Raw genomic sequence first — 57,671 nt, forward strand, 5'->3', positions numbered from 1 at the left:
GACAAATAATTAGCCATTAGAATAGTTTAATTATGTCACTATCGAATTATTAATATTTTCTATGGAAAGATTATCGCTTTATCACCGCAGTCTGGCAGCACTTATCCTGCTGGCCATATCTGAATGGACTCATGTTTCAACATCGGGTGCTTTGGGATCTATTTATCTCACTATTCACCGGATTGAATTTGCAGGGACAGAAAGTTTGTCCCGGTTAGACCAAGAATACTCGATGCATCCTTATTTATCCGCTGGTTTAACTTTGCTGGATATCAACGCACGGGTACGAAAAACCGTTAATACCTCATTGGGTAATTTATTAGTCAGCATTACTGACTTTGCCGCACTTAAATTAAGAAAAGGGACAGTACGATGGATAAACTCCACAACTCGATGGCCAGGGTCACGAGTTATCTTTTAATTTACCTGACGGCAATCCAGCCATTGCACCCGGCTATGGCTGTCGGCATAACACCGGATAACAACCGCACACAGGTACAAAATCAGGGCAATGTACCGGTGGTGAATATCGCCACGCCGAATGATGCAGGGATATCTCACAACACCTATCAAGAATTCAATGTCGCCTCTCAGGGGGCCGTACTTAATAACGCGACACAGGCGGCTCAATCGCAACTGACAGGGCAACTCAACGCGAACCCTAACCTGAAAGGCAAAGCGGCGGAACTGATTATTAACGAAGTCACCGGCAGTGGCCGCTCTGACCTGCAAGGCCAGTTGGAAATTGTTGGCAATAAAGCCAACGTGATGATTGCCAACCCTAACGGCATTACCTGTGATGGTTGTGGTTTTATTAATACCACCGGCGCAACCCTGACCACCGGTAAGCCCCAATTTGATCAACAGGGCGCACTAGAAGCACTGGAAGTGAAAAAAGGCCAGATTACCATTGGCGGCAAAGGGCTGGACGGCAAGACGACGGATTATGTCGATATCATCAGCCGGGCGACGGAGTTGAATGGAAAAATTCAGGCTAACACCCTGTCGCTAACTCAGGGGGCCAACCGTATTAGCTTGAAAGACGGCACGGTTAAACCTATCGCCGGAGAAGGGGCAAAACCGCAATTAGCGGTTGATACCAAAGCCTTAGGCGGCATGTATGCCAATAAAATCCGACTGGTTGCCACTGAAGACGGGGTTGGGGTTAATCTCACCAATCTGACCACAACCCAAGACGCTATCAGTTTAACCGCTGAGGGTAAAATTATCTTGGGGGAGGTACAAGCTAAGGCCGATATCAACATCAACAGTAAAGCCATTGAAACGGCAGAACAAAGCCATGTACAAGCGGGTCAACATCTGAGATTGACTACCGAGACACTGCGCAATCAAGGCCGAATCCGTGCGGGTGGCGATGTCGCGATTAAAGCGACTAAACTGGATAATGTAAACCCGACTAAGAAAAGTCACCCTATTATTACCGCGGGTAAAAACAACAGCATCACTGCTAACGAGATAAATAATGTTGGCGAGTTAAGCGCGGCGCAAAACCTCACCCTGACAGGCAAAAATTTTTCAACCAAAGCGATAAAAGACAGTCAGGAAAATATCATCGGTAAACTGAGTGCTGGTGGGGATCTGACGGCGACATTTCAAGATACATTTCGTTTTGATTTTGATAAAGAACATTTTAAAGCGGGAAACAAACCCACGGATCTGGCGTTAATCACCGGGAAAAACATTTCTCTCACTGCCCGAGATTTAGTAAATCGTGCGTCAATGAGGGCAGGACAAAACTTAACCGCTGACGCGGAAACGATCTATTTAGGCCAGGGGAATTTACAAGCCGGGAACCATGTCATGTTGGATGGAAAGTCACACCTTGATGTGAATGGTTATGATATCTCCGGTCATGATGTGACCTTGCTTGCCAGCCGGGGAATGCTGTCTGTTGTCTCTGGGGACGACTATACCCCGGAAGGAACAAGGGTATTAACCACGCTTTCTGCTGATAACCTATTACGCATTATCGCCGATGGTCCTATTGATATTGCAGATACCCTGATTAACCGGGCGAAAAATATCTTTTTGGCAACCAATGATAAACTTGAGATTTATGCCTCGGGTGATTTAATTGATGAACAGAGTCCACTTAGTGACGACGCTAAACAAGAATTAATTAATCAGCGTCTGCGCCAGCTTAGCCAATTGCAAGCGGATGAAAATATTGAGATCCATGCAGGAAAGATTGTCGATCTGAGAAGTATTTCTTTAACCGCGGGGAAGGATATCACGCTGACCAGTGGCGGCATACTTGATGTGAGTAAAATCACAGCAGAGAACCCCTATGAATATTCAAATGAGCATGGAGATAACTATGAAAAACATGATGAATATGAAAATGCCGATGACGAGGAAGACGAACAATCTTACCCACAATTTCAATTCCCGATAATAAAAAGTACCCTCACTGCCGGCAATAACTTAACCATTAATACCGGTGGTGACATTATTGATACTGAGGCAACGTTATTGGCAAAAGGGACAACTGCCATCACCAAAAACAACGCAGAGTTGCATTCACCGGCGGGGAAGTATAACTCAGTTGAAGGGAAATATACGCCGGTGACTTCTGCGCTGATTGAAAGTGCGTTAAGTCATGCTCCTCAACTGACAATAAACTTCTCAGAAGTAGAAGGAGAAGTCCCGGGGATTAAACTGGCGGATAAACAAACCCGGATCACCTCGAAAAACAATCGCCCTATTATTCATATTGCGGCACCTAACGCCCGTGGTGTTTCACATAACCGTTATCATGAATTTAATGTTGGCGCTGCGGGACTGGTATTGAATAACGCGACCCATGATACGCAGTCTCTACTGGCGGGGCAAATTGGCGCCAATCTTAACTTCAAAGGTCAATCAGCTGAACTGATTATTAATGAAGTCGTGGGGACCTTAGCTTCAAATCTGCAAGGGCTGTTGGAGGTGGTGGGGCAAAAAGCCGATGTCCTCATTGCCAACCCGAACGGCATTACCTGTAATGGCTGTCGTTTTGTGAATACCCCGGCTGTCACCTTATCGACCGGGAACCCGGTGTTTGATAAAGAGGGCGCGTTAGCGGCTCTGGAAGTGAAAAAAGGCGCCATCACCTTGGGTGAAAAGGGACTGGATGCAACGGCGCAAGATTCTATCGATATCATCAGCCGGACCACTAAGCTTAACGGTAAACTACAGGCGAAAAACCTGACATTGACACAAGGCCCCAACCGGATTGATTTCAAACGCGGGACTCTTGTCCCTATTGCAGAAGAAGGTTATACCCCTTGGAAAGCGATTGATACCGGGTTATTGGGGGGAATGTATGCCAATAAAATCCGTCTGGTGAGTACCGAGCCGGGTAAGGCTGTCAATCTGACTAACCTGACGGCAACCCAAGGCGACATCAGTCTGACGGCGGATGGAAAGGTGATTCTGGGGGATGTACAGGCTAAAACGGATATCACCGTTAACGGTAAAGACATTGAAACGGCGAAACAAAGTCATATGCAAGCCGGTCAACATCTGATACTGACAACCGATACATTGCAGAGTCGGGGACGAATTGGCGCCGACGGTGATGTCACCATTAAAGCGAAAACCTTGTCTTTAGATGGGGGAAATATCACCGCCGGGAACCAGGTTCTGCTACAGGGAAAGAACAGTTTTACGGTGCGTGGCACTGATATTTCAGGTCATGACATTACCTTAATCTCCAGCGGTGGTGGTATTTCTGTTTCATCTGGAGGCGATAATTCCACTGCGGCAGGTACACGGGCGCTATCTACTATTTCTGCGGCTAATACGTTACATATTCTGTCTGAGCAGGGAATATCGCTTTCAAATACGTTAATTAACCGGGCAAAAAATATCTTTTTGGCGGCTAATGGTCGGGTTGATATTAATCAGCATTTGGCAGCGGATAAGAATATTGATCTTCACGCTGGATGGGGGATAAATTTGGATGGGATTTCCCTGACCGCCGGGAAAGATATTACCCTGACCAGTGGTGGCTCGATTAATATTGGCAAGGTCACTGCCGACAACGATTTAGCCTTGATTGCCCGCAGCAATATAACGGAGACAACATTATCGGCAGAAGGAGCGACCACAGTCGCCCAATATAGTACCGCGTTGCACTTAGCCGACGGGAAATATACGCCGGTGACTTCGGCGTTGATTGATCTTGCATTAAGCAATGCCCCACAACTGACCATCAATATCCCAGAAATAGCCGGTGGAATACCCGGGGTTCAACTGGCGGATAAGCGAGCGCGGATTGCTGTGAGAAATAACCTGCCTATTATCCATATTGCGGCGCCTAATTCTCAAGGTATTTCACATAACCGTTATCGAGAGTTTAATGTTGGGGCTGCCGGGCTGGTACTCAATAATGCTACCGAAGCTACCCAATCCGTACTGGCGGGACAAATTGGGGCAAACCCTCACTTTAACGGTAAATCGGCTGAGTTGATTATTAATGAAGTGGTGGGGACTTTAGCCTCAAATCTACAGGGCCTGTTGGAAGTGGTGGGGCAAAAAGCTGCTGTCTTCATCGCTAACCCGAACGGCATAACCTGTAATGGCTGTGGCTTTATCAATACCCCGGCTGTCACCTTATCGACGGGTAAGCCGATGTTTGATAAAGAGGGCGCGTTAGCGGCCCTGGAAGTGAAAAAAGGCGCCATAACCTTTGATGAAAAGGGGCTGGATGCAACGGCGCAGGATGATGTCGATATTATCAGCCGGGCCACGATACTTAACGGCAAAGTGCAGGCGAAAAACCTGACATTGACACAAGGGTCCAACCGGATTGATTTCAAACGCGGGACTCTTGTCCCTATTGCAGGCGAAGGTAATACCCCTTGGAACGCGATTGATACCGGGTCATTGGGGGGAATGTATGCCAATAAAATCCGTCTGGTGAGTACTGAGGCGGGTAAGAAAGTTAACCTGACCAACCTGACTGCAACGCAAGGCGACATTAGTCTGACGGCGGATGGCAAGGTGACACTGGGAGATGTACAGGCCAAAACGGATATCACCGTTAGCAGTAAAGACATTAAAACGGCGGAACAGAGCCATGTACAGGCAGGGAAAGATATCACGCTTGCCGCGAACACGCTAAACAACACTGGTAAGATTATCGCAGAAGGTGACGCGCGGTTATTTATCGACCATTTATACAATCAGAATAAGGGGCTGATTCAGGCAAATAACCATCTCTGGTTGCAAAAAGATGCGAGCGGTAATTTAAGCACTGAAATTAACAACACTTCAGCGACGCTAAAAACCCATAACGGCGATATTATTATTCGCACAAAAGCGTTAAATAATGACAGGGATGCTAGCGTCGCTGCGGGAATGAACGCTTATATCAATGCGACAAAGCTGGATAACAGCCAAAGCCAGTTTCATGCGAAGAAAAATCTCATCTTAACCGGTCACGACTTTAACCACGGGATGGACGGTAAACTTTCAGCCGATCTAAATGTGGTGGCCGATTTTATTAATCAATTCAACGGAACGGCATTCATACTGGCGAAAAATATTCTGCTTCATGCCGGTGAAATTATCAATATAGGCCACCTCAAAGCGGACAATGATCTGTCCGTCATCGCTGAACGTAGAATGAATGCCCGCCAAAATACACTGGAAGCAAAGAGAAATCTGACTTTGATTGCGGGCAAAGATATTGAGGCATTTCAAGTCGGGTTGAAGGGAGAAAATATTGAACTGCTTACGCACGAAGGTGACATCCGTATGTGGGGGGACGGTTCGCGTATTTCGGCCAGCGACAATTTGCAGATATTCGCGGATCACAAACTGGATCTCTATGATCTTTTGTTCGATAAATCAAACACGATAACGTTAAACGCGGGTCATGAAATTGATGTCAGTCAGATTAAATTGGCCGCACAGAAAAATCTGACACTCATTGCGGGCAAAGGCATCACTGCCCGTGAAACTGGGCTGAAAGGGGAAAATGTTGAGCTTCTCGCGCGTGAAGGCAATATTCAAATGGGCGGGCATGATTCGCGTATTTCGGCCAGCAATAATGTGCAGATGTTTGCGGGACACGAACTGAATATCCAGGATCTTTTGTTCGATAAAGCCAACAATATGACATTAAACGCGGGGAGTGAAATTAATGCCGACCGGGTTAAATTAGTGGCAAATAAAAATCTGACCTTAATTGCGGGCAAGGATATCACCGCCCGTCAGGCAGAATTAAAGGGAGAAAATGTTGAACTTCTGGTGCGTGAAGGCGATATCCAAATGGGACGGAATCGGTCTCATGAGTTATTAGCCTCAATTTCGGCCGATAATCATTTGCGGATTTCAGCAGGCAACGATCTGGATCTCTCCGGTACCCGGTTGGATAAATCACAAAACCTGACATTAAGTGCGGGTCGTAACCTGAATGCCAGTCGAAGCCAATTGAACGCGGCGGGCAATATTAATCTGTTTGCGGGAAATGATTTAATGTTGCGGCAAGCTGGTATCCGGGCGGGGCAACAAGTCATGCTCAGTGCGGGCCGCGATATTGATATATCTCGCCCCAATACGCCAGAGAGCCTGTTTTATTTATCCGAATTAGATGGATTAGACAAATTCTCTGAATTAGGCACGCAAATTACCGCGGGTGATCACCTGCAACTCAGTGCAGGGGAAGATATCGCGGGTATCGCGAGATTAACATCGACTAAAGGAAATGTCTCGGTTAACGCTGGCCGAGATTTACTGTTCTCTGCCCGGAAATATTCGCCGATTAATGATGGCGATAAACAATACCTTTATGCCGCCAGCGCCATCAACGCGGCCCAAAATCTCACATTAATTGCGGCAGGCAACCTATTGACATCCGGGGCCAGCTTGACATCCGGCAGTGATATGCGGCTTTCCGCGGGTGGAAATGTTCGTTTTGAGTCGCGACAAGAATTTATCCGCGAAGGGAATATTGAGCGCTTTACGCAACACGCCAGCCGGTTGAATAGTGGCGGCGGATTAACTATCCGCTCTCAGGGCAGTATTTTATTCCAGGCGACGGAATTAATCGCCAAGGGTGTAATGGATATCGCGGCAACAGGCGGTTTTCTCTATGCGCAAGCAATGGAAGAAGTCTATAGGCGGGAAGAAACAGAGAAAAGCTGTAAAGGTTTGGGGCCCATAAAGTCGTGTAAAGTGTTTGGGTCTAAAACAGAACATCGAGTACAAATCAAGAAGACCAACAAAGTCACGGAATTTACGGCCGGGGGTGATATTAACCTGATGGCAAAAGATGAGGTGACATTGGAAGCGAGTCGGATAGAAACCAGTAAAAACGCGAAAATCACCAGCCAGACAGGGAAAGTGAACTTCAAGGCGATGCTCAATATTGATTTTGAGCAGACCATCACGACGTCAAAAGGCTTTTTTATTACACAGCGCGATAAAGGTCATCGTGAAGAGACCTGGATAATTCCGTCAGTGCATGTTGGCGGTATGCTGACGGTGGATGCGGCGAAAGGCATCAATGCGGATGTGAAAGTAAAAGAGGGGCAGTTACTGGAAGACGCGTTAGGAGTACTGGGTAACACCCCCGGCACCGAATGGTTGAAAAATCTTCAAAACCGCAATGATGTCCAGTGGAATCAGGTTAAGGACGCTTACAGTAGCTGGGACAAAAAAAGCGAAAGCTTAAACCCCGTAGTGGGTGCGGTGATTGCGATTGCGGTCGCTGCGGTCACGGCGGGTTCGGGTTTGGCGGCTTGGGCGGGAAGTGGCGCCGTGGGGGCGACAGGCGCCACGGGAGCTACGGCGAGCGCGGTTTATGGGGCGGCTTATGGCGGAATGATAGGGTTGACCTCGCAGGCGGCGGTGGCCTTAGTTGAAAATAAAGGGGATCTCACCAAGACACTGGCAGCCTTAGCGAAACGTGAAGCCGTCAAATCCCTTGTTACCCAAATCGCCGTGGGTGGCGCATTAGGGGGCTTAGACCACACGATGGGCTGGGGAAAATTAGTGGAGGGAAAAGGCGTTGTCGATCCGATAAAAGCGCAGCTTCCCTTATTGAGTAATCAGAATTGGAGTCAGGTGGCCCAGCGTGTTGCGGCGCAATCCATCGTGAGTTCAACAATAGGGACGGCGATTAACGGCGGCAGTTTTACGGATAACCTGCAAACCGCGCTGTTGAGCAATATTGGTAATCAGATTAATGCGGAAGGTGCCAAACTGATTGGTGATCAGGGGCAGATTCTGGATGTTCCGGGTAAAGCGATTAGCCATGCAGCAGTGTCTGCGCTGGCGCGGAGATTAGCGGTGGAGATGCTAAAGGGGCGGCAGTGGGCGCATTAGCCGCAGAACTGGCCGCCATCACCTTGGATAAAACCTTTAGCGATCCGATGGCAATTCAGGCCGGTGGTAAAATCATCGGCGGCGCTGCGGGAGCCATTGCAACCAACAGCGCAGAAGGCGCCAACAGTGGCGCCAATGCCGGTGAAATGGTGATTGTCTATAATTCACTGGCACATCTTCTGTCCGCCGCAGAGAAAGAAAAGTCGGGAACACTCAAAACCTACGAGGAAAAGAAGCAAACTTTTTGTCAGCAGTCACCGGAGGCATGTAAACAAGCTGGAGGTGTCATCAGTTTTGGTACTGACTTCGTGCCGATTGTCGGAGATATCAAAGGTTTTGTTGAGGCTGAAAGCGCGTTAGATTATCTGGCCGCCGCAGTGGCGATTATTCCAGGTGCGGGAGATGCCGCCGGGAAAACTATCAAGGCGGTAGAGAAAGCCTTACAGAAAGGTGATATTGGGGAAGCTTCTAAACTGCTTAATAAGGCCAGTGATGAAATAGCCTCAGTATCACGCCCCGGTCACAAACAGTCAGAAATTGATGTAGGAAAAGATTTGGGAGATGGCTGGAATGGTCAGGTTACATTTAAAGAGGGCAAAGAAGTTCCCTATGGCACTAAAGGCAGTGTTCGTCCAGACTGGTGTCAGGGCAATATTTGTAGTGTTGAAGTGAAGAACTATAATATTGCAACGAACAAAAATGGCTTGATTAATAATGTTGCCAAACAGGCGATTGAACGGCAGAAGAATCTACCTGCGGGGATGGAACAACGGATAGTTATTGATGTTCGAGGGCAAGCAATGACATTTCAGCAAGAGGCTGCTATCAGAAAAGGTATTGTTGAAAAATCTAACGGCATGATTAGCGCCTCATCAATTAGGTTCAAGACATAATGAGAAATATAGGATTTAGCGGTGGAAGTTCTACAAAAGAGCTTGGAACAGTCAATGATGTTGTATTGTTTTTTGAATGTTTGAAACTCTTTGTTGAACAGAAGTATCCAGAACAAAACTGGCATCTTTTAACAGATAGACTTTATAAACGTTATTTACGTCAAGAAGAGATAGAGGATGCTAAGGCTCAGATGGAACAAGTACGTCAACTATTTATGAACTTGCCAAGTTCATCAGTTGAATGGGGCACGGTAAGCTTGGCTAATGTTGAAGAAAGCAGATTGGATCTTAGCTTTCCTATGTTATCAGACGTATTTTTTCGTTATTTTGACGCTTTTTCATATTGCATTGAATCTGCAAAGGTAAATTATGAGGAATTTAAGTCATATCCAGACTACAAGTACGAACCTGTAAAAATAGTAATTACTGATATGCCTTTGTATATGGAAGATCAATATCGTTCCTTAGAACAATACGATGCTTTAAGCCCAGATGATCCGCCATTCTGGTTACGTTAAAGAAGTTCTCGATATGCTGAATTGACCAAAAAATTGGAATAGCTCAGGTTACACTAAACAGCTAATGATATCTGAGTTCGGAATTCTACCGGACTCAGGCCATTCAATTTTAAAGGTTTTGTAGAGGCTAAGAGCGCGTTAGATTATCTGGCCGCCGCAGTGGCGATTATTCCAGGTGCGGGAGATGCCGCTGGGAAGGCTATCAAGGCAGCAGAGAAAGCCTTACAAAAAGGTGACGTTGGCGAAGCTTCCAAACTGATTAATAAGGCCAGTGGTGAAATCTCTGCATATAACTCGGCAACCTATCCGAAATTGAAACATGACTTGGCAAAACAAAATTTGCACAATATCGCTTCACAGGATTCAAGACTAGCCGCAGCGATTAAGGGAGATAATGGTAAGGTTAACTTTGGCATAGGAAATGGAAGTCGTGAAGAAGCTGATCGGTTAGGTAAGATATGGGTTGGTGATGGAGCAAGACCAACCAGTGACGGAACTGGATTAGTTAGTGCTGATGGCACTCGTATATATCGTTTCCCGGCAGAGAAGAAAAATAGCAAGCATTCCTCAACAGGAGTTCAAGCTAATTTTGAAACCTTTAAAATAAACCCATCTACGGGCGATAAGATTAAAGTAGGAAACGGTCATTTGGATATTCAATAGGATAAATTTTTATGAAAGCGGAACTAAAAAGCATTTCTAGTGATGATTATGATCTAGATTTATATTTTCCTGATGACGACGAGAAATTTTTATTAAAGGTCATATTGCGCATTGGTGAAAAAGATAGCAAGGAAGCAGATAATTTTGATTTACTTATTTGTACTCCAAATTGGTTAAAAAATAACCACTGGACTCCTCAATTAATCAGGCACATGTTACTAGTGCGTAAATATGATCTGGATGAAATCACAAAGACGATTACAGATTATATCGACCAGTGCGAAGGTGATGATTGGATGGGAATAGCCCAAAAGCTTTCCCGAGTTTTTGCCTGGGAGTATGAGGATTACCAAGATTAACATTGATAGCCCCGGCCTTATACCTGCCTCTCAATCCGATCTCTTGGTTAAGAGACAGAACTTGGCTGGGGTTTCTTTACCCTCTGGTTACTACTTACCTATCAGCGAAAATTAGTCACAAAGCTGACGGCAATAACATTGGATGAAACCTTTAGCGACCCGATGGCAATTCAGGCCGGTGGTAAAATCATTGGTGGCGTTGCGGGAGCCATTGCAACCAACAGCGCAGAAGGTGCCAACAGTGGTGCCAATGCCGGTGAAATGGTGATTGTCTACAATTCGCTGGTGTCAGGGCAATATTTGTAGTGTTGAAGTGAAGAACTATAATATTGCGACGAACAAAAATGGCTTGATTAATAATGTTGCCAGACAGGCGATTGAACGGCAGAAGAATCTGCCAGCAGGAATGGAACAACGGATAGTTATTGATGTTCGAGGGCAAACCGTGTCACTAGAACAGGAGAGGGAAATTATTAAAGGCATTGTTCAAAAATCAAATGGAATTATAGACCCAGCAGTGATCGAATTTAAAGGGTAACTAACATGAAACATATCGGTTTTTATGGTGGTAGTTCTATTGTGGAACTTGGTTCTGTTTCAGAAATGACCCAATTTTTTTCTATTTTAAATGAACAGATACACGATATTAACGATCGAAAAATCTTGTTTCAGTTTTACCAGAAGTATCTTCATCTTTATGAATTAGAAACAGCATCTTCGCTAGTAACACAACTCCAGCAGAAATTATCAAAGGAGCAGAAATGCAGATTTTTTAAATATTTTGAAGGAATAGAGCGTTGTATAAAATCCGCTCAAGTATTTCATGAAGACTGGGGTATTTATAAGCCAGTCAGAATAGTGATAACAGACATGCCTGATTTTATGACAGATAGAGATCGCCCTCTTGAGCAATACGATGCTTTAGGTCCAGATGACCCGCCATTCTGGTTACGTTAAAGAAGTTCTCGATATGCTGAACTGACCAAAAAATTGGACAGGTTACACTAAACAGCTAATGATATCTGAGTCTTGGAATTCTACCGGACTCAGATCATTCAATTTTAAAGGTTTTGTAGAGGCTAAGAGTGCATTAGATTATCTGGCCGCCGCAGTAGCGATTATTCCGGGTGCGGGTGATGCTGCCGGGAAAACTATCAAGGCGGTAGAGAAAGCCTTACAGAAAGGTGATATTGGGGAAGCTTCTAAGCTTATTCAAGAAGCAAGTCAACAGATATCTGTGAAAACCCCAACAGGTTCTAAAGGTAATCCATTGAATGTTCCAGACGGAATCAATAAACCAACTACAATTGGAAATCGTGACTATTCCAGCCATTCACTTGATCGTATGCAAAGGCAAGGAATTACTCCTACCGTAGTAGAAAATGCGATCAAATCAGAAAATGCAGTGAAAGGAAAAATTCCAGGAACAATGGCTTACCACGATAAAACGAATAACCTCACAGTAATCGTTGACGAAAAATCTGGCCGTGTAATTATAGTAGATTTCGGAATTATAAGACAATGAATAAATTAAATAATATTACTCTTACTGAGTACGACTTTAGACAACTTAATTTGATGAAAGAAACTCTAGGAGCATATGTTGAAAATAAAATTCCTTTAAATGTACTAATTGATCGCTTAAGAGATTTATTGGATTGCTTACAAGATGTGAATAATGAATGGAAGGAGCAGTTTTATGAGCATTGGCTGAGTTTGGAGCAAGTTTATGCTGTAGCTTTAGATAGAAATGAACCACTAAGTCAATATGAAAGTTATATTAATGATTCAGTTAAGGGACTGAATAGCCTGTTAGGATTGTGATTAAAAGATACCGATTTTTTTAGACTATACCCTAATTTCTGGATAGTTTTATCCGATGGTTAGCATGACTTGGGGCCGGTATTGTGTACCGGACTCAGGCCATTCAAATTTAAAGGTTTTGTAGAGGCTAAAAGCGCATTAGATTATCTGGCCGCCGCAGTGGCGATTATTCCAGGTGCGGGAGATGCCGCCGGGAAAACTATCAAGGCGGTAGAGAAAGCCTTACAGAAAGGTGATATTGGGGAAGCTTCCAAACTGCTCAATAAGGCCAGTGATGAAATTACATCAGTCTCACGCCCTAGCCATAGAAAATCAGAAATTGATGTCGGGAAAGATTTGGGGGATGGATGGAATGGTCAGGTTACATTTAAAGAGGGTAAGGAAGTCCCCTATGGAACTAAAGGCAGTGTTCGTCCAGACTGGTGTCAGGGCAATGTTTGTAGTGTTGAAGTGAAGAACTATAATATTGCAACGAACAAAAATGGCTTGATAATAATGTTGCCAAACAGGCGATTGAACGGCAGAAGAATCTACCTGCGGGGATGGAACAACGGATAGTTATTGATGTTCGAGGGCAAGCAATAACTGCCAAGCAAAAAATGCAAATAGTTCAAGGAATAGTGCAGAAATCAAATGGTTCTATAAATTCATCATCCATCAGGTTTAAAACAGAATGAAAAATGTTGGTATACATGCCGCTATGACATTAGCTGAAATAGGCACTGCATCTGATATAAATGGATTTTTCAATTTAGTGGTAACGTTATTGGAACATTGTAATAAAGGGAGTAAGTACCCTTGGGTCACAGAAAATCTCTATCGGCGTTCTTTGAAGTATGAGGAATTATCAAGTGTCAAAAGAGATCTTGACAGTATAGAAAGGTCATTTTCACAGATATCAGCTAAAGGTATTGATTGGATGTCGTTAGGAGTGAACGTAAATAATACGAAATTAAATCTGAAAGGAGAGTCGCTATCAATTGTTTTCAAAAGGCTTTTTAGTGCATTTTCTGAAGCATTAGAATGTACTGAAGTTTATTATCAAGAGCTTAACGAATATATCCCTGTAAGAATAGGTTTTACTGATACACCATATTATATTGATGAGATTAATCGCCCCCTTGAAAAATACGATGCTTTAGGCCCAGACGATCCTCCATTCTGGTTACGTTAAAAAAATCCCGGCCACTGTGAACTGTACTCCAAAAGTTGGATACTCAACTTATAAAGGTGCAGTTCATACGGTCAGGGTTTCTTTGTTATTAATTGCTACTTACCATCTGCAAAGATTATTTAAAAACTGGCAACCATAACGCTGGATAAAACCTTTGGCGATATAGTGTTTCTTGAGAAAGGTAATTCATCTGCGGAGGGTTAAATATATTGTAGAACGCTATGTAAATGACTTCGCCAAAATAGATGTTTCAGAATCGCAAATATCAAATATAGTCATGGATTATATTTTAAAAATAAGGAATACTCTTAAATCGTCTAAAACTTTCAATAACGTGTTGTCGGTTAATCAGCTTTTCTTTAATACTTAATAACGCTTTATTCTATCAACAAAGGTTAAAAGTTTTTAGGATTAATAAATCAGAAATGTGATAACGGTTAGATAGGTGTTTAACCGTTAACAGCGAGTGAAAACAACTCGGAAAAATAATGATATTAAATTGATTTTAGCGTTAAATCACACTGACGGTATAAAAAGAGAAATGGTTTAAATTAAACAGTAAAAAAGAGATGTTATTAGATGGGATAAAAAAGTCTAAAGCTGGTTTAAGCTATTATGGTTTTGTATAATCAATGTAAAATAATAATGCTGAAAGTAATTTAATTCGTATGCCGTTAAATCATTTATTTGATGGCTTTGTTATTCATATTTTTCATGATTGATGATTTAATTGGTTTATGGAAAAGCTTATTCCTTGGTTTAAGGCGTTATTAAAGACGATTCCTGTTGGAAAAATAGATTATATGATTAACTTATTCATGTTTTTATTTGTCAGTTTTTCCCAGCAGACATAAGCATTAATAAAATCAATTTTTGTTTTTCATTTTTCACTGATGGCTTTATAATAGGTAGGCTTTAGACTGTTATTAAAATTAAAAAACATTGTCTTAATTCTTGGGTTAATCGGTATGAAGTTTTAACGATAGTTTTAACGATAGTTTTAACGATAGTTTTAACGATAGTTTTAACGATAGTTTTAACGATAGTTTTAACGATAGTTTTAACGATAGTTTTAACGATAGTTTTAACGATAGTTTTAACCTGTAAAACCTGTAAAACCTGTAAAACCTGTAAAACCTGTAAAACCTGTAAAACCTGTAAAACCTGTAAAACCTGTAAAACCTGTAAAACCTGTAAAACCTGTAAAACCTGTAAAACCTGTAAAACCCTTTTTCTGCCTGTTTTTTATTGAGTTTAATCATCATGGCATATTGTGTTTTATGTTTATACCCGTCATCTTTCAAGTCGCCTCTTTGTTGGCTGCACTCACCCCGGTAACAGAGTTTTCTATGCTCCCGGGGATTCGCTCCCTTGCCGCCGCGATGCATCTTGAAATCCATAGGGTATATGACAATAAATAGGCTTTTTAAAATCACGCTGTACCTTTTAAAAGAGGGCATTAATAATGTACTGATTTTTTTAACCCTTAGTTGAATCATTGCCGATAAAAAGGTGTTTACGAACGCTAAAAAAGGGAAATGAAAGTAAAAAGAGAAAGTGAATAATGTTAAAAACATAATGTGCTTGTTCTTTTTTCCTGATTTTAAAACCACACTGACAGATAAAAACGGATTTTCTTAACACCTGTTTTATCACATTGGGATAAAGGTGGGATTAATCATTATTTTAATGAGTGAAAGTTGCTATAACCATTTGCTTTCAAATGGAATGAAAAATGGCAATCCATATGATTTAACCTGAGCAAATTGGATCGTTGGAGTTAATAGAAAACGCGACACTGAAAGATTAAAGGCATTAAAAACAGTGTTAAATCCCTCCGGTGGTAACAAAATACCATTCCCATGCAGATTGCTAATACAAATTTTCTCGTTTTATTACTGAGGAAAACTCAGCAGTGATAGTTGAGACGTTAAAAGTCAATAATCTGGAAGATCGATGTTCAGCACGTGTACGTTGATCATAAATAATCACTAATATTATAGTCAATAAAGATATAATAACTTATGTTTCCTACTGGCCTATATTGGTGAAAGTTGATGGAAAATATAAATTTAAAAAAACACCTTTCTTAAGAATTTTTGTTTTTTTATTGAAGAATAAAAGGTATTTAGAATATTGTTCCCCGTAACAATTTAAATATAAATTGTTTTTATTTCATACTGAAAGTATTGATATGATTTTTTTGTTTATAATATAAGACTAAATTTATTTGACAGTTTTGTATTTGATGATTATTGTTCATCCCTGATTCGCAGATGTTATTTAAAATACAATAATACCTCTTGTTATTATTTATTTTAAATATAAGGAAATTTTGTTATGTTGCTCAATTTGTTGTTTTTATTGTGATTTTTGTTTTTAGAAATTAATTAATATGGGTGATTGTATTTGCTTGATAATAAATTGAAACTGTTTCCAATGTGATGATTTATTATTGCATATTTGTTTTTCAATTTAAGTGTAAATCTGAGCGTGATTCGTCATTTTAATTACTGATGAATGCATGGTTATTTTTTACAATTGATGTAAAGCAGTAAAAATATCCTCACTGTAAGAGGACGGTAATTATTTGTCCGTCGTTGTTGACAAAATATTTAAAATAAATTGGCCACAGGCCATATAGGAGTAAATAAGTGAAATACGACTTTATTGTCGTTGGTTCAGGGGCAATTGCAGGTTCAATCGCCTATGAGCTGGCAAGTAGAAATTTTTCAGTTTGTAGGGTTGGAGAGACCGATCGAACTAATGCTGCCTCCAAAGCTGCTGGTGCAATGAACGGTTGTTTCGGCGAAATTACCAGTGGCTTATTAGCGAGTGAACACGGTAAGTTGAAATTGAATATGGATTGTATCTCCAAAGAGCTTTGGCCGACCTGGGCGCAACGGTTAGCCGACGCTTCCGGTGATACCCGATCGCTGTTCACCGCTCAAGGCACTCATGTGATCCTCAACACTGCCGGGATGGAAGAGGTTGACACTATCAATTATGAAGCTATCGAGCAAACCTTGATTGAGTATGCGGCTCCTTATGAAACCGTTGATCCGCGTGAAATTGAGTGGTTAAAGCCCAATGATCTAGTACGTCCGCTGCGTGCTTTGTATATCCCTGATGAACATGCACTGAACTCGCATTTATTGCTGGAAAAGCTGGATGCGGCATTGGTGGCTGAGGGTGGGGTTCTGAAAGCAGAGAATATTAAATGTGTGCTAATCGAAGAGGATGTAGCCACTGGCGTTGAACTGCTAAGTGGCGAGCGTTTAATGGCAGATAAAGTTGTTGTGGCTGCCGGTGCGCACTCGTTGGATCTGCTATCAAATATACCTTCTATTGTTCGCCAGATTCCGCCAATTTTTGCCGGCTATGGGGTATCCATTCTGGTCAAGATGCCGAAAGGCAGAGAATTACCGACCTCAGTCATTCGTACCCCGAATCGAGCATTTGCCTGTGGGCTGCATTGTGTACCTCGCGGTGATGGTGTGCTGTACCTTGGAGCGACCAATATTCTGGCTGAAAAACCACGCAGTCAGGCACTGATTTCTGATGTGCAGTTCTTGTTGGATTGTGCGTTAGATCAGTTGGATATCAACTTACATGATGCTGAAATCCTTTCAATCCAGGTTGGTAATCGGCCAATCCCGGCTGATGGATTCCCGCTGATTGGCGAATGTGGCGTGAATGGTCTTTGGCTGGCTACCGGGACTTATCGCGATGGCTTACATCAATCGCCATTACTGGCGGATTATATCGCCAATGCTTTGACGGGAATAGAAAATACACTGATTAATCTCGATGATTTCAATCCAGTTCGTCCTCCGTTGGTGGGTTTCTCCCGTGAAGTGATGGCTAAAGAGACCGCCCAACAAATGTTTGCTACCGGTTATGAATATCGTTGGGATATCAAACCTTACTGGCTGCCGCTGTTGAATGAAGGGATGATGCGCAATTATCAGAATTTAATTGAGTCTCTTCATCCGCAGTTCACTCCACCGCCGGAGCTGGTTGCTTTCTCTCATATTTATGAATCCATGCGCGAACGGTTACGTAGTTATTATGAGGCATGGTCATGAGTTTTTCGCTGAAAGATCAAGTTGTCATTGATAACGCCAGGAAATTACTGTCAGAGGCAGGGGTCTGGGATGTGGAAACTGATCTCACGTGCCTGATTGACCGTTATCTGGAAAGACGTTGTAAGGACCGCGCCCGTGATGAGTTTATGCTTGCGGTTCATGAACGCTGTAACCGGATACCACTTGGGCATATTGTCGGTACTGTGGATTTTGATGGATTGCCTCTGACGGTGGGGACAGGGGTATTTATTCCACGCCCTCATAGCCAGGTTATTCATAAGTGGTTGGAGAATGAATATCAAGCACCTCACGGGGCAGTGGTTCTGGACTTATGTTCCGGTAGTGGCGCCATCGGTTTAGCTATTGCTAAACGTCGCCCGGATTTGAAGGTCACTTGTGTCGAATATGATGATGTGGCTTTTCAATATCTGACGCGCAATATCTATCGGTTGGCAAATTGGGCGATTAAAGCCGATGCATTAAAAGCAGATTTACGGGATTGGCAAGCATTTTCTCAATTTAACGGATCGGTAGCGTTGATTGTGGCGAATCCACCTTATGTGCCGGAACAGCAGGAAATATTGCCGGAATGGGAGGAGCATCATCCTTATGCATCGGTATATTCGGGGGATGATGGGCTTGATTTAACGCGGTTGATTATCAAACAAGCTAAACAGCTACTGCAATCAGAGGGTTGGTTAGTTATTGAACATGGTGAAAGCCAGGGAGAAAGCGTCAGAGCATTATTTGCAGATGCTGGTTTTTCTTTGGTACGAACCATTATTGATGAAGATGTTTCTGACACAACGGGCAGTTCGGTAATCACTGTTGGTTGTAAGCTCATTTGAACTTAACAGTTGGAATCTAAATAATGAATGTAAAACACAAGCAGGATTGGATGACAATTCGCCGGTCACGGACAACCGGAGCTTTAGCGCAGGCTATCGATGAAGGTTTGACCAGTTTCACTGTCGTAGAACGTCAAGGCAAGCAAATTACTACAGAGGAAGGAAACGTTTTTACTGAATTTGTTTCCTGTTCTTATTTGGGATTAGAACATCATCCTGCCTTAATTGAAGCGGCAAATCAGGCAATGTCTCGCACAGGGATACATTTGTCATCGTCCCGTGGTGCGATGCGGCCACAATATTTGGGGCAATTAGAGAAACTGTTGGCAGAGATTTATCAGGGTGGTTCTGTTGCTGTGTTTACTTCCACCAGTAATGTTCACCTTGGTGTATTGCCGTTATTGGGTAGTGGTTCTTTACCTAGCTATCCCCTTTCCCGGCCTGTACATTGGTTGATGGATAAAACTGCTCACGCATCTATGCAGGTGTTACGCGGCATTCTCGAACAGTTCGGTCCGGTATCGCGGGTTGATAGCGCAAACGCACAATCAGTACAGCAAGCTTTGCAGAACTGTAAAGAGAATCAGCGGACGCCTATCCTGCTGATTGATGGTATTGGTTCAATGAATGGTTTAATTCCGGTTGCGGAGTTAACTCGACAATTGGCCGCTGCTGGAGGCTATGTCTATGTAGATGATGCTCATGGTATTTCCATTATGGGGCGTCATGGCGCGGGCTATGCTTTTGCTGCCCTTGACCACATTTTGCCAGCCAACTTCATACTTGCAGGTTCATTATCCAAAGCATTTGGCGGCGCCGGGGGTTTTGTGGTGGTTGCCGGTGCCGATGATGTCGAAGTGATCAGTACCTTAGCGAATCCTCTGGTTTTTGGTCATTCGATCATGGTGCCGATGTTGGCCGCTAACGTTGCCGCCGCAAAACTTCATCTCAGCCTTGAGATAGAAATCCGACAGGAACAGCTATGGAAAAACATTAATCTATTTGATTCTCTGATGGGGAACCATTTGATGAATGCGGGCGTCCAATCTCCCGTTCGTGGCGCTTTATTTGAAAATGAAGCAGAAGGGCTTGAAGCGGCGCGTTTGCTGCGTGACAACGGCATCTTATTATTCCCGGTGTTTTATCCACTGGTTCCAGATGGCAATGCGATGTTGCGTTTTGCCTTCTCTAGTGAGCATAAGACTGATGAAATCAAGCACTTAGTAAATACCTTATTTGAAATAAGGGAAAAAGGGCTGAATTGGGTTGAACCACAGGCTGTGGTTCCACAGGTATAAATGACGCCAGCTTATCGATAAAGAAGATAATTGAAATGAATCAGTGACGAAGATTAAACATATGACTCAATCAATAATAAATAAGCAGGACATATTACAACCTTACAGGGAATCTCTGGATGTTATTAATATGCAGATTTTGGCGCTGCTTTCCGAACGTATGAAAGTCTGCATGAAAATCGCCGAGGTAAAGGCGGAACAGGATATTCCGATGATGCAGCCACAACGTATTACCTCGTTATTGGATATGTTGCGGGATAAATCAACAGATTTTGGGTTACGGCCTGAATATACTGAATCACTATTTCAACTGGTTATTGAAGAAACTTGCCGTCGAGAAGAAGAGCTGATTGATCAGTTGGTAAACGAGAAAGTAAAAAATAATGAAAATACTGCTCATTGATAATTATGATTCCTTTACGCAAAACATTGCTCAATATCTGTATGAAGTGACGGGCAGTGTGCCGTCAGTAGTCACAAATTCTTTGACTTATGAAGAGTTAACGATAGACGAATATGATGCGGTAGTCCTTTCTCCAGGGCCAGGACATCCGGCTGAAAGCAGTGATTTTGGTGTCTGTGCTGATGTTATTGCCCGTGCCAAAGTGCCACTGTTAGGTATTTGTCTCGGCCATCAGGGAATTAGCCTGGCATTTGGCGGCTGTGTAGAACATGCCCCCAATCCGGTACATGGCTATCGCAGTCGCATCAGGAACACTGGAGAAGGATTATTCCGCGGTCTGCCTGAGCAGTTTGAAGTGGTCAGATATCACTCGTTGGTATGTACCCGCCTTCCTGACAATCTAAAATGTACTGCCTGGACTGATGATGGCTTAATCATGGCAATTGAACACACCGAAAGGCCGATCTGGGGTGTCCAATTTCATCCTGAATCAATTGATTCTGAATATGGGCGTGAGCTACTCAGTAATTTCGTGCGTATAGCGGAGAGGTATAAAGAGAATCACAAACAGGAAGTTGCCGCTCAGAATATATGCACTTATGTCAATGAAGCCTACCTTGCAGTAGGTGGAAGACAATATCTCAACCTGAGTTATCGTGAATATAAGGAGATAGTCGATCCTGAGTCCTTGTTTATTCAACGTTATGGCAATGATACCCATGCTTTCTGGCTTGATAGTGAAAATTCCGACAGACCTAATGCTCGCTTCTCAATGATGGGCAGCGGTAATGAACAGGGCGCTGTCAGACTGGAATACAGTGTACAGACTGAGAGTTTGCGTTTGGTTGGTCCTGATGGCGAGAGGATTGTTCAGGGAGATTTTTTCTCTCTGATGTCTGAATTACTTGGTTTTGTGGAAATTTCGACGCCAAAATCGATGCCATTTGTATTTAAAGGCGGCTTTGTTGGTTATTTAGGATATGAATTAAAGGCGCTGACAATTGGCAGCAATAAATACCGTTCAGAACATCCTGATGCCAGCTTAATATTTACTCCGCATTTTTTTGTATTCGATCATCAGCAGAGTAAACTTTATGAATGCCTGATTACACCAGTAGGGCAGCCACAAAATTGGCCGCCGGAACTTTCAGTTGCCAAGGCAAAAAATACCGGTGAAGTGATGCCTGACTTTATTCCTGGCGCTGTTGATCAGAGCAAAATTTGTCTGGAATATGGCGCTCAGAAGTATATGGATGAAATCCAGAAATCACTGCAATACATCACAGATGGCGAATCCTATGAAATCTGCCTGACGAATAGGGCCAAGATGACTTATTCAGGGCATCCATTGGATGCTTATCGGCGTATGCGTTATGCCAGCCCTGTACCTTATGGCGCTTATCTGGCATGCGGGGATTTTTCTGTACTCAGTGCATCGCCAGAAACGTTTTTACGTATTGATGAGACCAGAAATATTGAATCCAGACCGATTAAAGGGACCCGGCCACGAGGAAAAACGATAGCAGATGATCAGCATTTGCAGAGGGAATTGAGTCAGTCTACTAAGGATAGAGCGGAAAATCTGATGATAGTAGACTTGGTGCGCCATGATCTTAATCAGGTCTGTCGTCCAGGCAGTGTGCATGTACCTGAATTATTTAAAGTTGAAAGTTTCTCTTCTGTACATCAATTGGTTTCGACCATCCGCGGTGAATTATGCGAAGAAACGTCATCAATGGAGGCTATCCGGGCATGTTTTCCTGGAGGATCAATGACCGGCGCGCCGAAAAAGCGCACGATGGAGATTATTGATGCTTTAGAGTCATCAGCTCGCGGTGTTTATTCCGGCGCGCTTGGATGGTTATCTTTCAGTGGTGAAGTGGAATTAAGCATTGTGATACGTACGGCTGTATTACATCAAGAGTGTGCTGAATTCGGCATTGGGGGAGCAATTGTTGCTCATTCTGATCCTTATGGCGAATTTGAAGAGACATTGGTCAAAGCGAGTGTGCCATATTTCAGTTTTAGTCATATGGCGGAGGAAGTGTGTGAGTAACCATAAAGTGGTCATTCTTGGTGGGCAAGGCGCTATTGGTTCTTTATTGAGTCGCCTTTTCACCCGCTGTGGTCACATAGCTTACAGTGTTGACAAACGAACGCAGGGAATGCGTTCTCATCACGATCATTCTCATTACTATCAGATTGATATCTTAAACCCGGCGGCTGATGCTGGAGAGGTTTTTAGCGGGGCAAAGGCGGTAGTCTTTGCCTTACCGGAAGCCGTTGCCATACAAGCGTTGCCTTGGGTGTTGTCTGCTATTGGCGATGATGTACAGATTGTGTCAACCTGTTCAGTTCAGGCCCCTTTCTATTCTGCGTTAAGCGCTGCCGCCCCCAGGCAGCCTTTTATTGGTGTTAACCCGATGTTCTCGCCATCTTTGCCGGAGCAAAAAAGGCCGGTTGCAGTCATCCTCGATAACTGTCATGTTAGTGAACATTGGATTGAGCGGGTATTGATGCGGGCTGATATGCGTATCAGTAGGATGATGCCAGAGGAACATGATCGGGTTATGGCGCTTTGTCAGGCTTTGCCTCATGCCGCGATACTGATTTTTGGCTTAGTGCTGGCGAAAAGTCCGTTAGATATTCGAACTTTGGCAACTATTGCGCCACCGCCTATGCGTACAATGCTGGCGCTGTTATCAAGGATCTTACGTAATCCAATAGAAGTGTACTGGGACGTTCAATATGAAAACCCGATGGCTGCCGCACCACGTCAGGAGTTGCTGCATGCCATACAACAGTTAAATTCGATAGTACAGGCTGGCGATCAAACTGAGTTTGGCAATAACCTCAGAGATATTGCGCAACAACTGGGGGAACAGCTCGATATCAGTGCTGCTGATTGCCAGCATATTTTTTCAACGCTTGAATGATATAGGAAAGGAGTTGAGGGGATGTCGTTAAATAGAGTTGCTGAGGCTAACGGGCGGGCAGGACTCAGAAATTGGCTGGGATTACTGATATTGATGTTACCAGTATTATTGGTGACGGTGGACAATACGATCTTAAGCTTTGCTTTACCAAAAATTGCGGAAGCTCTGGGGCCCAGTGCAAGTCAGCAATTATGGATAATTGATGCCTATTCATTGGTATTGGCTGGTTTATTGGTATCAATGGGCAGTATTGGCGATCGTGTCGGCCATCGTTCATTACTGTTATTTGGATCTTTGGGATTCACGGTTATTTCGGTGTTCACAGCACTGTCAACTTCACCTGAACAACTGATTATAGGGCGAGCCGTACTTGGATTTTTTGGTGCGATGCTGATGCCTTCTACTTTGGCTTTGATAAGTGTTCTTTTTGAGGATCGTGAACAGCGTCGGTTGGCTGTTGCTATTTGGGCGACAACATTAACTATTGGTTCAGCTTTGGGTCCTGTAGTGGGTGGTGTTTTATTACAATTCTTCGACTGGAGCTCAATTTTCCTATTGGCAGTACCGGTATTAGTACCATTGCTAATTTTCGGACCGATGTTATTGCCTGAATCCGATAAAAAACAGACTGGCATTGTCGATGTGTATAGCGTTCTGTTATCGATCATTGCTATGGGTGGTATTGTTTATGCGATTAAACACCTTGCCAGTGATGGGTTTGAAATAAGTGTAATACTCGAACTGTCGGTTGGTCTTATTGCTGGCGTGCTATTTGTTCGCCGACAACAGCGTTTGCCTGTGCCGTTGATGGATCTTTCCCTATTCCGTAATGGTATGTTTACTGGTTCGGTTATTGTTAACTTACTGAGTTTGGCATTGCTGGTTGGTTTTGTCTTTTTTGCCACACAGGTCTTGCAAATCGTACTCGGTATGGAGCCGATTTTAGCTAGCCTGGCGCTGGTTCCCGGACAAATAATGGCAATTGTTATGGGTATGGCGATAGTACCCATTGCTCAACGGGTGCCTGCCCATTATCTGGTGCCAATTTTGCTGAGTATTGCAGGTATTTCATTTCTTTTGGTCGCGAGTATCGGCAGTGATTTAGTCACTTTGATTGTTGCTTTCGCATTATTGGATATTAGTGTGGGAGCAATTGCTTCGGTGTCTAACGATTTGGTGCTTTCGTCAGTACCCTCCTCTAAAGCAGGAGCGGCATCATCAATAAGCGAAACGGCTTATGAAGTGGGTGTTGTACTCGGTACGACGATTTTGGGGGGATTGGTTACTGCTTTCTATCGTATAACATTACAATTGCCGAATGAGGTCTCTCAGGAGCAGGCTGGATTGGCTTTAGAGACTCTGGCAGGAGCTTACAGTGTAGCAAACTCATTAGCTGAATCAGAAGGGCAAAAACTGATGACAGCGGCGGCAGAATCATTCACCAGCGCTATTCATATGATGAGCTGGTTGACAGTGGCATTGACTGCGGGGGTGGTATTGCTAGCCTGGCGTTTGCTGAAAGCGCCGCAGAAAGAGCAAGTGCTTGAATACTGATAGTTTGACGTGCAGCCATTGGAAATGGCTGCACTACTGTTTTGAGTGATTACCCGCAGTTATTAAATATCCTGAAAATAACATCTCATTCCTCACTGTTCCTTGTACTTCTCAAGTGCTAAATAAATATGATAAATAGAGTAATTAATGAGTGGGAATAAGTTGAAATTTATCATGTTTATTGATTTAACAATATGAACTTAACCACATTAAAAAAGTTTTCTCAAATAAAATATTTTGCATGACAGCACTGTAATTATAATAATTACAGACCTGACTCTATTGTTAATTCAGTTATGTTGATTTTCTCCTTATTTCGCCGGAGCTACTTAATTGACTTTTTCTGGCATTTAAGTGTTTTTTTAATGATTTTATTTAAAGGTTGAGGTCTTTTGTAGAAAACATGCTTATTGTAAAGAGGGATTGTTTTTCATCTTTAATTTAAATCACATTCATAATTTCAATATTCAATAATATCTATAGGTTTTTATTTTATTGTGATTTTTAAATGCAATCTATTTGTTGTTTTTATTTGTATTTTATAATAATACCTCGTGAGATAAATATAAAATTGAAATTTTTAATTAACACACATTAAAAGGTAGCGATATATCACAGAAATACTCTCTTTAATTAATGAAAAAAGTGGGGAATTACATTAATATTTTAGATTGTGTAATTTAAATATTGTATCCAATCACTTTCTGTAAAGTGAATAAATATTTACCTAATTAATTCTCATCGTAATTATTTTTCTGGCATACCCGTTTATCGAAGTGCCTGTATCTTTTGCCAGGAAAAATTGATGTTTTCGCTATGGATAATCTGGTCATTAGCCGAAAGCAAAGACTTGGCTAAATGAACAACGGATATATGAAGTTATCCTAAATGTATAAACTTAAATTCAGAGGAATTCTCATGGATCAAATAAGAACGTTTTCTGAGGCTTTAGCAGTATTACATCAACGTCACCATCTGTTTGGTATAGAACGACAGCCAAAGCAACTTAAGACCTCCGACTTTGATGGGCCGGTAGTATTTTCTAATGATCTGAAAACGGCTACTGTGCCGCCTGCATTTTTTACGGTACAAACGATACAAGAGTTGAAGGCGCTCGGTGGTGTGCCTGACAGTCAGTATGGCTCTGGAAAAATGGAACCCCGTCATCCGTTACCTGAACCGTTTTCTGCTGAACGACTGGCAGACGCCTCTGGTAATCATATTGATTTATGCAAAGCCTTTCGTGCCTATATCTATGGTGATTCTACTTTGGTCAAAGATTATGAAGAAATCCTTAATGCTAAACGTTTTCCGATGAAAATTGCGTTCTTCGGTGGCGAAGAGCTCACGATAACTGAAAGTAAGCCATTGATTATTCAAGATAAAGATTGCCATGGTGAACCTGTTGTCTTGGTGTACGACCAGATAACCATTGAACCAGGAGGGGAAATTATTTACTGCACTAATGGTACGGTTAAAGCCAATACTATTATAGGTCATGGAAGCGCTCAGAAGCCGAACTTTATCAATAAAGGCAGTAATGGAATTGATGGTTTTGATGGTGAGTCGGGGCGTAATGGGCTTAACGGCAGAGATGGTGTTGCTGGTATAGATAAGGCATACGGTTGCGCCGTTGAATCCACTGCCGGTACTGATGCAATTGACGGCTCTTCTGGTGGATTGGGGATGGGGGGAGGAAGTGGTGGAAATGCAAATGACATAGTTATTGATGTTCAACTTCTTACTGGGCCAGTCAGTGTGTTATCGATAGGCGGCGACGGTGGAAATGGCGGTAATGGAGGAAATGGCGGGAATGGTGGGAATGGGGGCAATGGAGGGAATAAAGTAGGAAAATGTAGTGCAGGGAGTGGAGGTAACGGAGGAAATGGCGGAGATGGAGGGCATGCGGGCAATGGAGGGAAAGGTGGAGATAGTGGCAATGTATATATTCATTTGTCTGAAGGTCAGCCAGTAATTAATGCTCAGTCATATGGAGGAAATGGCGGTAATGGAGGGAAAGGCGGGAAAGGTGGAGAAGGCGGGAAAGGTGGGGCTGGCGGTAGTAGTCAGCCAGGAGTATCTGGCCAGGATGGTATTGATGGAAAATCAGGAGGGGCAGGTATAGCTGGCAAGATATATGTTAACGGTAATGTACAGGGTTAATCCTTAGGGGCGCAAGAATCAGACTGGTTTAAACGACTATAATTGAGCTGACGATTTGGCGTCGATGAGTAAATATAAAAGTGATTAATCGAAGTAAGGAATATCAATGTGAATCGGTTGCGGTTCTGATGGCTTATGAAATTGGAAGCTGTGCTCGGCAGAGCCGAGGAACCGCCATCATGTTAAATTGCCGATTTGCCTGTGTTGAATTACAAGATGTGCAGCTATCGCTAATAGCTGCACTATATACCCAATGGATTTCAAGATGCATCGCGACGGCAAGGGAGCAAATCCCTGGGAGCATAGATAACTATGTTGCCGGGGTGAGTGCAGCCAACAAAGAGACAACTTGAAAGGTGACGGGTATATCATGATAATTATTGCTTCGGTTCTATTATCTAATTTAGTCATTTTGATTTGCTGATTATTTTACTAAGGTTATTTTATTGAATTTTTTGTCGGTCATTTAAGCGTTTATTTGTACAGTGAGCTTATTTGAAAGTTGAGGTTTATTCGTAGAAAAATCCTCTTTTTGTAAAAAACTATTTTCTGACTTTGATTTAAATCATATTCATAATTTCATTGTTTAATATTATTTGTGAGTTTTACCCTTATTGTGATTTTTGAAAAATACAATCATGCTTACTGTTTTATTTGTATTTTATAATAATACCTCATGATATAAGTATAAAGTTGAAATTTTTAATTAGTATCTATTAAAAGGTAGTGATAAATAAGATTCTAAAATAGTGCTACATCTTATACCACTCATAATTTCATATATAACAATGGGTTGAAGAAGGCCATGTGTGGTGGAATTATGAAACGCTATTTATATCACAGAAATATTTTCCATAATTAATGGAAAAAATGGGGGTTTATATTAATATTTTAAATTGCGTAATTTCAATTTTGTATCTAATTACTTTCTGTAAAGTAAATAAATATTTACCTAATTAATGCTCGTCGGAATTATTTTTTCTGGCCTGCCTGTTGTTAAGGTGTCTATATTCTTTATTTTTTGCCAGAAAAAATTGATGTTTTCGCTCTGGCTAATCTGGTGATGAGTCAGGGGGAAGATTCTAGTTATTAGCCATTTAATGACATAACCGGTAGTGATAGTAGTAAAGATTTTGGAGCTTGGTTAGATGGATAATTGGTATATGAAGTTATTCTAAATGTATAAATTTAAATTTAGGAGAATTTTCATGGAAAAAATAAGAACGGTTGCTGAGACGTTGGCAATATTACATCAATATCATCATCCGCTTGGTCTGGAACGACAGCCAAAGCAATTTAAGACCGCCGACTTTGACGGGCCGGTAATATTTTCTAACGATCTGGAAACGGCTACTGTGCCGCCTGCATTTTTTACAGTGCAAACGATACAAGAGTTGAAGGCGCTCAACGGTGTGCCTGACAGTCGGTATGGCCCTGGAAAAATGGAATCCCATTATCCGTTGCCTGAACCGTTTTCTGCTGAACGGCTGGCAAACGTCTCTGGTTATCATATTGATTTGCGTAAAGCTTTTCGTGCCTATATCTATGGTGATTCTGCTTTGGTCAAAGATTATGAAGAAATCCTTAATGCTAAGCGTTTTCCGATGCAAGTTGCGTTATATAGTGGCGAGCAGATCACGATAAATGCAGATAATCCATTGATTATTGAAGATAAAGAGCATTGTGACGAACCGGTTGTTTTGGTGTACAGCCAGATAACCATTGAACCGGAAGGCAAAGTGATTTGCTACACCAATGGCAGGATTGAAGCAAATGTCATCCAAGGGGTTGGATTAGGTCCACAGCACTTTGTCAATAAAGGGAGAGATGGAAAAAATGGTATTGCCGGTACAGGTGGGAGCAATGGCGTTAGTGGCGCTAGAGGTCAGGATGGCCGTGAGGATAAAGATAGCTGTGTAACTTGGCCTACACCCGGTACTCATGGAACTAAAGGTTCTTCGGGAATGAAGGGAACGGATGGTGAACACGGTCAAGAGGCGAATAAACTAACTATCACATGCGGCAAGGTACGTGGGACAATTTTTTTGCAGTCGGATGGCGGGGATGGGGGTAATGGTGGTCATGGTGGTGATGGGGGTTATGGAGGGGATGGTGGTGATGGGGGCGGGGGTTTTATTAAAACACGGTGTGGCTTTGCGGATGGAGGAGATGGGGCAGATGGCGGGGATGGAGGGGATGGCGGTAATGGGGGGAATAGTGGAGATGTGGGGGACATAGAGTTTAACTATTCTGTTGGTTATCCACAGCTTAGTTATTCGTTAAGACCAGGTTCGGCAGGGGCTGGCGGTAGAGCGGGAAGGGGAGGGAGAGGCGGTGAAGGTGGTTGTGCGTTGTGTTATGTTGGGGATCAAACTAAAAACGTCAGTTACATAAGTTGTTGCGGAAGGTCTGGTGTAAAGGGGAGTGATGGAAATCCAGGGAAGCCAGGACAGCCAGGAAAGAAGGGGCAGATATATATCAACGGCAAATTGCATGAATCTTCCATCTCCTAAATATAAACTGTTTGGAAACGAGTAAATTTGGGTTTTTGCCTGCATCGCATTAGTTTATCAGGGAGGTGATATTGACCACGATAATAGTGCAATGATCTGATTGACTTTTTTATCGGTCATTTAAGCGTTTTTTTGTAGAATGAGTTTATTTAAGGGTTGAGTTCTTCGTAAAAATCTTCTTTTTGTAAAGAGGAATTATTTTCTACCTTTAATTTAAATCATATTCATAATGTTATTGTTTAATAATATCTATAGGTTTCTATCTTGTGGCGATTTTTGAAAAATACAATCATGCTTATTGTTTTTATTTGTGTTTTTTGGTGATTATTTTTCTGGCATAGCTATTGTTGAAGTGATCATATCTTTTGCCAGAAAAAATCGATATTTTGGCTATTGCTAATTTGGCAATTAGTTAAAGGCAAAATTCTGGCTATTTAGTCATTCAGTACCACAACCGATAGTAATAACAGTAGATACTTTAAAACTTGGTCAAATGGACAACGGATATGTGCAGTTATCTTAAACAATGTATAAACTCAGGAGAACTCCCGTGGATAAAAGAAGAACTGTTGCAGAAACTTTGGCGAAATTACAACAACATCATCATCTGGTTGGTATAGAACGGTAGCCAAAAACTCAAGACCTCGGATTTTGACGGTAAGATAATATTCTCTAACGATCCACATACAGCTACTGTGCCGCCTGCATTTCTCACGGGACAGACAATACAAGAGATGAAGGAACTCGGCGGCGTGCCTGACAGTGAATATGGCCCTGGCAGAATGGAACCCCATCATCCGTTGCCTGAGCCGTTTTCGGCTGAACGACTGGCGGATGTCATGGGTTATCATATTGATTTGTGCAAAGCTTTTAGGGCCTATATTTATGGTAATTCTGCTTTAGTCAAAGATTATGAAGAAATGCTTAATGCGAAACGTTTTCCGATGAAGGTTGCATTATACAGTGGAGAAAAAATCACTATCACCGCAAATAATCCATTGATTGTTGAGGATAAAGATAACTATGGCGAACCGGTTGTTTTGGTGTATGACGAGATAATCATTGAACCGGGAGGTCAAATTATTTACCGCACTAATGGTCGGATCGAAGCTAACACTCTTGTAGGGAACGGAAGCTCTATAAATCAAGGCATTATCAATAAAGGCAGTAATGGCGCCAATGGTGTTGATGGCGCAATGGGATCTCGTGGAGCCACTGGCAGCGATGGTAGTGACGGTATAGCGGATAAATATGGTTGCATAGTTGACGCTAAGCCAGGTAATGATGGCGCCCCTGGCCCTGCTGGAGTGCCTGGCGGTGATGGTGCTCCGGGGGGAGGTGCAAATGACCTAACGATTGATGTTCAATATGTTACTGGGAAAATAAGGGCGACAACGTTAGGCGGCAAAGGGGGTAAAGGCGGCGACAGTGGTAATATATATATTAATTACTCTGACGGTGATCCAACACTTGAGGTTGCGTCATATTGTGGTTTTGGCGGGGAAGGTGGAAGGGGGGGATTGGGCGGAATAGGTGGATTTCCTGGGCGGAATCCTATTCCACACTTTCCTGAAAAAAATAAAAGATATGGGTTCAGTGGTGAAACTGGTCATACGGGAGAATTTGGTGATGACGGTATCACTGGCAAGATATATATCAACGGTCATGAAAGAAAACCTGAGCGCTAGTGGTGCAGCAATCAGACTGGTCTGAACTAATATATACTCTATGGATTTTAAGATGCATCGCGACGGCAAGGGAGAGAATTCCCGGGAGCATAGAGAACTATGTGACTGAGGTGAGCGAGTGCAGCCAACAAAGAGGCAACTTGAAAGATAACGGGTACAAATAAGGGGAGATGAGGCCAGATCTTGGTTTTGCTTATCGAATTAGCCCAAAAATCTCCCTATGATATTAATCTGCCTTGTTGTCTGGCTCAGTTATTTTGATTTACTTCGTGACTTCATTAAGGCTATTTTATTTGCCTTTGGCAGGTCATTAAAAAATTGAGGGTTGTTCGTAAAAAATCTTCTTATAGATAAGAATTATTTTTTATCCTGTATTTAAATTACACTCATAATTTCATCGTTCGATAATATCTATAGATTTATATCTTGTGGTGATTTTTGAAAATACAATCATATTTGTTGTTTTTGTTTCCTAATAATAACCAGTGAGATAAATATAAAGTTGAAATTTTTAACTAGCATACATAAAAAGATAGTGATGTATCACAGAAATATTATCTTTAATTAATGAAAAAAATGGATAATTACATTAATATTTTAAATTGTGTAATTTAAATGTTATATCCAATCACTTTATATAAAGTGAATAAATGCTTACCTAATTAATTCTCATAGAAATTATTTTTCTGGCATACCTGTTGTTGAAGTTTTATATTCTTTGCCAGAAAAAATCGATGTTTTCGCTATGGCTAATCAGTCATTCAGTACCACGAACTGTAGTAATAACAGCATATATTCTGGAGATTGACCAAATGGATAATGGATATATGAAGTTATTTTAAACAACATATAAACTCAGGAGAATTACCGTGGATAAAAGAAGAACTGTTTCTGAAACTTTGGCGGTATTGCGTCAGGATTATAATCTGATTGGTGTAGAACGGCAGCCAAAGCAACTTAAGACCTCGGATTTTGACGGCAAGGTAATATTCTCTAACGATCCGGAGACAGCGACTGTGCCGCCTGCGTTTTTTACAGTACAAACCATACAGGAGTTGAAGGCTCTCGGGGGGATTCCTGACAGTGAGTACGGCCCTGGCAGAATGGAACACCATCATCCGTTGCCAGAATCGTTCTCTGCTGAGCGACTAGCAAATGACACGGGTTATCATATCGATTTGTGCAAAGCTTTTAGGGCCTATATCTATGGTGATTCTGCTTTAGTTAAAGATTATGAAGAAATTCTTAATGCTAAGCGTTTTCCGATGAAGGTTGCGTTATACAGTGGCGAAAGGATCACTGTTACCGCAAATGCGCCATTGATTGTTGAAGATAAAGATGATTATGGCGAACCCGTTGTCTTGGTATATGACCAGATAATCATTGAACCGGGAGGTCAAATTATTTACCGCACTAATGGTAAGATCGAAGCTAACACGGTTGTAGGGAATGGCAATGATAAAAAGCAGAGCATTGTCAGTAAAGGCTCTAATGGAGCCGATGGTTTTGAGGGCGAACAGGGAAGTAATGGGGTTAATGGCAGTAATGGAAATATTGGTTCGGATGATAAACACGGCTGCACTGTTAAATCCACACCAGGTACTGATGCAACTGGCGGTTCTTCGGGAGCGCAAGGGATGGATGGCAGAAAGGCTGGAAATGCAAATGACGTAATTATTGATGTTGAACTTTTTACTGGAGTAGTTAATGCGGCATCGATAGGTGGAAATGGCGGAAATGGTGGATATGGCGGTAATGGGGGGAACGGAGGGAATGGTGGAAATGGTGGATATGGAACAAACAAATGCAGTGCTGGATATGGAGGAAGGGGAGGGAATGGCGGAAATGGAGGGGATGGGGGTCATGGAGGTAAAGGTGGGGACAGTGGCAACATATACGTGAATTTCACTGAGGGGCAGCCAGTAATTAATGCTCTGTCATATAGAGGGGATGGCGGAAGAGGGGGAGTAGGTGGTAGGGGAGGAATAGGCGGAGCAGGAGGGTCAGGCGGTTCCGGTAATAATGAATCAAATAGTAATGGTCATCCCGGCGTATCTGGTGAAGCGGGTACTGATGGAAAACCCGGTGATGCGGGTGTTTCTGGCAAGGTATATGTTAATGGTAATGTACAGAAGCATGGCGATGATCGGGCTTTAGACTGGATAGTCTATAAATAAGGGAGAGATGGGGTCAGAGCTTTGGTTTGTTTATCTTGCCAAAGAAAATTTGAATGATATGGCAATAATGGTCGCCAATTTGTCCTATGTTGCTCTCTAGGATGTGACACTGTTTAACGTTGATTTAACTGATATCAGCGTTAATGATTGCAAATTAATGGCCGAATACGGGTATCACGATTAATCATTGATAATACTTGGCTTACCACCTCATCCGCCGAAATGTATTCCTGGTCCGACAGAATGGGGTTGATGAGTAAGCGCGATAATCGGGTAAGTAACAGATCGGAGTAAAGAATCCCATTATGGATATCAATATGATGAGAAGTGACAATATGCCGATTGCCATTATCGGTATGGGTTGCCGTTTTCCGGGGGGCGTTAGCTCTCCAGAGGAATTTTGGCAACTGTTGTGTGGTTCAAGTGACGCGATTACCCCAGTACCGCCCGAACGTTGGTCAACTCAGGTTTATTATTCTCGGGATCGCAATCTACCAGGTCGAATGGTGGCGCGAGAAGGCGGATTTATCACTGATATAGCCGGCTTTGATGCCGCGGCGTTTAATATCAGTAGTACAGAAGCGCCTTTTATTGATCCACAACATCGTCTGATGTTGCAGGTGACATGGGAAGCGCTGGAGCGTGCAAGAATACCACCAAAATCGTTGGCGGGTCAGGCAGTTGGTGTCTATATTGGTGCTTTCACTCATGATTATTTGCACCTGCAATTTACTGATTTGCGTCAGATAACGGGTTATACCTCAACCGGCACAATGGGAACCATGCTGTCAAACCGTATTTCCCATGCGTTTGATTTTCAAGGGCCATCTTTGACCATCGATAGCGCCTGTTCATCGTCCTTATTAGCGGTACATTTGGCTTGTGACAGCTTGCGGCGGGGAGAGTCACAATTGGCGCTGGCAGGCGGCAGTCAGTTAATGCTGATCCCTGATTTTTCGATAGTGGAAAGCCGTACTGGTTTTCTGTCACTTACCAACCGTTGTCGCAGTTTTTCAGCTAACGCTGATGGTTATGTGCGTAGTGAAGGAGTGGGCGCTGTTTTGCTGAAACCCTTGGGTGCGGCTTTACAGGATGGCGATCCCGTCTTGGCCGTGATCCACGGTTCGGCCGCAAATCAGGATGGCCGTACTCCCACGATGACCCAACCAAGTGGCGTGGCACAGCAGCGGGTGATTCGGGCAGCTTGTGCTCAAGCCGGAATTTCGCCAGAAGAGATTGATTATATTGAGGCTCATGGTACTGGAACGGCGATCGGCGATCCGATAGAAGCAGAAGCTTTGGGGCTGGTATGCCGTCCAGAACCGACAGATCGCCCATTACTGATCGGTGCGTGTAAATCCGTGATTGGTCATACAGAAGCTGCGGCGGGCATTGCTGGATTGATTAAAGCGGTATTGTGTTTACAACGAAGGCAAGTGCCGGGCAATTTACATGCAGATCCGCCTAATCCCTATATCCGTTTCGCGGAATTAGGATTGCAAGTTCCGCGGCAGTTAACGTCATTGCCCGAAGGTAGAGTTGTCGCGGGAGTGAATTCTTTTGGTTTTGGCGGGACGAATGTCCATGTGGTATTGAGCAATCATGCGGCTTCTTCCGTACAACTTCGCGAAGCCGAAGGGCAGGCATTCATGTTGCCATTGTCTGCCCAGTCTGAGTTTTCCCTGAAACAACAAGCACAGCGTATTGCCGATTTACTACAGCAGCAGCCAGAGATTGCCCTTGATGATCTATGTTACAGTTTAGCGATGACTCGTCACCGTTTCCCGCTGCGTAAAGCCATAATATTTAGTGACCGAAAGCAGTTGCAACAACAGTTAACTCATCTGAGTCTGTCGCCGAAGCATAATAATAGAAAGGTAGATCACCTGGCTTGGGTGTTTCCTGGCGTTGGCGGTGAAGGGTGGCAGGAGGTGGCCGCCTGGTTTCAGCCATTTCCTGCATTTGCTGAGCAATTCAGGCGTTGCGAAGCCATTTGGGCTGAGTTTTCTGCGCCGTCTCTACGTGCTGCATTACTGGTTACTGACGATTTAATGGCGCCGCCGGTGCAGTTTGCGGTACAAATATCTATGGTCGCTCAGTTGCAGCAGTGGGGGCTTAGACCAGCGGCATTGCTTGGTCATAGTACCGGCGAGATGGCGGCTTGCTATCTGGCAGGGATTTATGATCTGACTCAGGCATTGACACTTTTATATCATCGTTATTATCGCTATCGCTATCGCGATCTGCAAAGCGTGTTGGATCAGCAGGGAGGATTGTTGATGGTAGCGGCTGCGGTGGAACAGATTCAGCCCTATTTGTCTACCTATGACGTTGATCCCGCTGTAGTGATTGCAGGAAGAAATAGCGCCAATAGTTGTCTGTTATCTGGCCCGGTAAGCGGATTAACTGCCATTTCCCATCGTTTAAAACATCATCGTATTGCTAGCAGTCGCATTAACTATGGTATTGCAGCCCATTCCCCATTGCTGGAACCACTACGGGAAGGGTTAATTGCCGATGCTGCGACGATTCCGGCCTCAAAACCCTTATTGCCCGTGTTCTCATCAGTCACAGGGAAGGAAATTAATGATAAGTTGGGCCCTGAGCATTGGGCTGACAATATGATCGAACCCTTCCGTTTTGATAATGCGATGGAAAATATGCTGAAAGCAGGTTTCCACCATTTCCTTGAAATTTCACCCACATCCCTGTTGAGCGGTGGATTGCAGGATTGGAGTAAACCTTATTGCGGCCAGGTGTTTGCTTGTCGAACAGGGCAGAACTGGTTACAGTTATTGGGCCAATTATTTGAAGCTGGTATTGAACCTGATTGGCGGACTATCACGCCTACGGCTCATTTAATCGATCTGCCAACATATCCCTGGCATCAGCAATCTTATTGGCATGAACCGAAAATCAGCCGTCGCCATCGGCTGCGCAAGTTGAGCGGTGTGCTATTGGGCGAAGCACAGCCTGGTAGTGAGAGTTGGCAGGCTGAATTGGTTGTTGAGCAGGTGCCTTGGTTGCTCGATCATGTCGTTATGGGAAATGCGATGTTCCCTGCCGCGGGCTATATTGAAATCATGTTAACGGCGGCGGGTATCTGCTTTCCAGGTGTTGGATTGGCGCTGAATAATATTGTGTTGCAATCGGCTTTACTGCTGGAACCCGGCATGGAGTTCAGACTAAAAACCCGCTTGGATCGTCAGCGCATGGAAGTGCAGGTATACACTGCCAGTAATCTGGATGAAGATACTCAATACCAATTTGCCGCCAGTGCACAAGTGAACATTGTCGTGCCGGGCGCGACTGTCTGTGTTATCCCATCATCAGTTGTAAATGATCGCTATCTTGGTACGCAGAATCAGGAGGAGCTGTATCAGAAAGAATTGTATCAGGCGTTTCAACACCTGCATTTTAGTTACAGCGGGGTATTCCGTACTTTGCGCCAGGCGATTATCGGTGAAAAGGAGACGATCTGTGAGATTGAGTTGCCACCTATACCAGAGGGAATGCATTTCCACCCGGCGGCTTTGGATGGCATTTTCCAGTCTCTGCTGGCGATTCAGTCTGTTGGCGTTAATGCTCCAATCCCTGCTAGCGATTTCCGTATTCCGGTAACTATTCGACATCTGCGCATTAGCGGTAAACTATCAGGTCGAGTAAGAGCCCATGCTCGAATGACTGAGCAGACACAACAACAGTGGCTTGGTGATATCGATGTATGTACTGACCGCGGCATACTGGTTTGCCAAATCAAAGGGTTTTGCGTTCAGCTTGTCAGTAACAGGAGAAGCGATTTATTGCCAGTACCTCACAATCTGGTGATAGGTCAGCTTCTGTGGCGTGAAGTGCCTTCTTGTCCATCGATAGCGCCTTTGGCGCCATGTTTAGCACGATGGGCTATTCTTGGCGATGAAACTGTGTTGGCAGAGGAATTGGCGAGTGAATTGCAACGGCGTGGTGGATATGCCTACCTACGTTCCGGCCTGCCTGACAGTGAGCAGAAAGTTCAGGAGTTGGTTGCTACTCTTCCTTCTGAGGTTGAAAGGATACTGATCCTCTGGCCGTTACATAATCCACGCAAGACTTATCATGTTTTGATCCATTTGTGTGCAGCACTGGCAGAACGGGCGGTGAAACCACGCTTGTGGGTCATGACTCGATATGCTCATCGGGTGACTGAACAAGATCGGCCTGATCCGTTTGCTGCGGCATTATGGGGAATGATGCGGGTTATTGGTCAACAGGAAGCAACTTCACTCTGGGGAGGGTTGTTAGATATTGACAGTACGACTGCGCCAGCCCAGTGGTGGAACGCATTATTAACCGATGATGGTGAGGATCAATTAGCTCTGCGTTGTGATCAACGTTATGCACTACGTCTTGTGCCATTGCCAGAAATGCCGCCATTGTTGCCATTGGTGCATTTTCGTCCAGACGGCAGCTATTTGCTGACGGGAGCTTTCGGGGGAATGGGACGTCAGTTGATTTCCTGGATGGTGGAGCATGGTGCTCGTCATTTGTTGTTGATCGGCCGTTGTCATACTCTTGATCCGGATGATCAGATGTTACTGGAAATGCTACGTCAACAGGGGATTGAAGCAGAATATCTGCCGGTTGATCTGGGTGATGTGAAAATGACTAATAATTGTCTGGCTCAGTATCGGCAACGGGCCAGTCAGCCGTTACGAGGCGTAATTCATTGTGCTGCGCATGTTGAAGCGCAAGGATATCGTGAACTGAGTACTCAGGCTTTCGATAGAGTATTTGCCGCTAAAGCACTTTCTGCTTGGACACTGCATCAAGCATTAGCTGATGCGCCGTTAGAGCATTTCGTCATGTTTTCCTCAATAAGCTCATTATTGTCTCTGCCGGGGATGGCATCTTATGCAGCAGCGAATGCCATGCTGGACAGCTTGGCCTATTTGCGGCGTCAGCAAGGTTTACCTGCGTTGAGCCTGAACTGGGGGCCGTGGAAAGCAGGCATCGCTTTACGAGATAGTCGCATGCTTCCGGTGTCCAAAGACAATGGGCTGCCGCTATTTACCTTAGAGGAGGGATTAGCCACGTTAGAGCGTCTGTTTGCCCGCATTGAGCCGCAACTGGTGCCATTCTTGGCTGATTGGTCAGTGTTACTCTCTGGCCCAATGCGCCATCTGGCATTATTTCGTGATATTCAGCAGGAAAGTGCAGCTCAGGCTTTACCAGTAGACACGGTGCTTGAGGTCAATAACTTGAGTGATGTTGTCAGTCTGTTACAGGCTTTCTGCGGTGAAATTGTTGGGACGAAAGCTGAGGTTTTTCATCCGGATCAACCACTGATTGATAATGGTATTGATTCGCTGAATGGGTTGATGTTGGTGCAAAAAATTAACAAACAGTTACGTGTGGATATCCCATTGGAATTGCTGTTGAACAATAAGCCACTGTCGGAACTTGCGTCGTTAATTACGTATCGATTGCAAGTGAAGTTAATTGCGAAGTAGGAATAACCTGAGTGAACTGTTCCAAAGTATTTTCTGAAAGCCCGATAGGGCTTTCAGGTTATTAGCTTTTTAACTCCTCGACTATCACTGCCGAGTTTTCACCAATGATAAAATAGGTAAAAACTTTAACCATCAAAGGTAAAAGCAATGATTAAGGATTTTTTGCAGCGATGAAAAATCCGATGTCATACTGATATTAGAAGAGAAAACATCAGGGAAAATGGGTTTTACATGATGGAATTATTTACAACGTCTTATTTTTAAATGGGTTTTTCAACAACCTGATGTACAGGCTCGTTACACTGTATCAGGATAATTATTACTCCGGTTCTATTATTCTGGTTGACTACTTATTTCATTATAGCTATTTTATTTGCCTTTTAATTGGTGATTTAAAAATTTCCTTATAAAATTAATCAACTTAAAAGTTGAAGGTTGTCCGTAAAAAATCCTCTTTACAAAAAGAAGAATTATTTTCTATTCTTAATTAAACTTGCGTTCATAATTTCATTGTTTAATATTATTTGTGAGTTTCTATTCTTGTTGTGATTTTTGAAAAACACAATCATGCTTATTGTTTTATTTGTATTTTATAATAATACCTCATGATATAAGTATAAAGTTGAAATTTTTAATTAGTATCTATTAAAAGGTAGTGATATATCACAGAAATATTCGCCATAATTAATGGAAAAAGTGGGAAATTACATTAATATTTTAAATTGTGTAATTTCAATATCGTATTTAATTGTCTTCTGTAAAGTGAATAAATATTTACCTAATTAATTCTCGTCGGAATTGTTTTTCTGGTCTGCCTGTTGTTGATGTGGCTATATCCTTTGTCAGAAAAGATCGATGTTTTCGCTATAGCTAATCTGGTGATTAATCAGGGGCAACATTCTGACTATTAGCCATTTAGTGACATAACCGGTAGTGATAGTAGTAGAGATTTGGGAACTTGGTCAGATGGATAATTGGTATATGAAGTTATTCTAAATGTATAAATTTAAACTTAGGAGAGTTTTCATGGAAAAAATAAGAACGGTTGCTGAAACGTTGGCAATATTACATCAATATCACCATCCGTTTGGTCTGGAACGACAGCCAAAGCAACTTAAGACCGCCGACTTTGACGGGCCGGTAATATTTTCTAACGATCTGGAAACGGCTACTGTGCCGCCTGCATTTTTTACAGTGCAAACGATACAAGAGCTGAAGGCGTTCAACGGTGTGCCTGACAGTCGATATGGCCCTGGAAAAATAGAATCCCATTATCCGTTGCCTGAACCGTTCTCTGCTGAACGACTGGCAAACGTCTCTGGTCATCATATTGATTTGCGTAAAGCCTTTCGCGCCTATATCTATGGTGATTCTGCTTTGGTTAAAGATTATGAAGAAATCCTTAATGCTAAGTATTTTCCGATGAAAGTTGCGTTCTACAATGGTGAAGAGCTCACTGTTGCCGCAAATAATCCATTGATTATTAAAGATAAAGAGCATTGTGGCGAACTGGTTGTCTTGGTGTACAACAAGATAACCATTGAACCAGAAGGCAAAGTGATTTGCTACACCAATGGCAGGATTGAAGCGGATGTCATTCAAGGACAGGGAGGCAGGCCACTGCGCTTAGTCAGTAAAGGGAAAGATGGAGAAATTGGTGCTCCTGGTGCAACTGGAAGTAGCGGATCGAATGGCGTTGATGGTTTACCTGGTCGTAAGAAAAAAGATACCTGCGTAACTCCCCCTACATCGGGTACCAGTGGAACTAAAGGTTCTCCGGGAGCGAAAGGATCGGATGGAGAATCAGGTGGAGTGGCGGAGAAATTGAATGTTTCAACTACTCTCCTGGATGGGATTGTATATTTGGCGTCTGAAGGAGGGGCTGGGGGAAATGGCGGATCTGGTGGTGATGGCGGCGGTGGAGGGAACGGTGGAGATGGAGGCTTTTGTTATAATGGTACCGATGGGGATTGTTCTGGTGGTCATAGTTACGTTACTACGGCCACACGGTATCTTTCTGGGCATGGAGGGGATGGCGCAGATGGAGGGGAGGGTGGGAATGGAGGTAATGGGGGGAATGGTGGAGATGGGGGTGACATAGAGTGTAACTATTCTACTGGTAATCCAAACATGAGTTATTGGTCATCAGCAGGTTTGCCAGGGGATGGTGGTAGAGCGGGAAATGGAGGGAAAGGCGGTGACGGTGGTTCTGCGTGGTGTAATATCGAGGATAGAATTAGAAACTTAAGTTGTTCAGGAATTCCTGGTAAAAAGGGGATTAATGGAAAGTCAGGGGGGCCAGGGATGCAAGGAAAGGGGGGACAGATATATATCAATGGTAAATTGCGTTGAACGTTCTGTTTCCTAAATACAAATTATTTGGAAATGAGTGAGCTTGGGTTTTCTCCTGCATAGCATTAGTTTATTAGATATGGGTGATATACCCGTTATCTTTCAAGTTGCTTCTTTGTTGGCTGCACTTGCTCACTCCGGTAACATAGTTACTATGCTCCCGGGGATTCACTCCCTTGCCGTCGCGATCCATCTTGAAATCCATAGGGTATATTTAAACTTGTTTTACTTAGACATTAGAGAAAACTTATTAGCCAACAATACGCTATCTGAAATTTTCGATGATGCGAAAACACCCTGTTTTTTAAATGGGTTTGTCAGTAACCTGATGTGTAGCCATTTCCAATGGCTACACTGTATCAGATAATTATTGCTTCGAATCTATTGCTGATTCAGTAGGGCGATTTTATTAACCTCTTTGTTGGTCATTTAGGCGTTTCTTTGTAAAATGAGTTTATTTAAAGGTTGAATTTTATCCGTGAAATAATCTTCCTCTTATATAGAAGAATTATTTTCTATCTTTAATTTAAATAATATTCATAATTTCATTATTCAGTAATATCTGTAGGTTTCTATTTTGTTGTTATTTTTTAAAATTAAAATAATAATGATTATTATTTTCTAATAATACAATGAGATAAATATAGAATTGAAGTTTTTAATTAGTATCTGTTGAAAAGTAGTGATGTATCACAGAAATATTCTCCATAATTAATGGAAAAAGTGGAGGTTTATATTAATACTTTAAATTGTGCAATTTAAATATTGCATCTAATTGCTTTCTATAAAATAAATACTTGCCTGATTAATTTTCATCGGAATTGTTTTTTTCTGGCCTGCCTGTTGTTGAGGTGTCTATATTCTTTATTTTTTGCCAGAAAAAATCGATGTTTTCGCTCTGGCTAATCTGGTGATTAGCCAGGGGCAAAATTCTGACTATTAGCTATTTAGTGACATAACCGGTAGTGATAGCTGTAGAGACTCTGGAACTTGGTTAGATGGATAATTGATATATGAAGTTATTCTAAATGTATAAATTTAAACTTAGGAGAATTTTCATGGAAAAAATAAGAACGGTTGCTGAGACGTTGGCAATATTACATCAATATCATCATCCGTTTGGTCTGGAACGACAGCCAAAGCAACTTAAGACTGCCGACTTTGACGGGCCGGTAATATTTTCTAACGATCTGGAAACGGCTACTGTGCCGCCTGCATTTTTTACAGTGCAAACGATACAAGAGCTGAAGGCGCTCAACGGCGTGCCTGACAGTCAGTATAGATCTGGAAAAATGGAATCCCATCATCCGTTGCCTGAACCGTTTTCTGCTGAACGGCTGGCAAATGTCTCAGGTGATCATATTGATTTATGCAAAGCCTTTCGTGCCTATATCTATGGTGATTCTGCTTTGGTCAAAGATTATGAAAAAATGCTAAATGCTAAGCGTTTTCCGATGCAAGTTGCACTCTACAGTGGCGACGAGATCACTATAAGTAAAGATAATCCGTTGATTATCAGAGATAAAGATCACCGTGGCGAACCGGTTATCTTGGTGTACAACCAGATAACTATTGAACCGGAAGGCAAAGTGATTTGCTACACCAATGGCAGGATTGAAGCGAATGTCATTCAAGGTAACTCATATTACTTTACCAATACAGGGGACGATGGAAAACATGGTGCTGCTGGTACAAATGGAAACAGTGGAGCTGATGGCGCTAAGGGTAATCCTGGTATTCAGAATAAACATGAGTGTACAACGGACGCTGCGTCAGGCTCTGATGGAACTAACGGTTCTTCGGGAGCGCGGGGAGCAAATGGTGAGCCTGGTAAAGCGGGAGATAAACTAACTATCGCATGCCCTTATGTGAGAGGTACAGTAAATTTGTGGTCGGCGGGAGGTAACGGAGGTAATGGTGGTGATGGCGGTCATGGAGGTAATGGTGGTAAGGGGGGAGATGGGGGTTATGGTAGTGTTGATAAGGCTGTTGGTGATCAGAATGATTATAATACTACTACCTCTCTGTGTAAGTCTGGGAACGGAGGGAAAGGAGGAGATGGGGGCGATGGAGGGGATGGGGGTAATGGAGGTTGTAGTGGGGATGGGGGGAACATCTATTTTAACTATTCCGAAGGCAATCCGCTCATTAAATGTTTAGCATCACCAGGTATTGCGGGAGCGGGCGGTAATCCGGGAATGAGAGGGAAAGGTGGTGATGGTGGCTCTACATTGACTAACTCTGGGGGTGGAGGTACAACGTCGAGTATTACCGGAGAATTTGGTCAAGCGGGTACTGATGGAAAGCGGGGAGAGCCAGGAGAGCAAACAGGAAATGTAGGGCAGATATATGTTAACGGTAAATTGCAAGATAGCCATTAAAGAAGGTTTATTTCCGTTTCCTAAACACAAACTGTTTGGAAATGAGTGAGCCAGGATTTTTGCCTGTATCGGATTAGTTTATTGGATATGGTGATATTTAAACTTGTTTTACTTGATGTGTAGCCATTTCCAATGGCTGCACTGTATCAGATAATTATTGTTTCGAATCTATTGCTGATTCAGTGGGGCGATTTTATTGACCTTTTTGTTGGTCATTTAGATGTTTATTTGTGAAATGAGTTTATTTAAAGATTGAATTTCATCCATGAAATCATTTTCTTCTTGTATAGAATAATTATTTTCTATCTTTAATTTAAATAATATTCATAATTTCATTATTCAGTAATATCTGTAGGTTTCTATTTTGTTGTTATTTTTTAAAATTAAAATAATAATGATTATTATTTTCTAATAATACAATGAGATAAATAGCTTTTCATAATTCTGCTACACATGACTCTCTTCAACCCATTGTTATATATGGGATTATGAGTGATATAAGATGTGGCGCTATTTTAGAATCTTATTTATAGAATTGAAGTTTTTAATTAGCATCTGTTGAAAAGTAGTGATGTATCACAGAAATGTTTTCCATAATTAATGGAAAAAGTGGAGGTTTATATTAATATTTTAAATTGTGTAATTTAAATATTAAATTTAATTGTTTTCTGTAAAGTAAATAAATACTTGCCTGATTAATTTTCATCGAAATTATTTTTCTGGCCTGCCTGTTGTTGAGGTGTCTATATTCTTTATTTTTTGCCAGAAAAATTTGATGTTTTCGCTCTGGCTAATCTGGTGATGAGTCAGGGGCAACATTCTGACTATTAGCCATTTATAGTGACATAACCGATAGTGATAGTAGTAGGGACTTTTCAACTTGGTTAGATGGATAATTAATATATGAAGTTATTCTAAATGTATAAATTTAAACTTAGGAGAATTCTCATGGATAAAATAAGAACGGTTGCTGAGACGTTGGCAATATTACATCAATATCATCACCCGTTTGGCTTGGAGCGACAGCCAAAGCAACTTAAGACCTCTGACTTTGACGGGTCGGTAATATTCTCTAACGATCTGAAAACGGCTACTGTGCCGCCTGCATTTTTTACAGTACAAACGATACAAGAGCTAAAAGCACTCAATGGCGTGCCTGACAGTCAGTATAGCTCTGGAAAAATGGAATCCCATCATCCGTTACCTGAACCGTTTTCTGCTGAACGGCTGGCAAACGTCCCGGCTAATCATATTGATTTGTGTAAGGCATTTAGTGCTTATATCTATGGTGATTCTGCTTTGGTCAAAGATTATGAAGAAATGCTCAATGCTAAGCGTTTTCCGATGAAAGTTGCGCTCTACAGTGGCGACGAGATTACTATAAGTAAAGATAATCCTTTGATTATTAAAGATAAAGATGACTGTGGCGAACCGGTTGTCTTAGTGTACAACAAGATAACTATTGAACCGGAAGGCAAAGTAATTTGCTACACCAATGGCAGGATTGAAGCAAATGTTATTCAAGGTAGCTCATATGACCTTACCAGTAGAGGGAAAGATGGAAAAGATGGTGCTGTTGGTACAAATGGAAACAGTGGCGCTGATGGCTCTAAGGGTACTCCCGGGCTTCAGGATAAGCATAAGTGTATAACGAACCCTTCGCCAGGTTTTGATGGAACTTATGGTTCTTCGGGAGGGCGGGGAACGAATGGCGAATCTGCTAAGGCGGGGGATAAACTAACTATTGCGTGTCCTTATGTGAGAGGAACAGTAAATTTGTGGTCGGCGGGTGGTAATGGAGGTAATGGTGGTGATGGCGGTCATGGAGGTGATGGTGGTAAGGGGGGAGATGGGGGTTATGGCAGTTTCTTTGAGGTTATTGACTCTAATCATCGTCATATTACTACTAACTCACTGTGTCAGCAGTCTGGGCTTGGAGGGAACGGAGGAAATGGAGGCGATGGAGGAGATGGAGGTAATGGAGGTCATAGTGGGGATGGGGGAGACATATATTTTAGCTATTCCGAAGGCGATCCGCGCATCAATTGTGGGGCATTCCAAGGTTTTGCGGGAGCGGGTGGTAGGCCGGGATGGAGAGGGAAAGGCGGTGATGGTGGTTCTACATTAACTAATACTGGGAATGGAGGTACAACGTCGAATATTACCGGAAAGTTCGGTCAAGCGGGCATTGATGGAAAGTCGGGGGAGCCAGGAGAGCGAATAGGAAATGCGGGGCGGATATATGTCAACGGCAAATTGCAAAACTGATTGCGATAAAGAAAGTTCGTTTCCGTTTCCTAAATACAAACTGTTTGGAAATGAGGGAGCTAGAGTTTTCGCCTGTATCGCATTAGCTTATTAGGGATAGCGAGGTTGACTACTATACCCGTCATCTTTCAAGTTGCCTCTTTGTTGGCTGCACTCTCTCACCCCGGTCACATATTGAGGTGAATAATTTGGATGATGTTGTCAGAGTGTTAAGTTGGTGTTGGAACGTGCATTGTTGATTACCTGTCTAGTGTTAAAACGACCGTAGTTTGTAGTTAATTCAGTGCACCATGTGGTTAATGTGTGCACTGAATTCTGAACGCTCTCAAATTTTTGAGAAAAGTTACTTCAACCAACCTTTCTTCTGTGCGCTTTCCAGTTGTGGCAGCAGATATTGCCATAATTCGGGATAGACATCGGCAATGAATTTATTGCGGTTAATCACCTGCTCAAAACGAATACCATCTTCTACCCAACTCTGCCCTTTATTATACAGATTCATCAGCATCGGCATTAGTCTATCCAGTGTAAGAGCAAAACGGGCGTCTTGGCTTTCTCCTGCTTCATACTCTTGCCAAAGTGACATAAAATGGCTTTTCTGTGGCTCGGGGAGTAAACCAAAAAGACGATTGGCGGCTTTGATTTCCTGTTCATGAATGGCTGCACGGGCTGCTAAATCGTAAACCATCACATCACCCGCATCAATTTCTACAATATCGTGAATTAATGCCATTTGAATAACACGCTGGATATCGACTTCTTTTACATAGGGAGCAAAACTCATTGCGGCGATAGCAAAATGCCAACTATGCTCGGCTGAATTTTCCCGGCGATGGTTATCCAGTAACTTAGTTCGCCGCTCAACTTTTTTCAGCTTGTCCAATTCCATCAAAAAACCGATGACATTCGTAAAAGGGCCAAAGTCAACGGCAGGTACTGCTAACGACATATAAACCTCATTAATTATTTTTCTTCATCGAGAGAATAAGGCAGAGGCTGAATGGCGAGTGAATGCCCTTCATCGTCACGGACACGGAATACACTATGGCTTTCCATATTATTATTCATGACGACTTGTACCCAGACACTATTATCATTCAGCCTAACGGCAGCCAAAACGGTGCCCGTTCTCCGCCACTTATCTCCTAATTGCCATTCCAAATCATCTCCAGCCATAGGAGTTTTGGTGGCATTGCCAGCCAGCCAGTACATGGCGCGTTTATTCGCACCGCGATATTTAGCGCGGGCCACCATTTCCTGACCGGCATAACACCCTTTTTTAAAACAGATACTTCCTGCTAGTGCCTGGAGGTTAGTTGCTTGAGGAATAAATTGCGCACTATTGGCGGCATCAATGACCGGGAAGCCTGCTTCAATATCCAGAGCTAACCACTGTCCGCTGTTATTAAGTGGAGCTTGAAGTTTTTCTGTTAACTGTTCAGCGGTTGCGATGTTTGTTACCAAGAGGAAACGTTCAGACGGCAAGGTAAAATGGAGCAAAGTCGTCGTTTCATGTGCAACAACAGCGTTATCAGCATCCGGCAAAGTTGGGAAGAAATTGCTTAATGCTTCCCGGCAGTTTTTACCTGCAACGCCGAGCAGTACTGCGTTTTCATCTTGAACTAGCGTAATTTTAGAGAATACGGCATATTTTTTCAGTTCTGTAAGCTGGTTTTCCAACACACTGCGACGTTCAATATAAGCAAGGCTTTCACCATGATGGAAGAGGCGCAGATTACTCCACATTTTGCCTTTTGCATCACAATGCGCACTAAGTACATGCTGATTCGTTGCGAGTGTGGAAATATCTGCTGTAACCTGACTTTGTAGATATTTTTCTGTATCCGGTCCAGTTGCGGTTACTAGGCCCCAGTCATCCAATGATATTAGCGTCAGGGGAAGGGTTGATGAAGACAATGGAGATTGTGAAGAGAACGGAGTTTTATAAGCCATGACACATCCTGCCAGTCAGATATTTGAGCCAATGATGCATAATGGTAAAAGAGCTGAGGCACAATGCAAGTAGTTATTATTGCTATTAGCTGGCATGATGCATGAGTTGGCCGGGCGACTTAATGGCTAATGGCGTTAAAACTAACAATGAGAATTAAAAAGGGGATTTTTTGAACATGGATATTGATAATAAAGCACGTATTCATTGGGCATGTCGGCGTGGAATGCGCGAGCTGGATATTTCAATTATGCCGTTTTTTAAGTATGAATATGACTCACTCAGTAATGATGATAAACGACTTTTTATTCGCTTGCTTGAATGTGCTGATCCTGATCTCTTTAACTGGCTGATGAATCATGGACGCCCAGAGGATGAAGAGCTATTTCGCATGATTAAACTTATTCAGAATAGAAATAAAGATCGTGGTCCTGTGGAAATGTGATCTCAGGGTATCTTGGCATACCCAGTTAATTTCCACCTGTGTTCATGGTGCAATCGCACTTATCGTGCTACTTGCCCCGTGGCCTGCGGATGGCGCTATTTTCTGGATTTTCTGGCTTCCTTTAGTTCTGTTAATTATTGCCAGTTGGGGGCGTAGTCAGAAAAATATCCGTAAATCACAAGGGCTTTTAGTTCTGCTCAGTGATAATAAGTTGCAATGGAAGAAGCATGAGTGGCGAATTATCCGACGACCGTGGCCGTGTCGTTATGGCATATTAATTACGGCTCAATCTTTTTATAACCAGAAAAAAATCCGTTTATGGGTCGCATCCGATGGTATGTCACAGGATGAATGGAGGCATATTAATCAACTGTTGTTGCAATATCCTGATCTCTGATTGAGCTGAAATTTTTCTGATTTAAAGCAGAGGCTCCATTTCTTGCAGGATTTGCATACACCATTGCGATAAACGATCATCAGTTTGTTCATACTGGTTTACGTCATCTAATGCCAGCCCGACAAATTGTGAGCCATTATCCGTTAATGGTTTCGGGCTGGTAAATTCATAGCCTTCGGTTGGCCAGAAGCCAATGAAATGTACACCTGAAGGGCGTAAATGGTGATATAGCATACCGAGAGCGTCAAGAAACCAATCGCTATAATCAATTTGATCGCCCATACCATACATGGCGACAATTTTCCCCTGTAAATCGAGGGAAGGAATTTGATCCCAAATAGCCAGCCAATCTTCCTGTAATTCGCCAAAATCCCATGTCGGAATGCCAAGAATCAGTACAGAGTACTCTTCCATTAATTCCGGTATTGTCTCTTTGATATTGTGGAGATCAACTAAATCTTCACCGAGGATATCGCGAATTTTCTCTGCTACCATCTCGGTGTAGCAGGTGCTGGAGCCGTAAAAAAGACCAATTTTCATCATTAATCATTATGGTTTTTGAATATCTGGATTGGCATTGTAACAGAATAATTGCTTTTTCAGGCATAATAGCCGACAGAGATGTGCAGATTTAAGGAAAGTGTTTCGTGTCAAAACAACCAACTCAGTTGACTAATCCACTGATAGAACAATTTCTTGATGCTATCTGGTTGGAACATGATCTCGCGGAAAATACGCTTGCTTCTTACCGATTGGATTTACAAGCACTGGATAACTGGTTGATACATCATGGTCATAATTTATTATCTGTCCAGACGATAGATTTGCACTCTTTTCTGGCGGAACGCATGGATGGCGGGTATAAAGCCAGTAGCTCGGCCCGTTTACTCAGTGCCATGCGCCAGTTGTTTCTCTATTTTTATCGGGAAAAAATGCGGGAAGATGATCCGACAGCGCTTTTGTCCGCCCCGAAATTACCAAAGCGATTGCCTAAAGATTTGAGTGAAAAGCAGGTAGAGGATCTACTTAATGCACCCTGTACAGATCAACCGGTGGAGCTAAGGGATAAAGCCATGCTTGAAGTGCTTTATGCCTGTGGTTTGCGAGTATCTGAGCTAGTAGGGTTGACGCTTTCCGATGTCAGCTTGCGTCAAGGCGTGGTGAGAGTGATTGGTAAAGGGAATAAGGAGCGGTTAGTTCCTTTAGGGGAAGAGGCGATTTACTGGCTAGAGCATTATATGGAGTATGGGAGAGCCGGGTTACTGAATGGTGCAACGTTGGATGTTCTTTTTCCTAGCAAACGGGGGCGACAAATGACCCGGCAGACTTTCTGGCACCGTATTAAACATTATGCGCTGTTGGCTGGAATCGATACTGAACGGTTATCTCCTCATGTTTTGCGTCATGCATTTGCTACACATTTGCTTAATCATGGCGCTGATTTGCGAGTTGTACAGATGTTATTGGGGCATAGTGATCTATCCACAACACAAATATATACTCATGTAGCAACAGAACGGCTCAAATTGCTACATCAACAACATCATCCGCGTGGGTGAGCACGGATTTAAAGGAACCGAAAATGAAAAAAAGCGTGTTATGTTTCCCTCTTTTACTGGCCTGGTTTAGCGGAAATGCGCTTGCTGATGATGCTGTCCATAGAACAATGCAGAAACTAGGGATAAAAGCAGAAAACATCCAACCATCGCCTATTGTTGGTTTAAATACGGTAGTGACCGAACAAGGGATTATTTATCTGTCTGATGACGGAAAATATTTATTGCAAGGGCCAATTTATGATGTCAGTGGTAGCTCCCCTGTGAATGTCAGTAATCAATTGTTGATGAAAAAGCTGGAAGCAATGACAGATCAGATGATCATCTACAAAGCGCCAGAAGAGAAGCATGTCGTTACCGTTTTCACGGATATTACCTGTGGTTACTGCCATAAATTGCATGAAAACATGAAAGAGTACAATAAACTGGGTATTACTGTGCGTTATCTGGCGTTCCCCCGTCAGGGTATGCAGCACCAATCTGCTAAAGATATGCAATCTATCTGGTGCAGCGCAACACCGCAGAAATCATTAGATGCTGCATTTAAAAATGAAGGTGTTTCGCCAATTAAGAGCTGTAAAGTGGATATTGCTAACCATTACAAATTGGGTCTCCAGTTTGGCGTCCAAGGAACGCCAGCGATTATCCTTGAGGATGGTAGTCTGTTAGGTGGATATATGCCGCCAGAGGCTTTGGCAGCGGCACTGGCGCAACGTGGTAAATAAGTTTAGTGAATATTGAAACACAACTCCGCCGCCGCCCGGTGGTGGATGACAGTCATCTTCCACAACAGATTCATCCATTACTGCGTCGTTTATATGCCATTCGTGGTATCCAGCAAGCTAATGAATTGGAACGTGGCGTTCAAGGGTTATTGAATTACCAGCATTTGAGTGGTGTGGAACAGGCGGTGGCGCTCTTGTTGACAGCGCTTCATGAACATTGGCGCATTGTTATTGTCGGTGATTTTGATGCTGATGGGGCAACTAGCACGGCATTGGCGATCCGATCATTACGCTCAATGGGATATCGACATCTGGATTATCTGGTGCCAAATCGTTTTGACGATGGTTATGGTTTAAGTTCACAGGTAGTCGAAGAGGTCGTCAAAAAAGGCGCTGACCTAATTATTACCGTGGATAATGGTATCTCTTCCCATGAAGGAGTTGCGGCTGCCCATCAGCACTGTATGAAAGTGATTGTCACGGATCATCATTTACCGGGCGACATTTTGCCGGCTGCTGATGCCATTATTAATCCCAATTTATCCGATTGCTCGTTCCCATCTAAATCACTGGCCGGGGTTGGCGTCACATTTTATCTGATGTCAGCTTTAAGGGCGGCGCTGAGAAAAGATCAGTGGTTTGAAAAGCAAGGAATTGCGCTGCCGAATCTGGCAGAAATGTTGGATTTGGTTGCGTTAGGCACGGTTGCCGATGTTGTACCTTTGGATGCCAATAACCGGATTCTGGTTTATCAGGGATTGAATCGTATTCGTGCAGGGCGTTGTTGCGCGGGGATACGTGCATTATTGGAAGTTTCCAAACGCGATGCTTATAAGCTGACAGCCAGCGATTTGGGGTTTTTTCTGGGGCCAAGACTGAATGCCGCCGGTCGCCTCGATGATATGTCCATTGGCGTCACGTTATTGCTAACTGACGACATGGCAAAGGCACGCCAGATAGCTTGTGAATTGGACGGTCTTAACCATACCCGGCGTGAAATAGAGCAAGGAATGCAACAAGAAGCACTGCAAATCTGTGACAAACTTGAACGTACCAGTACTGAGCTGCCTTATGGCCTGGCGCTTTATCATCCAGAGTGGCATCAAGGGGTAGTCGGAATTCTGGCTTCCCGTATTAAAGAACGTTTTCATCGGCCTGTTATCGCCTTTGCGCCAGCAGGCGACGGTATTTTGAAAGGTTCTGGCCGTTCAGTACAGGGATTGCATATGCGTGATGCGCTTGAGCGGCTTGATACTTTGCATCCGGGGTTGATACTTAAGTTTGGTGGTCATGCAATGGCGGCCGGTTTGTCACTTGAACAGGATAAATTTGAACAATTTCAGCATCATTTTTCTGCGTTAATGGCGGATTGGTTAGATATTTCGCAACTTGAAGGTGTTATCTGGAGTGATGGTGAACTAGCGATCAATGAACTGTCATTGGACATTGCAGAGATGTTACGTGATGGCGGTCCTTGGGGACAGGCATTCCCGGAGCCGGTTTTTGACGGTAAATTCAAGCTACTGCAACAGCGCATTGTTGGAGAACGTCATTTAAAAGTGATAGTGGAGCCATTAAACGGTGGGCCGATGCTAGATGGGATCGCGTTCAACATCGATCCTACCCGCTGGCCGGATAACAGTGTCCGTGAAGTAGAACTTGCCTATAAACTGGATGTTAATGAATTTCGTGGCAACCGTAATGTACAGCTTTTGATCCAGCATCTCTGGCCTTATTAACCGTTTGATGGATAGGTAGTCAGTCACTGTCACGTACTCTCGTATGAATACGTGACAAATCTGTTGAAATGCTATAAACCCTGTGCTGAATCCGTTACAATACGCGGTTCGAAAATTATCCATTTATCTACGACTACACAACGTAAGACACGAAAATATGTTTGAAATTAATCCGGTAAAAAACCACATTCAGGACCTGTCTGAGCGGACAACGGTTCTGAGGGGGTATCTTTGACTATGATGCCAAGAAAGAACGCTTAGAAGAAGTTAATGCTGAACTGGAACAGCCTGATGTTTGGAATGAACCGGAGCGAGCACAGGCTTTGGGTAAAGAGCGCTCTTCACTGGAAGGGATTGTTGAGACTATCGATCAGCTTGAGCAAGGTCTGGAAGATGTACAGGGCCTGCTGGAATTGGCAGTAGAAGCTGACGATGAAGAGACTTTTAATGAAGCGGTGGTAGAGCTGGAACAGCTTGAAGAAAAATTGGGTCTGTTAGAATTTCGCCGCATGTTTTCTGGCGAGTACGACAATGCTGACTGTTATCTTGATTTGCAGGCAGGCTCTGGTGGCACCGAGGCTCAAGATTGGGCAAGTATGCTGATGCGTATGTATCTGCGTTGGGCTGAATCCAAAGGCTTTAAAACGGAAATCATTGAAGAATCAGATGGTGAAGTTGCTGGCCTAAAATCAGCGACCATTAAGATCATGGGCGATTATGCTTATGGTTGGTTGCGTACTGAAACCGGAGTTCACCGTTTGGTACGTAAAAGCCCATTTGATTCTGGCGGCCGTCGTCATACTTCATTCAGTTCTGCTTTCATCTATCCCGAAGTGGATGATGATATTGATATTGAAATTAATCCGGCAGACTTACGTATCGATGTTTATCGCGCGTCTGGTGCGGGTGGTCAGCACGTTAACAAAACAGAATCTGCGGTGCGTATTACCCATATTCCAACCAACATTGTGACTCAGTGTCAGAATGATCGTTCTCAGCATAAAAACAAAGACCAGGCGATGAAACAGCTAAAAGCGAAGCTGTATGAACTGGAAATGCAGAAAAAGAACGCCAATAAACAGGAAATGGAAGAGAATAAATCCGATATTGGTTGGGGTAGCCAGATTCGCTCTTATGTTCTGGATGATTCACGCATCAAAGATTTGCGCACCGGCGTTGAAACACGCAATACACAAGCGGTGCTGGATGGCGATCTGGATAAATTCATTGAAGCAAGCCTGAAAGCTGGCTTATGAGGAACTAAAATGTCACAACAACAACAGGGTGCGGAACAGGCCCCCGATTTAAATAATGAACTGCAAACCCGTCGCGAAAAACTTGCTGCTTTACGGGAGAGCGGAATTGCATTCCCGAACGATTTCCGTCGTGAAAATATTTCAGAGGATTTGCACGCTAAATACGACGACAAAACTCAGGAAGAGCTGGAAGCACTGAATATTGAAGTGACGGTTGGCGGTCGTATGATGACACGTCGCATTATGGGTAAGGCTTCTTTCGTAACGCTACAGGATATGGGCGGTCGTATTCAGTTATATGTTGCCCGTGACGATCTGCCGGAAGGTATTTATAACGAACAGTTTAAAAAATGGGATCTGGGAGACATCCTGGGCGCGCGTGGCAAACTGTTTAAAACCAAAACCGGTGAACTTTCCATTCACTGTACTGAATTGCGTCTGCTGACAAAAGCGCTGCGCCCATTGCCGGATAAATTCCACGGTTTGGCTGATCAGGAAACTCGTTATCGCCAGCGTTATCTGGATCTGATCGCCAACGAGGAATCGCGCAAAACTTTCCAAATTCGCTCTCAGGTTTTATCGGCTCTGCGTAGCTTTATGGTCAGTAAAGGCTTTATGGAAGTGGAAACGCCAATGATGCAGGTAATCCCTGGTGGTGCGGCGGCTCGTCCATTTATTACTCACCATAATGCGTTGGATATTGATATGTATCTGCGTATTGCGCCGGAACTTTACCTGAAACGTCTGGTTGTTGGTGGTTTTGAACGTGTATTTGAAATTAACCGCAACTTCCGTAACGAAGGCGTATCCCCGCGCCATAACCCTGAGTTCACCATGATGGAACTCTACATGGCGTATGCGGATTACAAAGATCTGATTACCCTGACAGAAGAGCTGTTCCGCACGCTGACGCAGAATATTTTGGGGAATACCCTGGTTAAATATGGCGAACAGGAATTCGATTTCGGTAAACCATTTGCCCAAATGACCATGAAACAGGCCATTTGCAAATATCGTCCTGAAACCAATATGGCTGATTTGGATGATATGGACAAAGCGGTGGCTATCGCTGAATCTCTTGGCATTGAAGTGGAAAAAGGTTGGGGCCTTGGTCGTGTTCAGTGTGAAATCTTTGAAGAAACAGCGGAAAGCCATCTGATTCAACCGACATTTATCACGGAATATCCGGCAGAAGTTTCTCCGCTAGCGCGTCGTAATGATGCAAATCCGTTTATCACTGACCGTTTTGAATTCTTTATTGGTGGACGTGAGATTGGTAATGGCTTCTCGGAATTGAATGATGCCGAAGATCAGGCAGAACGTTTTGCTGAGCAGGTTCGTCAGAAAGACGAAGGCGATGACGAAGCCATGTTCTACGATGAAGACTATGTGACGGCTTTGGAACATGGTATGCCGCCAACCGCTGGTTTGGGTATTGGTATTGACCGCATGATTATGTTGTTGACAGATAGCCATACCATCCGTGATGTCATTTTGTTCCCGGCAATGCGCCCGCAGAAATAACAGTTTGAATTAAATTTCAAATTCCAACTCCCCTGCGGCATAGCTGTCAGGGGAGTTTTTATTTTCAACTGCCTTAAATATAGACAACTGAAACAGATAGTGGCTTGCTGATGCCAACGAAGTCGCTATAATAATTTATGTTACCCCTAAGCGAGCGTAGTTCAATGGCAGAACGAGAGCTTCCCAAGCTCTATACGAGGGTTCGATTCCCTTCGCTCGCTCCAGTTCTGTATTCTTTCTAGAAAATGCTGTCGCACTGAAAATATACCTTTTGATATGATGTAAATTAAATCAAAAGAATTTACGAATGATAATCAATATAAGTTAATAATTAACTCATTGTCTAATATGAAAAGAATCCCATTATTAAATCAACCCCGAATCAGCCAGGCGTGATGTATTTTGAATGTGAATACATCACCATAGAAAGCATTCTATGGTAAATGAATAATTAATAGAGACTATTTACCATGAAAGAAAAACATTGGTCAAAAATCCAATTTTTACATGAAGCTATAACTAATCCGAATATTGTCATCAAAGGAACTCATAGCTATTATAGCGATTGCTGGAGCGGCGGTTTTGAAGAATCTGTCGTTCGCTATTTGTACGGTGATAAAATCAGTCTTCAATGGGAGTCTAAATGGCCAATTGATAAATTGTATATCGGCGATTATGTTTGCATAGGCGCTGAAACCATCATCCTTATGGGTGGAAATAATACACACAGAGCGGATTGGTTCTGTTTATATCCATTCATGGAATATATTGAAGAGGCATATGTAGGCAAAGGTGATACGCATATTCATGATGGTGTGTGGCTTGGTATGCGTTCAATGATTATGCCTGGCGTTACTATTGGAGAAGGCGCTATCGTTGCTGCTAATAGCGTTGTCACTAAAGATGTTGAGCCATATAGTATTGTTGCTGGAACGCCTGCGAAATTAGTTAAATATCGCTTTGAGCCGCACATTATCAATGAGCTACTTGCGTTAAAAATATATGATTGGTCAGAAGAGAAATTTAATGCTTTAAAACCCTATCTCTGTGCTTCGGATATTAAGGCATTAAAATCTGCTGTAAGGTCATATTGATGGGAATAGTTAATTAGTTCCGTAGAATAATTAATTAGGCTTGATTAAACTAATTAAATTTGATTTTTAAAACGTTCTATTATTGAATTATTTAACTGAAATGCATTAATTATTAGTTTAAATACCGTTTCGGCATTCAAGCTGCAAACGGTATTTCTCCTAAAGGAGTCTATCTTTAACTAGTCAAATAAAAAACATTGTACAACAGTATAAAAGAGAGATGAGACAGAGTTTATTGTTATTTATTTAATATTCCTTCAATATAAAAGAAAATATGCTACTATCCTCTTATGAAAAGAAAAAATACACCGACGCCACATGATGCTATTTTTAAAAAGTTTTTAAGTCATATTGATACCGCCAGAGATTTTCTAGAGATACACTTACCTGCGACATTACGGGCAGTTTGTGATCTTGATACACTGCGATTGGAATCGGGGTCATTTATTGAGGACAATCTGCGGGTACATTATTCCGACATCCTGTATTCACTAAAAACTACGCAGGGTGAGAGCTATGTGTATTGCGTGATTGAACACCAGAGTTCCCCGGATAAGATGATGGCATTCCGGCTGATGCGTTACAGTATTTCAGCAATGCAATGGCATCTGGAGCAGGGACATGAAAAATTGCCGCTGGTTATTCCAGTGTTGTTTTATCACGGAAAAGTGCGGCCGTATCCGTGGAGCACCAACTGGCTCGACTGCTTCGATGCTTCGGCTCTGGCGGAAGAGATCTATTCCAGCGCGTTTCCGTTGGTAGATGTGACGGTAATCCCGGATGATGAAATCCTGACGCACAAACGAGTTGCACTACTGGAAATAGTACAAAAACATATCCGGCAACGTGATATGGCGGAGTTACAGCAAGAGCTGACCATGTTGTTTGCGTATGATTATTATACATATGAGCTGCTAAAAAGCATGCTAAACTACATATTACTGGTGGGAGATACCGCCGATCCAGAAGGTTTTATCCGGCAACTGGCAGAACAGTTCCCGAAGTATGAGGAGGTACTGATGACAATAGCGCAGAAGTTGCAACATAAGGGACATCAA

The 57,671-nt window shown here is 42.9% G+C and carries 41 protein-coding genes and 1 tRNA gene (1 of these 42 running past the window's edge); 39 read left to right on the forward strand and 3 right to left on the reverse strand.

Going from position 1 to position 57,671, the window contains the following annotated elements; translation table 11 throughout:
* Window positions 1-61: 61 nt before the first annotated feature.
* The 29 genes from EAE90_RS01215 to EAE90_RS01355 all read left to right on the forward strand — a co-directional run bounded on the left by EAE90_RS01215 (window position 62) and on the right by EAE90_RS01355 (window position 45,926).
* Complete coding sequence (locus EAE90_RS01215; protein WP_214051908.1) at window positions 62-421, forward strand: hypothetical protein; 360 nt, start codon at window positions 62-64, stop codon at window positions 419-421.
* On the forward strand, window positions 373-8,337 hold the full coding sequence (locus EAE90_RS01220; protein ID WP_214051909.1) for a two-partner secretion domain-containing protein: 7,965 nt from the start codon (window positions 373-375) through the stop codon (window positions 8,335-8,337). The genes EAE90_RS01215 and EAE90_RS01220 overlap by 49 nt, the downstream gene beginning before the upstream one ends.
* On the forward strand, window positions 8,325-9,230 hold the full coding sequence (locus EAE90_RS23560; RefSeq protein ID WP_246550181.1) for a hypothetical protein: 906 nt from the start codon (window positions 8,325-8,327) through the stop codon (window positions 9,228-9,230). The genes EAE90_RS01220 and EAE90_RS23560 overlap by 13 nt, the downstream gene beginning before the upstream one ends.
* On the forward strand, window positions 9,230-9,748 hold the full coding sequence (locus EAE90_RS01230; protein WP_036782107.1) for a hypothetical protein: 519 nt from the start codon (window positions 9,230-9,232) through the stop codon (window positions 9,746-9,748). The genes EAE90_RS23560 and EAE90_RS01230 overlap by 1 nt, the downstream gene beginning before the upstream one ends.
* Window positions 9,749-9,907: 159 nt before the next feature.
* Entirely contained in the window at window positions 9,908-10,411 is a 504-nt protein-coding gene (locus EAE90_RS01235) for a filamentous hemagglutinin (protein ID WP_238326583.1), read from the forward strand.
* A gap of 11 nt (window positions 10,412-10,422) precedes the next feature.
* On the forward strand, window positions 10,423-10,770 hold the full coding sequence (locus EAE90_RS01240; RefSeq protein WP_040154113.1) for an immunity 8 family protein: 348 nt from the start codon (window positions 10,423-10,425) through the stop codon (window positions 10,768-10,770).
* 162 nt (window positions 10,771-10,932) lie between these two features.
* Entirely contained in the window at window positions 10,933-11,076 is a 144-nt protein-coding gene (locus EAE90_RS01245; RefSeq protein WP_214051910.1) for a VENN motif pre-toxin domain-containing protein, read from the forward strand.
* Complete coding sequence (locus EAE90_RS01250) at window positions 11,039-11,308, forward strand: hypothetical protein (protein ID WP_246550183.1); 270 nt, start codon at window positions 11,039-11,041, stop codon at window positions 11,306-11,308. The genes EAE90_RS01245 and EAE90_RS01250 overlap by 38 nt, the downstream gene beginning before the upstream one ends.
* Window positions 11,309-11,313: 5 nt before the next feature.
* A complete protein-coding gene (locus EAE90_RS01255) occupies window positions 11,314-11,727 on the forward strand; it encodes a hypothetical protein (protein WP_036782101.1) in 414 nt (137 codons plus the stop codon).
* Window positions 11,728-11,785: 58 nt separating this feature from the next.
* Window positions 11,786-12,295 (forward strand): hypothetical protein, encoded by a 510-nt coding sequence (locus tag EAE90_RS01260; protein ID WP_214051911.1) that lies wholly within the window; start codon window positions 11,786-11,788, stop codon window positions 12,293-12,295.
* Window positions 12,292-12,594: a hypothetical protein gene (locus tag EAE90_RS01265; protein ID WP_110086751.1), complete on the forward strand. Its 303-nt coding sequence runs from the start codon at window positions 12,292-12,294 to the stop codon at window positions 12,592-12,594. The genes EAE90_RS01260 and EAE90_RS01265 overlap by 4 nt, the downstream gene beginning before the upstream one ends.
* Before the next feature lie 69 nt (window positions 12,595-12,663).
* Window positions 12,664-13,152, forward strand: a complete 489-nt coding sequence (locus EAE90_RS01270) for a hypothetical protein (protein ID WP_246550186.1) — start codon at window positions 12,664-12,666, stop codon at window positions 13,150-13,152.
* Between the two features lie 115 nt (window positions 13,153-13,267).
* Window positions 13,268-13,768 carry an Imm70 family immunity protein gene (locus tag EAE90_RS01275; protein WP_214051912.1) on the forward strand — a complete coding sequence of 167 codons (501 nt, stop codon included), beginning with the start codon at window positions 13,268-13,270 and terminating at the stop codon, window positions 13,766-13,768.
* A 2,654-nt stretch (window positions 13,769-16,422) separates the two neighbouring features.
* Complete coding sequence (locus tag EAE90_RS01280; protein WP_214051913.1) at window positions 16,423-17,856, forward strand: NAD(P)/FAD-dependent oxidoreductase; 1,434 nt, start codon at window positions 16,423-16,425, stop codon at window positions 17,854-17,856.
* Entirely contained in the window at window positions 17,853-18,704 is an 852-nt protein-coding gene (locus EAE90_RS01285; RefSeq protein WP_214051914.1) for a HemK/PrmC family methyltransferase, read from the forward strand. Before EAE90_RS01280 ends, EAE90_RS01285 begins: the two co-directional genes overlap by 4 nt.
* Window positions 18,705-18,727: 23 nt before the next feature.
* The gene (locus EAE90_RS01290) at window positions 18,728-20,002 is read left to right on the forward strand and encodes an 8-amino-7-oxononanoate synthase family protein (RefSeq protein WP_214051915.1); all 1,275 of its coding nucleotides are present in this window, start codon (window positions 18,728-18,730) and stop codon (window positions 20,000-20,002) included.
* A 61-nt stretch (window positions 20,003-20,063) separates the two neighbouring features.
* Entirely contained in the window at window positions 20,064-20,405 is a 342-nt protein-coding gene (locus EAE90_RS01295; RefSeq protein ID WP_246550188.1) for a chorismate mutase, read from the forward strand.
* On the forward strand, window positions 20,386-22,461 hold the full coding sequence (gene pabB, locus EAE90_RS01300) for an aminodeoxychorismate synthase component I (RefSeq protein ID WP_214051917.1): 2,076 nt from the start codon (window positions 20,386-20,388) through the stop codon (window positions 22,459-22,461). The genes EAE90_RS01295 and pabB overlap by 20 nt, the downstream gene beginning before the upstream one ends.
* Complete coding sequence (locus EAE90_RS01305; protein WP_214051918.1) at window positions 22,454-23,341, forward strand: prephenate dehydrogenase dimerization domain-containing protein; 888 nt, start codon at window positions 22,454-22,456, stop codon at window positions 23,339-23,341. The genes pabB and EAE90_RS01305 overlap by 8 nt, the downstream gene beginning before the upstream one ends.
* A 21-nt stretch (window positions 23,342-23,362) precedes the next feature.
* Window positions 23,363-24,895 carry an MFS transporter gene (locus EAE90_RS01310; protein WP_214051919.1) on the forward strand — a complete coding sequence of 511 codons (1,533 nt, stop codon included), beginning with the start codon at window positions 23,363-23,365 and terminating at the stop codon, window positions 24,893-24,895.
* Between the two features lie 918 nt (window positions 24,896-25,813).
* A complete protein-coding gene (locus EAE90_RS01315; protein WP_214051920.1) occupies window positions 25,814-27,058 on the forward strand; it encodes a hypothetical protein in 1,245 nt (414 codons plus the stop codon).
* Window positions 27,059-27,186: 128 nt separating this feature from the next.
* Window positions 27,187-27,411: a hypothetical protein gene (locus EAE90_RS01320; protein ID WP_214051921.1), complete on the forward strand. Its 225-nt coding sequence runs from the start codon at window positions 27,187-27,189 to the stop codon at window positions 27,409-27,411.
* An 855-nt stretch (window positions 27,412-28,266) separates the two neighbouring features.
* The gene (locus EAE90_RS01325) at window positions 28,267-29,571 is read left to right on the forward strand and encodes a hypothetical protein (RefSeq protein WP_214051922.1); all 1,305 of its coding nucleotides are present in this window, start codon (window positions 28,267-28,269) and stop codon (window positions 29,569-29,571) included.
* Between the two features lie 734 nt (window positions 29,572-30,305).
* Complete coding sequence (locus EAE90_RS01330) at window positions 30,306-31,259, forward strand: hypothetical protein (protein WP_339920503.1); 954 nt, start codon at window positions 30,306-30,308, stop codon at window positions 31,257-31,259.
* 869 nt (window positions 31,260-32,128) lie between these two features.
* A complete protein-coding gene (locus EAE90_RS01335; protein WP_214051923.1) occupies window positions 32,129-33,436 on the forward strand; it encodes a hypothetical protein in 1,308 nt (435 codons plus the stop codon).
* Window positions 33,437-33,753: 317 nt separating this feature from the next.
* The gene (locus EAE90_RS01340) at window positions 33,754-38,925 is read left to right on the forward strand and encodes a type I polyketide synthase (RefSeq protein WP_214051924.1); all 5,172 of its coding nucleotides are present in this window, start codon (window positions 33,754-33,756) and stop codon (window positions 38,923-38,925) included.
* Between the two features lie 1,026 nt (window positions 38,926-39,951).
* Complete coding sequence (locus tag EAE90_RS01345; protein WP_214051925.1) at window positions 39,952-41,277, forward strand: hypothetical protein; 1,326 nt, start codon at window positions 39,952-39,954, stop codon at window positions 41,275-41,277.
* Between the two features lie 1,058 nt (window positions 41,278-42,335).
* Complete coding sequence (locus EAE90_RS01350; protein ID WP_214051926.1) at window positions 42,336-43,658, forward strand: collagen-like protein; 1,323 nt, start codon at window positions 42,336-42,338, stop codon at window positions 43,656-43,658.
* Between the two features lie 948 nt (window positions 43,659-44,606).
* Window positions 44,607-45,926 carry a collagen-like protein gene (locus EAE90_RS01355; RefSeq protein WP_214051927.1) on the forward strand — a complete coding sequence of 440 codons (1,320 nt, stop codon included), beginning with the start codon at window positions 44,607-44,609 and terminating at the stop codon, window positions 45,924-45,926.
* A gap of 343 nt (window positions 45,927-46,269) precedes the next feature.
* Here EAE90_RS01355 and EAE90_RS01360 read toward each other — a convergent pair whose 3' ends face one another.
* Both EAE90_RS01360 and ygfZ read right to left on the reverse strand, forming a co-directional pair.
* Window positions 46,270-46,875: an HD domain-containing protein gene (locus EAE90_RS01360; protein WP_214051928.1), complete on the reverse strand. Its 606-nt coding sequence runs from the start codon at window positions 46,873-46,875 to the stop codon at window positions 46,270-46,272.
* A gap of 14 nt (window positions 46,876-46,889) precedes the next feature.
* Window positions 46,890-47,879: a tRNA-modifying protein YgfZ gene (gene ygfZ, locus EAE90_RS01365; RefSeq protein WP_214051929.1), complete on the reverse strand. Its 990-nt coding sequence runs from the start codon at window positions 47,877-47,879 to the stop codon at window positions 46,890-46,892.
* Window positions 47,880-48,055: 176 nt separating this feature from the next.
* On the opposite strand from ygfZ, the gene sdhE reads away from it, so the two are divergent.
* Together sdhE and EAE90_RS01375 are read left to right on the forward strand one after the other, a co-directional pair.
* Complete coding sequence (gene sdhE / locus EAE90_RS01370) at window positions 48,056-48,322, forward strand: FAD assembly factor SdhE (RefSeq protein WP_166310503.1); 267 nt, start codon at window positions 48,056-48,058, stop codon at window positions 48,320-48,322.
* The gene (locus EAE90_RS01375) at window positions 48,303-48,719 is read left to right on the forward strand and encodes a protein YgfX (RefSeq protein WP_214051930.1); all 417 of its coding nucleotides are present in this window, start codon (window positions 48,303-48,305) and stop codon (window positions 48,717-48,719) included. Before sdhE ends, EAE90_RS01375 begins: the two co-directional genes overlap by 20 nt.
* A gap of 21 nt (window positions 48,720-48,740) precedes the next feature.
* Here the strand turns inward: EAE90_RS01375 and fldB are convergent, their stop codons facing one another.
* Window positions 48,741-49,259 carry a flavodoxin FldB gene (gene fldB / locus EAE90_RS01380; protein WP_214052036.1) on the reverse strand — a complete coding sequence of 173 codons (519 nt, stop codon included), beginning with the start codon at window positions 49,257-49,259 and terminating at the stop codon, window positions 48,741-48,743.
* 107 nt (window positions 49,260-49,366) lie between these two features.
* Here fldB and xerD point away from each other — a divergent pair, with 107 nt between their 5' ends.
* From xerD to EAE90_RS01420, 8 genes are all read left to right on the forward strand, one after another.
* Complete coding sequence (gene xerD, locus EAE90_RS01385; protein WP_044467195.1) at window positions 49,367-50,278, forward strand: site-specific tyrosine recombinase XerD; 912 nt, start codon at window positions 49,367-49,369, stop codon at window positions 50,276-50,278.
* Between the two features lie 23 nt (window positions 50,279-50,301).
* Window positions 50,302-51,000: a bifunctional protein-disulfide isomerase/oxidoreductase DsbC gene (dsbC, locus tag EAE90_RS01390; RefSeq protein WP_214051931.1), complete on the forward strand. Its 699-nt coding sequence runs from the start codon at window positions 50,302-50,304 to the stop codon at window positions 50,998-51,000.
* A gap of 5 nt (window positions 51,001-51,005) precedes the next feature.
* Window positions 51,006-52,739, forward strand: a complete 1,734-nt coding sequence (gene recJ, locus EAE90_RS01395) for a single-stranded-DNA-specific exonuclease RecJ (protein WP_214051932.1) — start codon at window positions 51,006-51,008, stop codon at window positions 52,737-52,739.
* A 157-nt stretch (window positions 52,740-52,896) separates the two neighbouring features.
* Window positions 52,897-53,995 (forward strand): peptide chain release factor 2 gene (gene prfB, locus EAE90_RS01400; protein WP_214051933.1). Its coding sequence is split into 2 segments (ribosomal slippage): window positions 52,897-52,971 and window positions 52,973-53,995, totalling 1,098 coding nucleotides; the frame shifts between segments, so codons are not numbered across the junction.
* A 9-nt stretch (window positions 53,996-54,004) separates the two neighbouring features.
* Window positions 54,005-55,519 carry a lysine--tRNA ligase gene (gene lysS / locus EAE90_RS01405; protein WP_214051934.1) on the forward strand — a complete coding sequence of 505 codons (1,515 nt, stop codon included), beginning with the start codon at window positions 54,005-54,007 and terminating at the stop codon, window positions 55,517-55,519.
* Window positions 55,520-55,669: 150 nt separating this feature from the next.
* Window positions 55,670-55,743: transfer RNA gene (locus EAE90_RS01410), tRNA-Gly, on the forward strand.
* 246 nt (window positions 55,744-55,989) lie between these two features.
* On the forward strand, window positions 55,990-56,613 hold the full coding sequence (locus EAE90_RS01415) for a CatB-related O-acetyltransferase (RefSeq protein WP_214051935.1): 624 nt from the start codon (window positions 55,990-55,992) through the stop codon (window positions 56,611-56,613).
* A gap of 290 nt (window positions 56,614-56,903) precedes the next feature.
* A protein-coding gene (locus EAE90_RS01420) for an Rpn family recombination-promoting nuclease/putative transposase (protein WP_214051936.1) crosses the window boundary here: on the forward strand, window positions 56,904-57,671 show its 5' portion. It continues 240 nt past the right edge of the window; 768 of the gene's 1,008 nt are visible here — the first part of the coding sequence; its start codon is at window positions 56,904-56,906; its stop codon lies off the right edge, out of view.

The organism is Photorhabdus caribbeanensis (genome assembly GCF_018448885.1).
In the GTDB taxonomy this organism is placed as follows: Bacteria; Pseudomonadota; Gammaproteobacteria; order Enterobacterales; family Enterobacteriaceae; genus Photorhabdus; species Photorhabdus caribbeanensis.

Coding starts and splice junctions, on each gene's coding strand:
- EAE90_RS01340 (WP_214051924.1), top strand. CDS start 33,754: ATGATGAGAAGTGACAATATGCCGATTGCCATTATCGGTATGGGTTGC.
- fldB (WP_214052036.1), bottom strand. CDS start 49,259: ATGAAAATTGGTCTTTTTTACGGCTCCAGCACCTGCTACACCGAGATG.
- EAE90_RS01415 (WP_214051935.1), top strand. CDS start 55,990: ATGAAAGAAAAACATTGGTCAAAAATCCAATTTTTACATGAAGCTATA.
- pabB (WP_214051917.1), top strand. CDS start 20,386: ATGAAAATACTGCTCATTGATAATTATGATTCCTTTACGCAAAACATT.
- EAE90_RS01350 (WP_214051926.1), top strand. CDS start 42,336: ATGGAAAAAATAAGAACGGTTGCTGAGACGTTGGCAATATTACATCAA.
- sdhE (WP_166310503.1), top strand. CDS start 48,056: ATGGATATTGATAATAAAGCACGTATTCATTGGGCATGTCGGCGTGGA.
- ygfZ (WP_214051929.1), bottom strand. CDS start 47,879: ATGGCTTATAAAACTCCGTTCTCTTCACAATCTCCATTGTCTTCATCA.
- EAE90_RS01315 (WP_214051920.1), top strand. CDS start 25,814: ATGGATCAAATAAGAACGTTTTCTGAGGCTTTAGCAGTATTACATCAA.
- EAE90_RS01275 (WP_214051912.1), top strand. CDS start 13,268: ATGAAAAATGTTGGTATACATGCCGCTATGACATTAGCTGAAATAGGC.
- EAE90_RS01345 (WP_214051925.1), top strand. CDS start 39,952: ATGGAAAAAATAAGAACGGTTGCTGAAACGTTGGCAATATTACATCAA.
- EAE90_RS01255 (WP_036782101.1), top strand. CDS start 11,314: ATGAAACATATCGGTTTTTATGGTGGTAGTTCTATTGTGGAACTTGGT.
- EAE90_RS01310 (WP_214051919.1), top strand. CDS start 23,363: ATGTCGTTAAATAGAGTTGCTGAGGCTAACGGGCGGGCAGGACTCAGA.
- EAE90_RS01215 (WP_214051908.1), top strand. CDS start 62: ATGGAAAGATTATCGCTTTATCACCGCAGTCTGGCAGCACTTATCCTG.
- EAE90_RS01230 (WP_036782107.1), top strand. CDS start 9,230: ATGAGAAATATAGGATTTAGCGGTGGAAGTTCTACAAAAGAGCTTGGA.
- EAE90_RS01285 (WP_214051914.1), top strand. CDS start 17,853: ATGAGTTTTTCGCTGAAAGATCAAGTTGTCATTGATAACGCCAGGAAA.
- EAE90_RS01290 (WP_214051915.1), top strand. CDS start 18,728: ATGAATGTAAAACACAAGCAGGATTGGATGACAATTCGCCGGTCACGG.
- EAE90_RS01220 (WP_214051909.1), top strand. CDS start 373: ATGGATAAACTCCACAACTCGATGGCCAGGGTCACGAGTTATCTTTTA.
- EAE90_RS01320 (WP_214051921.1), top strand. CDS start 27,187: ATGGCTTATGAAATTGGAAGCTGTGCTCGGCAGAGCCGAGGAACCGCC.
- EAE90_RS01240 (WP_040154113.1), top strand. CDS start 10,423: ATGAAAGCGGAACTAAAAAGCATTTCTAGTGATGATTATGATCTAGAT.
- EAE90_RS01355 (WP_214051927.1), top strand. CDS start 44,607: ATGGATAAAATAAGAACGGTTGCTGAGACGTTGGCAATATTACATCAA.
- EAE90_RS01265 (WP_110086751.1), top strand. CDS start 12,292: ATGAATAAATTAAATAATATTACTCTTACTGAGTACGACTTTAGACAA.
- EAE90_RS01295 (WP_246550188.1), top strand. CDS start 20,064: ATGACTCAATCAATAATAAATAAGCAGGACATATTACAACCTTACAGG.
- lysS (WP_214051934.1), top strand. CDS start 54,005: ATGTCACAACAACAACAGGGTGCGGAACAGGCCCCCGATTTAAATAAT.
- EAE90_RS01245 (WP_214051910.1), top strand. CDS start 10,933: ATGGCAATTCAGGCCGGTGGTAAAATCATTGGTGGCGTTGCGGGAGCC.
- dsbC (WP_214051931.1), top strand. CDS start 50,302: ATGAAAAAAAGCGTGTTATGTTTCCCTCTTTTACTGGCCTGGTTTAGC.
- EAE90_RS01325 (WP_214051922.1), top strand. CDS start 28,267: ATGGAAAAAATAAGAACGGTTGCTGAGACGTTGGCAATATTACATCAA.
- EAE90_RS01330 (WP_339920503.1), top strand. CDS start 30,306: ATGAAGGAACTCGGCGGCGTGCCTGACAGTGAATATGGCCCTGGCAGA.
- EAE90_RS01260 (WP_214051911.1), top strand. CDS start 11,786: ATGATATCTGAGTCTTGGAATTCTACCGGACTCAGATCATTCAATTTT.
- EAE90_RS01360 (WP_214051928.1), bottom strand. CDS start 46,875: ATGTCGTTAGCAGTACCTGCCGTTGACTTTGGCCCTTTTACGAATGTC.